The organism is Acidobacteriota bacterium (genome assembly GCA_028874215.1).
GTDB lineage: Bacteria > Acidobacteriota > UBA6911 > RPQK01 > JAJDTT01 > JAJDTT01.
This window is the reverse complement of sequence record JAPPLF010000022.1, coordinates 1-57671: the sequence shown is the minus strand read 5'-3', so window position 1 is coordinate 57671 and position 57671 is coordinate 1. Positions and strand designations below refer to the sequence as shown.

Here is a 57671-nt window from a genome sequence, read left to right as displayed (position 1 = left end):
CAATTTCGCCAACTTCATCCAGGCCGTCCGCTCCCGCCGGACGGAGGACCTCAACGCCGAGATCGAAGAGGGCCACCTCTCTTCGGCGCTCTGTCACCTGGCGAACATGGCCTATCGCACCGGCCGGACGCTGGATTTCGATCCGGAAACCGAGACGGTCCGGGGCGACGGCGAGGCCAGCACCCTGCTGACGCGCGATTACCGGGCCCCCTTCGTGGTCCCCGAAGTGGTCTGAGTCCTCCGGAATGGAAGAGGGTCCGCCGAAGGCCGGTGGACCCTTTCGTGGGCGGTTAGCTCAGCTGGGAGAGCACCTCCCTTACAAGGAGGAGGCCGGCAGTTCGAACCTGCCACCGCCCACCAGCCCCCCGCCGTTCACGATTCCGCAGACTTCCGGTTCAACTCCTTCGATCGGGCCGTCGCCGCCGCCACCGCGCTCATGAGCGCGGCCCGCAGGCCCCGGTCTTCCAGTTCCCTCAATGCCGCCGCGGTGGTGCCGCCAGGAGTCGTCACCCGATCCCTCAGCACCGCCGGATGCTCGCCGCTTTCCTGCACCTGCATGGCCGCCCCCAACACGGTCTGGGCGGCCAGCTTCATGGCCACCTCCCGGGGGAGACCCATGTGGACCCCGCCGTCGCAGAGGGCTTCGATGACGGTGTAGACGTAAGCCGGACCGCTGCCGCTGAGTCCGGTGACGGCGTCCAGGAGCTTCTCCTCCACCCGGACCACATTTCCCACCGCCCCGAAGAGGGTCTCGGCGACCTGGTAGTGCTCTTCGGTCGCCGGATCGCAACCGGCGATGGCGCTGGCCGCGGCATCCACGGTGGCAGCGATGTTCGGCATGACCCGGATAACCGGGTTGTTCTTCCCCAGTAGGTCTCGAATGCGGGTGCTCTCGACCCCGGCCAGGATCGAGATGACGAGTTGACCGGGCCGCACGGAACCGCGAATTCCGGCTGCCACTTGGGGAAGGATCTGAGGCTTGACCGCCAGCATGATGACGTCGGCTCCGGCGACATGGGGGCCCGGGTCGACGTCGACATTCACGCCATGGCGCGACCGGAGCGTTTCCAGAAGGCCGGGCAGAATGTCGATCACGGTGACCCTGCGGGCCGGCGCCAGTCCGGACTGGATGATCCCCCGGAGCAGAGCCGCTCCCATGTTTCCGCCACCGATCAGGAGAACGCTTTTTTGTTGCATGGGACTACTCGAACCAACTTTCGGCCCAAGTTTAGCAGTCGGCGGGGAAGGACGCCGCCGGGTTCGACCGGCCATTGGTTTCGTGTGAGGCCGCTTACGTGCCGAATCGATTCGGGATCACCGGCGTCCGCTTGAACCGCATCCGGGCGAAGAGGATCAATACGACATCCAGGAATGCGAATACCACCATGGCAACCGTTGCGAACTGCATCTGCACCGAAACCCGTTGCAATTCCGTGAGCAAAAACGTGCTCCAGGCCCCCGAGATCCTAACGACGGCGAGAGCGATGACGGCAAGCCCACCGAGCACGGCGAATGCCACCTTGTAGACCTGTCCGACCTTCGCTGCGCCAAGAGAGATCAAGACGCCGCCCGTTCCGGCGGAAAGCGAAATCAGGAATACCAACGCAAACATTACCAGCGCGGCCTCGATCGGAACGCTGGACCAAGGACCGCCCGGCTTCATCAAATTCAACATTATTAGCGACACCGACGACTTCACCAGCCAGAAAGCCAGTCCGACTCCGACTCCAGCTCCGATCATGCCGAAGAGGATCGCGTCACTTGGCATGTGCCTCGCCTTTAAAGCCTCCATACTGAGGCGGCTTCGCTCTCGGAGCACGAAACCAAGTGTGAAGAGCCACGCAAGCCCGGCCGGGGTCGACCCAAAATGCTCGTCCCAACGGCCGGGGGAATACCAATCCAACCCCCACGGCAGCGCATAGAGCACCCCCATCAACGGCGCAACCACGATCACGCCGGCACGCTCCAGGCCGTAGTGATTACGATAGCTGTCCAGGTATTCGGTCCGCATCACCATCCAAACGTCAGCCAGCATCCTTACCAAACTCCGGGGGCGCCGTTGGTGCCGGTTCCGGACCGTTCGAACCGGCGGAATCCTACAGGCATGGGAAACTTTAAGTTGGGAGGATATCATGGCCGTTGCGCGGACCCTCTGGATCGTTGGAGGCTCCGCACCACGGCGGCGTAGTAGACTGGGACCGACAGGCGTGGACCGAGAGATGGAGAATCAATACGAACGCTGGGCCAGGATCTCCCTGAGCGGAGAGTTCTTCCCCCGGGAAGACGCGATGGAGGTCCTGACCGATCCCGCTGTCGACATCCTCCGCCTGGCGGCGGCTGCCGGCGACGTGCGGATGGCCCGCTTCGGGCGCAAGGTGAAGGTCCACCAGATCAACAACATCAAGAATGGCCTCTGCCCCGAGGACTGTGGCTACTGCGCCCAGTCCAAGATCTCCCAGGCCCCGTTGCGCAAGTACGCCATGAAGGACGAGGAATCCATCGTCCAGGAGGCCAGGGAGGCCAAGGAGCAAGGGGTCTACCGGTATTGCATGGTGGCCAGCGGGCGCGGACCCACTCCCCAGGAGGCGGCCAAGCTCGCCCGGATCATCCGCAGGATCGACCAGGAGGTGGGGATCCGGACCTGTCTCTCGGCCGGCCTGGTGGACTTCGAGAAGGCAAGCCTGTTCAAGCGGGCCGGCCTGGATCGGCTCAACCACAATCTGAACACCAGCCGCCGCCACACCGGCAGCATCGTGGGCACCCACACCTACCAGGACCGGATCGCCACTCTGGAAGCGGCCAGCCGAGCCGGACTGGAGAGCTGCAGCGGCATGATCACCGGAATGGGCGAGACGGACGAGGACATCCTGGACGTGGCGTACGAGCTCCGTTCGCTGGAGGTCCCCTCCATCCCGGTCAACTTCCTGATTCCCATCGAGGGCAACCCGGTGTACGACTTCGATCAACTCTCGCCGCGCCGCTGCCTCCGGATTCTGTGCGCCTTCCGGTTCATCAATCCCCGGGCGGAGATCCGGGTCGCTGCCGGCCGGGAGGGGCACCTCCGCCAATTGCAGGTCCTATCCCTCTACCCGGCGAATTCCCTCTTCGTGGACGGTTACCTGGCCACTCGCGGCGACCCCAAACAGCCCGTCTACCGCATGATCCGCGACGCCGGTTTCGAAATCGAAGGGGAACCGCCTTCCGGCAGCCCCCGGACCTCGGCTCAGAATTACGCCATCGACGACAATCCCAGCATCCTGAATCCCAAGACGGCGCGTGTGTAGTGGCAAGATGAGGAGGGAGGAACCGGAAATGAACTCCCGATCCGGCCCGCCGCCACTCCAACGGGGCATCATCTCCGTCATCCAGACCCCCTTCGATTCCCAGGGCGCCGTAGACCAGGCCTCCCTGGACAACCTGGTGGAGGACGCCATCGCCGGAGGGGTGAACGGTTTCCTGGTTCCCGCGGTGGCCAGCGAGGTCGCCTGCCTCACCGCGGATGAGCGCGCCAAGATCGTCCGGCGCGTCGCCGGGATCGTGGCCGGGCGTGTCCCCATCATCGTGGGAGCCTCCGATTCCCGGCCTCGCGTCTGCATCGAGCAGGCGCAACTGGCCCGGGAAGTCGGGGCGGCCGCGTACCTGGTGGCCGTGCCCACCGGGCTGTACCAGGAACCGGAACGGGTGGAGCCGTTCTTCCGGGAGGTGGTGGAGGGCGCCGGGGACTTCCCGTTGATGCTGCAGGACCTGGATTTCACCGGTCCGGGCCTGACTCCCGAAATGATCCGCCGGCTCACGCAGGTGCTTCCCAGCTTGACCTCGCTCAAGATCGAGTCGAATCCGGCCGGACCCAAGTACACGGCAATCCGGGAAATCTGCGGAGGCGGGATGTTTCTGGCCGGTGGGTGGGCCATCGCCCAGATGATCGAAGCGCTGGATCGGGGCGTGGATGCCATGATTCCCGAATGCTCCATGGTGCGGGTCTGGTCCGCCGTCGACCGCTGTTACCGCAGCGGCCGCCGAGAGGAGGCCATCCGAATCTTCAATCGCGTCCAGCCTGTAGTGGGATTTACCCACCAGGACCTGTCGGTGGCCATCGCTTTCGGAAAACGGCTGCTGGTGCGGAGAGGCGTTTTCGCCACGGAATACACGCGGTTCGGAGATTTCCGCTGGGACCGCTACAACGGCCGTGTGGCCGGCGAGCTCATCGATTACTACCTGGAGTTGGAGGCATCCGTCTCCGCTGCTTGAGCCCGGGAAAGGAGAGTCCGATGCAAGAATCCTGGATCGCGCGTAACGGAGACAGCCGGGTCCTGGTTCCGCTCGGATTGTTCCTGGCCTTCGCGGTGCTGAGCGCCGGCCGCGCAGAGGGTTCCACTGCCCCTCCGACCTGCGCCATCGTCCTGGGCTCCGAGGCGCCGGAATTGGAGCGCTACGCCGCCCGCGAGCTGCGCCGCTACCTGAGCGACTTGTACGGCATCCAGGCGGTTCCAATTGCGACGATTTCCCCTCAGGCCGACGTCAACCTGATTCTGGGAAGCCCGGCGACGAACCGGTCCGTCTCCCTGGTGATGGGCGAGGCGGGATGGCCCCGGGTCAGCGACCAGGGACTGGTCCTGAAGACCGTCTCCTGGAACGGCAAACCGGCGGTGATCGTGGGGGGAGGCAGCCCGGCGGCGACGCTTTGGGCCGTTTACGACTTCCTGGAACAGTTGGGGGTCCGTTTTCTGCTGGAAAAGGACGTGCTTCCCGCCCGTCCAGCCCCGTTCCCGCCCCCAAGCCTGGACAAGGTCCAGGAGCCCCGCTTCCGGTTCCGCTCCTACCGGGCCATCAACAACCTGGCCACGTCGCTCATCTTCTACGGAATGGACGACTACCGGCACCTCATCGATCAACTGGCCAAGTTGAAGTTCAATGTCCTGTACTGCCAGATCTATCCCCATCAGCCCTTCGTCCATTTTCAGTTCCGGGACCAGCCCAAGACGACGGGTGTGTTCCATTACGGATGGAAGGTGCCGATTCACGGAGAGACCATCGGGCGCGAGCTCTTCGGCGGCCGAACCGAGTTGGTGAACCCGGACATGGCCGGGGCCGAGACCTACCAGGAACGGGTTCGCGCCGCCCAGAAGCTGCTGCACGACCTGCTGGCCTACGCCAAGAGCCGGGGGATGCAGACCGGCATCAACTTCCGGATCAACCAGTTCACCAACGAGTTCAACTGGCGGCTCCCCGAATGGTCCGACCGGGAGTATGTCCCGCGGGAGTTGATGGAGGGCACGCACAACGGACGGCTGGGCATCTCCGAATACGGCGTGGACCCCACGGCCTTCCCCTACATGACTCCGGACAATCCAGCGGTCACCGGTCTGAACAAGGCCATCATCCAGGCCCACATCAACACCTATCCGGAGGCGGATTTCTACGGCCTGACCCAGCCCGAGAATCCGGGAGGCGGCGAGTACTACAAGACCATGTGGAAGCGCCTGGACCGCAAGTACAAGCTGGAACCGCGGTTCAGCCTGGAAAAGATGGAGGAATCGGCCCGAACCAATATCCTGCCGGTGGGGGTCCGCGCACCAGGCCGTCCACTTTATGAACTCAAGGGAGCCATCGCCAACGCCGATACATTGGACAAGCTGCTCAACGAGGAGCGGATCCTGGAAGGGACCGCCAATCCGGACGCCACCGTCGTGGTCGCCACCTTCAGCGACGAGTTCTACCCGGTCATGCTCAAGATCTTTCCGGAAAGGTCGATGCTCCTGGTCCGGATGGACTACCTGACCTCGCTGGCGGCCCGCCGCGCGGAGATGCTTTCCTTTGCCAGCGAGCATCCGGGGCAGGTGGCCACCCTGGCCACCCTGGCGGACGACAACGTGGGCATCCTGCCCCAGCTCCCCACGCAGCCGCTTCATCGCATCTTTCAGGCCATGGAGCGCTATGGCGTGCACGGATTCTTCGGCCGCCAGTTCCTGGTGACCAAGCTGGAAGCGGGAACGGCCTATCTGGCCCAGGCGTCCTGGTCTTCCGAGGCGACTCCCGAGTCGGTCTATCGCGACCAGGTGGAACAGGTCTGCGGCTCCGAAGCCGTCCCCGAGATGCTGGAGTTCTACCGGATCCTGGAAAGGGCCACGGCCCGGGGAGACGAGATCGCCATGGGATTCCTCTTTCCGGTCACCCGGATGATGCGAAAGCACTGGCACAGCCGGAAAGGTCCGGTGCCGGAATGGAACGAATTGAAGGCCTACTACGTGGAGACCATCCCCCTGCTCGAGTCCGCTCTGACGAAGACTCGGCCCGAGGGACGGAGCTACCTGGAGCAGCTTCTGGGGCAGGTGCGTTTCGGCGTCGACTACATCGAAGCCGTGCAGACGGTTCGCCGAGCCCGGGTCGAGTACGACCTCTCCCAGCAGGCCTTCGTCCAGAAAGACGCCCGCAGCTTCGAGAAGCGGATCCGGGGAGCCCACGGGCAACTGGAAAAGGCGGTGGATCTCCTGGGTTCGGGGATCCACTCCTGGGCCGGCGCCGTCCGCGATCCTTCGGATCTGGGGGCCCTGGGTGTCCTCAACTACTTCTGCCGCGACTACCTCAAAGGGGTCGCCCTGGACGTCTACCTGGAAGCGGAGAACTGGAGAATGCGGTTCTAACGGGATAACGAATCAATGGAATCAAGAGTCTTTTCGGCCGACGAGTTGAGGGATCTGGCCCGGCGCATCTTCGCCGCCGCCGGCAGCGGCGATGGGGAGGCGGTCACAATCGCCACCCGCCTGGTGAAGAGCAACCTGGTGGGACACGACTCCCACGGGGTCATCCGGATTCCGCGCTATTGGGAGTGGATCAAGAAGGGCCTGGTCCTGCCCAACCGGAAAGTGACGTTCGTCCTGGACCGGGGTCCCGTCGCCGTGCTGGACGGAAACAGCGGTTTCGGACAGTCGACGGGAGAGCAGACCATGGAGATCGCCATCGACCGGGCCCGGCGCCACGGTTGCAGCATGGTGGGACTCCGGAACACGGGACACCTGGGCCGGATCGGCGATTGGCCGGAGATGGCGGCCGCCGCGGGAATGCTCAGCCTGCACTTCGTGAACACCAGCGGAATGGGCAACCTGGTGGCGCCCTACGGCGGCAAGGACCGGCGCCTCTCCGCCAATCCCATCGCCTGCGGCGTGCCTCAGCGAGAAGGCCCTCCCCTCATCATGGACATGTCCGCCTGCATGATCGCCGAGGGGAAGGTCCGGGTGGCCCTCCACAAGGGCGTGCAAGTCCCCGACGGATGCCTCATCGACTCGGAGGGCCGTCCCACCACCGATCCGGAACTCTTCTACCGGCATCCTCCCGGTTCCATCCTCCCCATCGCGGGACACAAGGGCTACGTCCTGAGCTTCATGATCGAAATACTGGCGGGAGCCCTCACCGGCGGATCGTGCACCAATCCCGCCAACGCCCACAAACTGGCCAACGGAATGTTCACCATCGTCATCGACCGGAGCTGGTTCGCGGACCGTGACGAGTTCTTCGACGAGGTCGACCGGTACGTCCACTACGTGAAGAGCTCCCGGACCATCGATCCCGACGGCGAGATCCTGGTCCCCGGCGAGTTGGAGGTGCGCACGTCGAAGACGCGAACGCGGGAGGGAATTCCTCTGGCCGGCACCACCATCGGGCAGATCCTCCAGGTCTGCGAAGAGCTGAACATCGACTCGGGGTGGCAGGCCGGCTGACCGGACCGGCTCCTTCCCGTCCTCTCCGGTAGATGCGCCATGGGCCTGATGGATTGGATCAAGGCAGCCGACTATGGCGTGGCCCTGCCCACCATCTCGAAGCTGCCGCGTGCGCTGGCCTACGGCCTGGCCGATCTCCGGGGAAGATTGCTCGCCTGCGCGCTCCGCGACTCTTTCGCCTGGGCCTCGCGAAACGTCGAGTCCACGTTTCCCCATCGCGGCGCGGCTGAGCGCCGAAGGATCGTCATCGGCCACTACCAGGCCGAGTCCCGCAACGAGATGGAGGCGTTCTGGTACCCGAAGCCCTTGCACCATCTCCAATCCTTCGTCCGGTGCACCGGTCTGGACACCCTGCGGGAAGCCGCCGCCGCCGGAGACGGCGTCCTCCTCTTTTCCGGCCACATGGGGAGCACCGGGCTCTTCTTCGTCTTCACCGGCAAGAGCGGAGTCCCCATGAACATCGTCGGACGGTCCATCGAACCGGAGGACAACCCGCTGCATCCGGCGGTTCTCCGCTACAACCGGAAACGGGTCCGCTGGATCGAAACGGCCATCGGACACCCCTTTCTCATGACCGGACGCGGCAACTACTCCAGGCTCGTGGAGAAGCTTCGGTCCGGAGAGGTCGTCATGATGCTGGCTGATGTGGCGCCCACACTGGTGAACCCGAAACACACGACGGAGGTGAGGTTCTTCGGCCGGCGCGCCTGGTTCCCCAACGGCATCGCCAGCCTCTTCTTCACCACCGGATCCCGTCTTCTCCACTGGAGGATCCACAGAAACCAGGAGACGGGCCACCAGGAGATCGAGATCTCGGAGGTGACGGACTCCTTCCGCTCCGCCGCCGGCAGAGCGGAATTCATGCAGAAGCTGGTGGGACTGTTGGAGCAGGATATCCGCAGTTACCCCGATCATTGGTTGAGTTGGGACTCGCTGGAACACTACTTCCGGCAACCGGAAGGGTAGGAGGGATCCAACGGCGCCATGACCCGATGGATGGCCTTGGACGTGGGTTCCAAGCGGTGCGGAGTCGCCATCACCGACCCCCTGAAATTGACGTCCCGTCCACTGCTCACGTTTGAACGGAAGAGCCTGGAGGAGGATGTGGCGAGGATCACCGGACTCCTGCGGGAATACCGGGTGGAGAGACTGATCGTGGGGCAACCCCGGCATCTGAGCGGCCGGCCCAGCTCCATCGCGCAAGCCGCCGTCCCCCTGGTGACCCGACTGCGCGGACTGGGGACGGTTCGGGTAGAGTGGATGGACGAACGCCTGTCGACCAAGGAGGCCGAATCGGTCATGCGGGAACTGGGGATCCCGCCCCACCAGAGGTGGCAGAAGAAGGACGAATTCTCGGCGGCGGTGATTCTGAAATGGTACCTGGAAGAGCGGGCCACTCCCGGATCGCGGGGATGATCCGGCGACTGCTGATCGCGGCCCTGATTCTGGTTGCAATGGCCCGGGCCGGGTCCAACTGGTGGGACGCCCGCATCAGCGAACCCCATCTGGGGCGTACGACCGGGAGCCGGCTGCTGACCGTGCCCTTCGGAGCGTCGGTGAGAGGAATCGGCCGGATGCTCCAGGAAGCGGACGTCATTCGGTCCGGCCTCGTCTTTGCGGCCTATGTTCGGTGGAGTGGCGCCGACCCTCTCCAGGCGGGCGAATACCTTTTTGAGAATCCCGCCAGCCTGACCCAAGTGGTGCAGGTCCTGAGGGAGGGCCGGGTTCACCAGTATCGCATCACCATCCCCGAAGGATTGACCCTGGACGAGATCATCGACCGTTTCGTCCAGGAAGGATTGGGACTGCGGCACGAGCTGGAGCCTCTGGCCGGCCGCATCGACCTGCTGGGCGGCCTGGACCCCGAGGCCACGGACCTGGAGGGCTACCTGTTCCCCGACACCTACCACTTCACGCGTTCAGACCAGGAGCTGACCCTGGTCTCCACGCTGGTGACCCGCTTCAAGGAGGTGTGGACCCCCCAGCGGCAGAAGCGCGCCGACGACCTGGACCTCACCATCCGGGAGGTGATCACCCTGGCCTCCCTCATCGAGAAGGAGACCGCGCTCCCTGCGGAGCGGGCTCTGGTTTCCGCCGTGTTTCACAACCGGCTTCGGCGGAACATCAAGCTGGACTGCGACCCGACGATCATCTACGCCATCCGGAAGAGCGGCGACTACGACGGAGTGCTTCACAAGAGCGACCTGAGCCTGGACTCTCCGTACAACACCTATCTCTACGCGGGACTCCCTCCCGGCCCCATCGCCAACCCCGGGACCGCATCCATTGACGCCGCCCTCCACCCGGCCCCGGTCAGGCACCTCTATTTCGTCTCCCGGAACGACGGCAGCCACGTCTTTTCCACCAGCTACCGGGCGCACCAGCGGGCCGTGCGCCGCTACCAGCGCTGACGGCCGGCCGGAAAACCACGACTCGCCCCCTCCAATCGGTTCAGCAGTTAGGTGCTTGCTGATAGACTGTCAACGAGTGGTATGGGACACAAGCTGGTCTGGACGTTACTGACCCTCCTGGCTCTGGCCGCCACCGAGGCCGAGGCGCAAAAGAGATTCGAACCCCCGATGCGCCTGGGCGTCCCGTTTCCCGCGGCGTGGAAGGCCATGCTGGAAGTCCTGCAGCGCGAGGAATGGGAGCTAGTCAAGAAGGACAGGGGCAGGGGCGAGATCGTGACCGGATACCGGAATTACATGTCGGGTCCCTTGACGGCCGGCCATCTCGACAAGATCGGAGTCCGCCCCCGGCTGCCTGACGGGGAGTGGGTTCGGGTCCGCTACCGTTACGATCTGTCGGTGAGCCTGATCCGGGAGCGCCAGACCATGGTCACCGTCGACAGTGACATCCAGGCGCTCAAACGTGATTTTCTGGGCCGTGAGGAGTGGGTGGAAATCGATTCCTCCGGCCGGGTGGAGAAGCAGTTGCTGACCGCTTTCGGACAAACCCTGTACGGCGCCGATTTTTCCCTGGACAAGCGCCGCAAGGGAATTCTGGGGCTGCCTCCCATCGGGGAGGGCCGCGCGCCGGCGAAGCCGCCCGGAAATTAAAGGGAAATAAAACCAGAGACGCCGGCGCGATCATGGCCGCGGCGCGTGTTCGCCGGGAGCAGGTTTTCGCGGACGACACCTTGGTTCGCGTTTCCACACCGGTCCAAGGCGTCAAGACTTTTTCCACGACTGCTGAAATCCGATGGATCATCCCGTCCTGCGAATCATGGACTTTCCCCTTCAGGTCGCTCTCTGGGTCTTCCTCGTCTCCTTCCTGATATTCCTGCTGGTGGTCCGATATCGCATCCGCGCCCGACAATTCAGTCTCAAGGACTATTTCCGGGAGGAGTTCGATCGATACTACCGGGAGAAACTCGAAGAGACCTCCGGCAAGCCGGGCCGGACCGAACCCTGGACCGCCACCCGGAACGAGTTCCGCATCGTCTTCCAGGTCATGCTGCTTTCCATCCTGCTGGCCGCCGGCTCCTTCGTGGGTGCGAGCTTCGTGCCCATCCCCTACCTCAAGAACTGGACCGGGGTCGAGTCCATCGAAACGGCGCCTCTGAGACTGGTCGCCCTCTCCTACGATCGGTTCTTTACGGGATTCTCCCTCAAGGGGGAGATCTGGAATCAGGGACAGCTTCCTCTCAAAGGAATCTCGGCGCGCGTCCGGATCTGGGGACAGGATGACGAGATGCTGGAAGAAATCATGGCAAAGGTGAAGCCGGACGTGTTGAATCCCGAGTCTTCGGGCAGTTTCGGCATGAAATTCTCGCAGAAGTCCCCTTCCCAGCTCTACGGGTACGAGGTCGCCTTCGTCGATCCCGACGGTGTCGAGACGCCGCACATCCGGGGATTCGATGCCCCCTGAGCCAGCCGGAGCCGGTCGAGCGTGGGCCCTGGCCACCTTGATCCCCTACCTGAGGCAATACCGCGCCCGCATCGCGACCGGTGTCGTGATGGTCCTCATGACCAATGTGGCGGTGGTCGTCACGCCCCAGGTCCTGGGATGGGCGGTCGATGATCTCACCGAGGGAGCCGACGCCGGCCTCCTGCTCCGCTACGCCGGACTGCTGCTGGCCCTGAGCTGTGCCGAGGGCCTTTTCCGATACCTGATGAGGTGGATCCTCATCGGCGTCTCCCGCCGGATCGAATTCGACCTGCGCAACGACCTCTTCCGGCACCTTCAGCGCCTGACCCCCTCCTTCTACCAGCGGCATTCCACGGGAGACGTAATGGCCCGGTCCACCAACGACCTGGGCGCCGTTCGAATGGTGCTGGGACCGGGCATCATGTACTCGGTCAACACCCTGTTCATGGTCGTGCTGACCGTCACCATACTGATTCGAACCGACGCCGGCCTGGCCCTTCTCACCCTGGCCCCCCTCCTGCTGGTCTCCTACTGCGTCAAGTTTTTCGGGCGCAAGATCCACCGGAGATTCGAAAAGATCCAGGAACAATTCTCGATGCTGACGACCCTGGTTCAGGAGAACGTCTCGGGAATCCGGGTCGTCAAGGCCTACAACCAGGAGTCCGCCTTCGTCAACCGGTTTCGAGACGCCAACCGGGAATACATGAAGCGGAGCATGGCCCTGGTCAAAATCTGGGGGGTCTTCTATCCCCTCCTCGCTTTCCTGTTGGGCCTGTCGGCCGTCTTTCTCCTCTGGTACGGAGGACGGCAGGTCATGGACGGAGCGCTGTCTCTCGGCGCCCTGGTCTCGTTCATCTTCTATCTGGCCCGTCTGACCTGGCCCACCATCGCCCTGGGATGGGTCATCAACACCTTCGAGCGGGGGTCGGCGTCCATGGGCAGGATCAACCGGATCCTGGCGACCCAACCGGATGTGCTGGACGATGGCGGCATTCCGGCCGAGGCCGTCGAAGGCCGGGTGGAAGTCAAAAATCTCACCTTTTCCTACAACGGGACACCGGTTTTGAAGAACCTGGAATTCGAGCTGCCCGCGGGCGACACACTCGCCATCGTGGGCAGCACCGGAAGCGGAAAATCCACCTTGGTGCATCTGCTCTGCCGCCTCTACCCGGTGCCCAGGGGACGGATCCTCATCGACGGCAGGGACGTCAACGACATTTCCCTGACCCACCTGCGCCGAAGCATCGGCTGCGTTCCCCAGGACACGTTCCTCTTTTCCGAATCGATCCGGGACAACCTGACGTTCGGAGCACCGGACGCCTCCGACCAAGCCATCCGGGAGGCTGCGCGCACCAGCAACATCCTGGGAGAGATTCAACGCTTCCCCGACCGTATGGCCACCTTCGTGGGTGAGAGAGGCCTGACCCTCTCCGGTGGACAGAAACAACGGATGACCATTGCGAGAGCGCTCCTGACGGACCCCAGGATCCTGGTTCTCGACGACTCGCTCTCCAGCGTCGACACCTACACGGAAGAGGAGATCCTGAAGCGGCTCGCTCCCGTCATCGCCGGAAGAACCACCATCCTCATCTCCCACCGCATCTCGACGGTCAAGGGGGCGGACCAGATCCTGGTGTTGGACCGCGGACGAATCGTGCAGAGAGGAAGGCACCGCGAGTTGCTCCGGACCGCGGGCCCTTACGCCGAAATGCACCGAAAGCAGTTGCTGGAGCAGGAGCTGGGAATCGCATGATCGAGTACGACCAGGACGAGATCCTGGGCCGGGTCTACGACGGGCGATTGGCGCGGCGGATGCTGGGATATCTTCATCCCTACCGCTGGGTCGTGGGCGCGTCGGTCGCGCTGCTCCTGCTGGTGTCGGCCCTGCAACTGGCGGGTCCGCTCCTGACCCTGATCGCCATCGACGACCACATCCGCATCGGCGACCGGACCGGGCTCACCTATCTGGCGCTGCTCTACCTGGGCCTCCTGATTCTGCAATTCGGCTGCACTTTCGCACAGACCTGGCTGATGAACTGGACCGGGCAGCGGGTCATGCACGATCTGAGGGTCCAGATCTTCCGTCACGTCCAGACGTTGCACGTCGGCTATTTCGACAGGAATCCGGTGGGTCGCCTGATCACCCGCGTCACCAACGACGTGGACGTGCTCAACGAGCTCTTCACGGCGGGCGTGGTGAGCATCTTCGGGGATATCTTCCTGCTGGGCGGCATCGTGACGGTCATGCTCTGGCGGGATTGGCAATTGGCCCTGGTCACCTTCTCCGTCCTGCCTCTCATCTTCGTGGCCACCATGATCTTCAAGATCAAGGTTCGAGGATCCTATCGATGGGTCCGGGCCTGCGTGGTCAAGATCAACGCCTTCCTCCAGGAGAACATCACCGGCATGCCGGTAGTGCAGGTCTTCGTCCAGGAAGACCGCAAGTTCGGCCAGTTCCGGGAACGGAATCGGGAGCACCTGCAGGCCAATATTCAATCCATCTTCTACTACGCCATCTTCTATCCGGTGATCAACCTGGTGGGCGCGCTGGCCATCGCCCTGATCCTCTGGTACGGAGGCGGCCGCGTGCTGGACGGAGTCCTGACCCTGGGCACGCTCGTGGCCTTCCTTCAGTATTCGGAGCGCTTCTTCAAGCCCATCAGCGACCTGAGCGAAAAGTTCAACATCCTGCAGAGCGCCATGGCCAGCTCGGAGCGGATCTTCAAGCTCCTGGACACGCGGGCCCAGGTTCGGCCTCCGTCGAAACCCACACCGCTGCCGCCGGGCGGCGGGGCCATCGAGTTCCGCAACGTGACGTTCGCCTACAAGGAAGATACGCCGGTCCTGCGGAACCTGAGCCTGAGGATTGCCCCTGGCGAACGAGTGGCCATCGTGGGACCCACCGGTGCGGGAAAGACCACTCTCATCAACCTGATCTGCAGGTTTTACGACGTCCGGAACGGGGGCATTCTCATCGACGGAATCCCCATCGCCCACCTGGACCCGGGGGAACTGAGGCGCAGGATGGCAGTCGTGCTCCAGGATGTCTTTCTCTTCAGCGGCACCATCGAAGAGAACGTCCGGCTCTGGAGGGCTCCCATCGACCGGCCCCAAGTGACGGAGGCGGTGCGCCACGTCAATGCCCTGGACTTCATCCGGGAGAAACCGCAGGGACTCGACTCGCCGGTGACCGAAAGGGGCGCGTCGTTGTCCGTGGGACAGAGGCAGCTGTTGGCCTTCGCCCGCGCCCTGGCCCACGACCCCAGAATCCTGATCCTGGACGAGGCCACCTCGTCGGTCGACACGGAGACCGAGATTCTCATCCAGGACGCGTTGAACACGCTCATGGAGGGACGAACCTCCATCGTCATCGCCCACCGCCTCTCCACCATCCAGAACTGCGACCGTATCGTCGTTCTCCGCCAGGGCAGAATCGAGGAAGAAGGCACCCATCAGGAACTGCTCAAGCTGCGGGGGCTCTATTACAAGTTGTACCAGCTCCAGTACCAGGATGAGGCAATAGGAGTCGGCAGTGAGGCGTGAGGGAAGATCGAGGGGTACTAGCTGGCGCCGCGGCCCCAGACGACGGCCGGGATGGTCTTGAGCAGAATCCAAAGATCCAGCTTCAAGGACCACTGGTCGATGTATTGGAGATCCAGCTTCATCCATTTCTGGAAATCCAGTTCGTTGCGGCCGGAGATCTGCCAGAGACAGGTGATGCCCGGCTTGACGCTCAGCCGCCGCCGCTGACTCCGGGAATAGTGGCGGACCTCCTCGGGCAACGGGGCCCGGGGGCCGACCAGGCTCATCTCGCCTCTCACCACATTGGCCAGTTGCGGCAGCTCGTCGATACTGTACCTGCGCAGAATGCGCCCCAGGGGAGTCACCCGGGGATCTTTGCGCATCTTGAACACCGGGCCGTCCATCTCATTGAGATGCCGGAGGTTCCGGAGCTGGTCTTCGGCTCCCTCCACCATGGTGCGAAATTTGACCAGGCTGAACTCCCGGCCGTAGAGACCGCGCCTGACCTGGCGGTAGAAAACCGATCCGGATGAGGTGAACTTGATCAGCGCCATGGTCAGGAGCATGAAGGGAGCCGCCAGCGCCAACAGAGCCGAGGCCAGCACACAATCCATGACCCTCTTGACCACCAGAGCCACGCTCTGGTCCGGGGCCGTCGAGAAGGTGATGAGGGGAAGCTCCTCCAGATAATCGAGCGATAGTCTGGAAATGGAGGTGGGGAAAAAGTCCGCGGCGATCCGGGTCCGGATTCCGAGTTCCTCACAGAATCCAAGCACCTCCTGAAACTGCCGGGTGTCCTCCGGCTGTGCGCCCACGAATATGATCTCGTCCACCACCAGGCGGTCCATGAGCAGGCCGGGAAGATCCTCCAGCGAGCCCAGGATCCGGATTCCGGGAACCTCTTTCCATGGTTCGTCAGGGGCCAGGTGTCCGACGACACGGTAGCCCCACTTTCGGAACCGGCCCAGAACCTGGCTGACAGACTCGGCCCGGGAGTCGATTCCCACGATCAGGATCCTGACCTGATGGTGCTCATTGACGTTCCGGGTCCTCAAGATCCAATGCAGCACAATGCGGTTCAAACCCAGGAAAAGACCCGAGAGTCCGATGAAGATGAAGAAGACGGGCCGGCTGACATCCAGGTTGAACAAGAAGACGAAGAAGCCCACGGCGAGACCGGCGGCGCAGACGAAGCGGCCGATGCGGAACAGGTGCTGGGAGGCGGAGACCTGGTAGAAGCGGGAGTATCGTTGGGTGATCCGGAGGATGGGAATCCAAATCGGCAATGCGGCCAACAGATAGAGCAGATAGTGGGAATAGGGCAGCAGTTGCGGATGGAATGCGAGCGCAATGGAGGCCGGCGCCCACGCCACAAGAATGGACCGGGAGAAATAGGCCAGGGTCAAGGCCAGAAAGGCCACGGCGATGTCCGCTGCCTGAAGCAGGTTGCCGTAGACTTGAGACTGGCGATCGAACATCTCGGTGTCGTCCCCGCACCGGCCGGACGGACCTGACCGGGAGGCGGCGGTCGTTCAATTCAGCAATCGGCCAGGTCCCCGATCCGGGGAGGCCGGGCCATGAGGAAACCCTCCGCCAGGGAGCATCCTACTAGACTCCCCACGTGCATGTGGAAACTCCGGATCCGTTCCAGGAACGTGGGATCGCTGAGATAGGTGGCGGGCTCGCGCGAGTCCGGACGATGCAACTGGGACGCGAAGGCCTTCAAAGCGTGCTCCTTCTGCTCGTAGTGGTCCGAGATGTCCACGCCGACGTGGGGCACGACCGGTTCATCGAAATGGGTCCAGCAGGCGATCCGCCGCGGACGGAATCGCTGTTGCGACGTGTCGATGGCCGCCAGGCCGGCGTGATGAACCGCCTCCTCGACCAGGATGGAAGCCTTGCCATGGTCCGGGTGGCCCCATTTGGAGTGTGTCAGGACCAGCTTGGGCCGGCACTTCCGGATCACTCGAATCAACGCCAACCGGCTCTCTTCATCGGGACTCAGGTTCCCGTCCCTCAGGCCCAGGTTCAGCCGGAAGTCCAGACCCAGGAGAGCAGCCGCGCGGCGGGATTCCAGGGCCCGGGTCTCCATGGTGCCGCGGGTTCCCAGTTCGCCGCGCGTCAGATCCACGACGCCCGTGCGGCGGCCCAGCGACTTCAGGCGAAGCAGAGTCCCGCCGCAACCCAACTCGACGTCGTCGGGATGCGCCCCCACGGCGAGAACGTCGACTGGCCTGGGTTCAAACATGGATCACCTGGTGGTCCATGCAGAAAGGATCGATCGTTTCCAACAGGCCGTCGATGAACCCGGGCCCCTCCTCCATCAGGAATTGGTTGAAGTTGACGACCCGTTCCTGCAGCTTTCCCTGAGGATGAAGACGGGTCTGGAGATGGTCCAGATGGCGGCCGGCGACGCCGTCGCGGGTCCGGTAGTTTTCCAGGAATCGCTTCTCCACCCTTTCCATCTGATAGAAGACTCGTTTCCAAGCCCGGGGGACCATCTTGCCGAGACTCGGGTCCACGCGGACAATGTCCCCCTGCAGCCGGGTCAGGCTCTCCCGAACCACGTCGGTAACCCGGTCGAACTCGTCCAGGACCTGCTTTGATGCTCCGGTCCTGGCGACGCGTTGGGTGATGCGGGAGGCGCCCAGGGAGAGCAGCTCGACCAGATCCAGCGAGTGCTTCTTCAGCAGCCGCTGGGATTTCCGGTCCACTACCGTGACCCCGGCCCTGGGAAACACGCAGCATTGAATCTTCCAGTAGGGACTGATGGCGCCGACCTGGCTGAAGTAGGCGACCTCCGCCGGCCCTCCTACGTAGGCCACGGTAGGGAAGAGATGATCCTGAATGATGGGCCGCAACAACACGTTGGGACCGAACTCTCCGGTTCCGGTTCGTATCCGGTCCAGCAGTTCCTCCGCCGGCAGCCGGAGAGAGCGGCTTCCGCGACTCCAATAGGCTCCCGACCGGTAGTCCAACTTGTAACGCCGTCTCTCCTCGAGCCAGAAGAGGAGTGATTCGGAGCCATCCACAGGCACCTGCGCCCGGTGACCTTCCGCCTCCAGCTCCCGGCCGCGGGCCTGCAGGGAGCGGATCAGACGCTTCCGCTCCACGACCGCCGTCTCGAAGACCGGTCTCAACGCATCCTTGTATCCGGAGTGGAGCGCGTCGAAGAGAATGAGTCCCTGGTTTCGAAAGAGGCGGCCGAGCCACCGGCCCTGGGCATCGGTAAAGAACGTACCGGGCGCGTAGGCCGATTCGAGGGTCCGGAGGACCTCTTTCCGATATTCGGAAACGGGAGCGCCGTCCTGGAGCCTCTTCAGGGGATCACCGGTCGCTTCCAACGAAACCGTGCCCACCATGGTCGCCGAAGGGGGGGAGGGACCGGAATACCCCAGCCGAAGCAGCGATCCTTGCGGATCGAAAAAGGCGGTGGAACGGGACTCCAGAAAATCGGAGTCGTCGGAAGGAAGCCAGAAGACCGGAACCGCCGCGTACCCTCCCGCCTCCAGGATCCGGGCCAGGCTCACGGCGGTCAGCGCCTTGTAGACGGAGAGGGCCGGTCCGCCGAACAGGCCCAGTTGTTGGCCCGTGACTACGGCCACGGTCCCGGGATCCCGCAGCTTCTCGATGTTCTCGCGGGTAGAGGAGCCCGAGCCCACCCGGGCATTGAAATCGAGGAGCATCCGGACGAGGGCCTCACGCGGCAACCGGGAGTCCCGTTTTCGCGCGGCCTCGGCTCTCTCACCCAGAGCCTCCGGACCCGTGTGCCCCGTTCCGGCCGGATAGAGGGGCGCGACCTGGTCGAAATCGTACAGATACTGGAGAAATAGCCGACTCTGCCCCGGCAACCGGCGGCGGTCGAGACGATCGAGTCTCATGCGGCCGCCAGTTTAACAGCCCGTGGCAAGAGTCATCACCGACTGTCAAACCGAAAGTCCCGCGCGGCACCGGGACCGATGCCGCGCGGGACTTTCATCAGGGACCGCCGAGTTCAGCGTCCTCGGAACCCCGCGCCTTGAGAAGACCGGAACGTTGCGGCACAGACCGCTACGGGCGCTTCGCCTGTTCCTTGGATGGAGTGGGGGTGGCCTTGACCATGATCCGGTCCCTGAGCCTCAGAAAGGTTTTCTCACCGATGCCCCGGACGTTCATCAGGTCTTCAATCCGCTTGAAGGCTCCGTTTTTCTCCCGGAACGCCACGATTCGCCTGGCAATTGCCGGTCCGACGCCGGGGAGAGCGTCCAACTCTTCCACAGTCGCCTGATTCAGATCCAGTTTGTCCGCAGCCGCCACATCCGGGCACCAGAGCCAGGGCATGGCCATCAGCAAGGTCGAGAACAACAGAATCTTTCGCATGTGCACCTCCTTATGGTTTGGTATTTCGTTTCCTATCTGAGCCTAACGTCCCGGGTGGAAAAAACGCGAAGCGGAGCGGCGGCTCACCCGGCAACTGGTGATTGGACGCCGTTGCAGAGATAGTCGAAAATTTCGTAGTTCCGGGCTCCCTGGGCCGCCCGGGACTCGTACTCGCTGCTCAGCGGTTCCGAGAGCAGCATGGGGACCATCACCTCGTGGCGTCCGCCGTGGGACCGCAGAGGTTCGTTCAGGACACTGAGATCGTGGTCGGCGGGAGTCCTCCCGATGACGGCGCCGGCGTCCGCCATTACGAGCAGATCGCCGATGCGGTCGGGCGGCAAATCCAGTTCCCTCGACGCCGCAGTGCGATCGTAGACTTCGTCGATGCCGGGCAGCCGGCGGATCCACGCAGCCACGGATGTGGTCTCCGCGGGTTCGGCCACGTGCACCATGACCGCCGAACCCAGGGACCCGTGATGAACGACGTAGGGGTCCGTGATGGGACAGACCACTCGGTTCCCCTCTCCGAAACGGTCTCGCAGCAGGGATTCCAGATAGACGACGTTGGGGCTCCCGCCGGGTCCGGCTTTGGCGTTCATGCCGTGGTCAGCCGTCACTCCAACCCGGGCGCCGGTCTCCAGCAGCGCACCGATCTCCCGGTCCAGCGCCTGGTGAAAATCGAGCGACTGGTCGGACTCGGGAGGAAATTTGTGCTGCATGTAGTCGGTCAGGGACAAAAAGAGAAAATCGGCCAGTCTCCTCTGCACGAGGCGGACACCGGCCGCCAGCACGAAGAGGCTGGCACCGGCGCTGTAGATCTCCGGCTGCGGCCTGCCCACCAGGTCCTCCAGGTTCCCAATGCCGTGGGTCCCGACGGTGGCGGCCGCGGCCCGCTCCGATGAGAAGGCGATTCCATCCAGGTCCTTCGTCAGCAGGTCCCGAAGTTTTTCCTTGGCCGTCACCATCGCCACCTTCCTGCCGGCACGGGACGCTGCCGCCAGAATCGTGTCGCATCGGACATAGCGGGACGAGTTCATCATCAGCTCCCGGCCGGTCCGGGGATCGAGGAAGAAGTTGCCGCTGATCCCGGTGACGGAAGGAGGAACCCCGGAGACGATGCAGGCATTGTTCACGTTGGTGAAGGAGGGGAGGGCGCCCCGGACCACGGTCTCGAATCCGGCTTCAGCCAGACCGTCCAAATGGGGCATGCGGCCGCGATTCCGGGAAACCTTCAGGTACTCGGGGCCGCATCCGTCGATGCAGACCACCGCCAGCGGCTTGGCCGGAGGCCGGTATTGCACTCCGTTGACCCGGAAAGGCGTCGTGCTGATCCGCATCAGGCAGCCGTCAATCGGAGAAATACCAGCGCAGAATCCCGGGGCCCCAGAACGCGGCCGCGGCCGATGCCACGCCCAGGAACGTTCCGAACGGCAACGGGTAGCTCCGTCCCTTGGAGCGGGCCCGCATGTAGATGGAGCCGGCGGCGGCCCCGATCACCGAACCCACGAAGACGCTCAGCAAGGCACACCTCCAGCCCAGGAAGGCGCCCAGCATGGCGGTCATCTTGACGTCGCCGAATCCCATCCCGTCCACCCCCGAAAAACGGCGGTAGAGCGCAGCGACCAGCCACAGGAAGCCACCTCCCAGCCCGGCTCCCAGGAGGGAGAATCCCACGTGGTCCCAGGCGGGCAGCGACGCCGGCCCGGTCTCCCAGCGGAAAAAACCGGGATCCTGCAAAGGCGACAGGAGGACCCCGGCCGCCAGGCCTCCGAGCGTCAGGACATCGGGCAGGATCCGATGGTAGAGGTCGATGACGGTGAGAGTCAGGATCAGCGCCAGGAAGAGGCAGCAGATGACAAAGGCCGAGGACCATTCGTACCGAATCCAGGCGCCAAGAAACAAAGCCGCCGTCGCGGCTTCCACCAACGGATAGCGGCGAGAGATGGGTGCGTGGCACGCGCGGCAGCGACCCTTGAGCAGCAGGAAGCTCAGGATGGGAATGTTGTCCCCTGCCGGGATCGGTTTCGAGCAGCCGGGACAGCGGGAACGGGGCCGGATGACCGACAACCCGCGTGGGAGGCGGTGAATACAGACGTTGAGAAAGCTCCCGATCACCAATCCGGCCACTACCGGCACGACTGCGAACCAGTCCATTTCCCGCAATTATACGCGCGGGACGGAAAGGTCCCGTTGCTCCGGGAGTCGGGGCCGCTCGAATACCGGACTAATCACGGCGGGCCAGTACGATGTCGTTGCTGTCGACGATGGTGTACATGGCCTTCTCCAGGTCGGTCACGGCCTGCTGGTAATCCACCCGCGCCCTCAGTTCCTGTACCTGCGACTGGCTCAGGTCCCGCTGATACCGCAGCACCTCGAAGTTGGTGGACAACCCGGCCTGGAAACGCTTGTTCTCGCCCTCCAACTGAGCCTCCGAGAGCTCGCGCGCCACTCGGGCCGCCTCCAGGCGCTTTCTCTGGGTGGCGATGCTCTCATAAGCATTGCGTACTTCCACGATGATCATCTGCTGCTGGTTCTTCAATTGGCTGGCGAGGCGGCGCTCCCGGATCAGGAGGCTGGCCCTCTCCGCCTCATTGGCCCGATTTCTCAGAGGAATCTCCACGCTGACGCCAAGAGTGTAGTTGATGTAGTTGAACCCGAAGACCTGACCCCACGAATTCCCGAAGCTGCCGAAGAATGGATTCGACAGCTGCGGCACGTCTTGCATCCGGGTGTCCGGAACACCGTCCCCATCCGTATCGACGAACTGACTCGCCAATATTTCTCCAGCCCGCCCCGTATTCGTCAGACTCGCCACCAGGTCTACAGTGGGTCTTCCATCCTGGCGGTAGTACTCCCGATCCACTTCCACCTGTTCCCGGAACAACCGATTCTGGTCCAGTTCGGGACGCTTCTCCATGGCCCCGGCGATGGCCTCGTCCAGCGTGATGGTCAGGTCCTGGACCCGGGGAAGCTGGGTGGGAATCAGGGTCAGATTCCAGAGGGCCGCCCTCGGGTCCGGCGCCAAGTGGCGTTTGAGTCCATTCTGGGAGGTGATGATCTGGACCTCCGACTGGATCATCTCCTGTTCGCGCGTGGCCACTTCGGCGCGGGAAGCAGTGATCTCGATGGGCGCCATGACACCGATCCGGACCCGCTTCTGATTGTTCTCATGCTGGATGATGGCCAGCTCCATGGACTTGCGAATGGCCTCGTAGCTCTCGATGGCAAAGACAAGTTCCCAATATTGATTCTGGACCTGCTGGACGATTTCCGACACCTTCTGCTGAAACTGGCTGTCGCTGATCTCTATTTCCAGGTTGAAGAGCTTGAGTTGACGCCTGGTCTGGGTCTTGCGGAATCCCCTCCACAGCGGCTGGCGCAGACCAACGGCGAAGTTGGACCCGAACGAGGGGTTCATGAACGAGAAGGTGCTGTTGGTGCTGAAACGGTTGTTGTTGAAGCTGAAGGTGAGGCTGCTGCCGTTGGGCAGACTCTGTATCAGAGACGTATCGAAGTAGACCCGGTCCGTCGTGTTCACCGGTATGCCCTGACCCGCGTCCAGGATGGACCGGGCGGGATTCTCAGTGGCCGCCCACCCCACCTCGAACTGGAGCCTGGGGTCGTAGAAGCCGCTGGCCCCGAAGATCTGCTGGCGGTTCAGGTCCTCGTTGTAGTCCTCGATGGCGATCTCCAGGTTATTGAGCAACGCCAGCCGGATGGCGTCCTTGACACTCAACTCCCGGACCGGTCTCTCGCGGCGCATCCGATCGGCCCACGACTCGGGCCGATCGATTTTCGGCACCTGCGGACCGTCTTGATCAGGGACCGGTTCTTCCTGGGGAACAGCCCCCAGGAATGGCACCGCAATCACGACAAAAACCGGCAGGAAAATCCCCTTGACGCTCTTCATGGCATCTCCTGGAAAAGGCTCTGGACTGGACAGACCATGGCAATGACCCGGGCACAACCAGCCCGGACTGTAACATGAGGGCTCATCCTATCGTTTACGAACGAACCCGAAGGATTGTTTCAAGAAGGCGGGAGGTCGAGAAGCGGCGGAGTGGCTCCGGGCGGCGAGGAAGTCCTGGAATTGCCGGCCGCGGAAGGGGATGCGGCGTTCGAAGGAGGCTGTGCGGGACGGCCGGAAGCCGCCCCGCAACCTGCCGTCATTCCTCGGATTCGGATTCGCTCGGGCGCTTCTTCTTCAGAGAGGGCCGCTTCAGCGTCGGACGATCGCCCTTCAAGGTGGGCTCTTCCCGATCGTCCCTGTCGTTGGTCCGGCGCTTCAAGGTGGGCCGGCTCGCGCCGCTCTTGGTTCCACCCTGGCCCGGACGGATCTCCGCGCGGTCCATCTGGATCAGACGCGCCTTCACCCGGTCGAACTCGGAGGTGCTGACCACATATTCCTCCTTGGGAGGCAAGAAAGCGATCTCCTCGTTCACCTTGGCGATGCGGTTCTCGAAGCTGGGGTGAGTCCGGAAGAAGCTGGCGAACTTGCCGGGACGGCTCTTGTCCTTAGCCTGCATCTTTTCGAAGAAGGAGATGAATCCCTGCGGGTCGTATCCCGTGTTCCAGAGATACTGGGTGCCCAACTGATCGGCTTCGGCCTCCGACTTGCGGGTGATGCCCAGAACCGCCAGGTTCATGCCCATCCCCAGCCCCTGGTAGAGCGCATACTGAGTCCAGCCGCCGGTGAGGATCAGGGCCGGCAGCGCCGCAAACTGCATGAGGTTGCCCTTGGTCATCCTCTCCGTGGCATGCCGGGCCGTCACGTGGGCGATCTCGTGAGCCATGACACCGGCCAGCTCGGCCTCGTCCTCCGCCTCCAGAATCAGCCCCTTGTTGATGAAGAAGTAGCCGCCCGGCAAGGCGAAGGCGTTCACCTCTTCGGAATCGAGCACACGGATCACGAAGGGAACTTTCGCATCCGAATTCTTCACGATGAGTTGGCCCAGCCCGTCGACGTACTCGTTCACAACGGGATCTTCCACCAACCGGGCGGTCTGCTCGATCTGCTGGGCGTACTGCGCTCCCAACTGGATCTCTTTCTCCAGCGATATGAAGTTGGGGAAGATCAGGGCCACCTTCCCGTTGATATCCCGGTTGCCGATATTTTCCACATCCCCGTGTTTGCGCCCGGATTGTGTCGGCACGTTCGCCAGCAACACCAGGGTGGCAGTCAGGAGAGTCAATGAGATTCGGGTTCTTTTCGTCATGGCTGCGCCCTCATAAGGGTTTGGAACTGCAATTCAGTATATCCATTGTTGAGCAGATCTGCCACGAACGCTCCGGAGCCGCCAACAAGCTTTCCATGTGCGCCGCATCTCTGCTAACTTCCTTCACCATATTCCGATGCTTCCGCCAGCTTCCGGGTTCAAAAGCCCAGCCCCACTCGCCTTCCTCGGCGGAGAGGTCCGCTCCTGGACCAGGATTCTGACCGCGTCCCAGATGGGGACCGTAGACCGGCTGACCACCCGGGACTGCGGGCTCCCCAGCCTGTTGTTGATGGAAAATGCCGGGCTGAACCTGTACCAGATCCTGAAGTCCCGATTCGGGGACCGGCTCGCCTGCCGCTCCACCGCGATTCTCTGCGGCAAAGGGAACAACGGGGGGGACGGTCTGGTCCTGGCCCGCCAGTTGGCGCGGCGCGAATCTTCTCCCACGGTGATTCTGCTCTGCCGTCCCGAACAGATGCAGGGAGACGCCCTGGTCCAGTTGGATGCCTACCGGAAATCCGGTGGCGAGGTGGTGTCCGTGACCTCCCGGGAGGAGTGGGCGGAGGTTGCCCCCATCCTCGGCGGCTGCCGGATCGTGGTGGACGCCCTGCTGGGAACCGGGCTCGGACGTCCCGTCGCCGGACTGCTGGCAAAGGTGGTTCGGGACGTCAACGGGAGCGGCGCCTTCGTGCTGGCCGTCGACATCCCCACAGGCACGCCCTCCGACAGCATCCGGTCCATCGGGCCATCGGTCCGGGCTCACGCCACCGTCACCTTCACCGCCCCCAAGATCGCCCACGTTCTCCACCGGGAGCCGGAGACATTCGGGCAGATCTACGTCACTCCCATCGGGACGCCTCCCCAGGTGCTGGACACGCCGGACCACTTCCTGAACCTGATGACCCCCGCCCGGATTCGGGCGCTGCTGCCGGTCCGCAGAACCTTCTCTCACAAGGGCACGTTCGGGCACGTGGCGGTCATTGCGGGAAGCCGGGGCAAGGCCGGCGCCGGCGCCCTGGCCTCCCGGGCCGCGCTGAGATCCGGGTCCGGCCTGGTGACGGGCCTGGCTCCCGACGCCGTCCAACCCCTGATGGCCTCCTTCCATCCTGAGATCATGACGGAAGGTGTGCCGTCCACGCCTGCCGGGACCTTGGCCTCGTCCGGGATCGATGGCATTCTGAAAATATTGGAGGGCAAAGACGCCGCCGGCCTGGGGCCGGGCCTGACGACGGAGCGAGAAACCGTCGACGTCGTGCGGCGGCTGACGCGGGAGGCCGGGATTCCCCTGGTCCTGGACGCCGACGCCTTGAACGCCTATGCCGGGCAAGCCCGCGAGTTGGTCAACCGGAGGGGTCAGCCCCTGGTCCTCACTCCCCACCCGGGTGAGTTCGCCCGCCTGACGGCCCATACCGTTGCACAAATTACCGAAAACGGCATTTCCATCGCCCGGAAATTCGCCCGGGACCACAATCTCTGGCTCGTGCTCAAGGGATTCCGGACCCTGGTGGCGGCGCCCGGCGGCCAGGTCTATGCCTGTCCGCTGGGAAACCCGGGAATGGCCACCGCAGGAAGCGGCGACGTCCTCACTGGCGCAATCACTTCTTTCCTGGGCCAGTATCGGGCCCAGGCCCGCACCTCTCCGTCGCAGACCACGGACGCCGTGGTCTCCGCCGTCTACCTCCATTCCCTGGCCGGCGATCTGGCGGCCCGGGACCGGGGGATGGACTCGCTGACGGCCGGAGACCTCCTCGATCACCTGGGACCGGCCTTCTTCCAACTGCGCGGCCCGGAAGGGCGGGCCGGCGGGCCGGTGGGAAATGCGGACTAGCCAGGTTCTTCGCTCAAGCAGCGAAGAGGAGACCCGGAGCATCGGCCTGACACTGGGTGAGACGCTGCAGCCGCCGCGAGTGGTCCTCCTCAGCGGAGAACTGGGCGCCGGCAAGACCGTGCTCACCCAGGCCATGGCGGCCGGTCTTGAAGTCGAAGACCTCTCCCTGGTCCGAAGCCCCTCCTTCACCCTGATCAACGAATACCCGTCGGCTCGCGGCCGCGTCTACCACGTCGATCTCTACCGCCTGGAGGGAGCCGACGATTTCCATTCCATCGGTCTCGAGGAGATCCTGGACCGGGAAGCGGTCGTCATCATCGAATGGGGCGAAAAGCTCGATTTGCCGGTAAACGACCCCGTCCGCGTCCGAATCCTGGTGGACCCGGTGAGCGACGAGCGCCTGCTGGAGATCGACTTCGGTCAGGAAAGAGGGTGAGAGAGGCCACTGAAACCGGATTCACATTTTTCTGACTGGCGGCGTTTGAGGGGAGTGTGACAACAACACAGGAAACGAGGTGAGTCCATCGCCGCCCCCTCGAAACGTTTGCCCGTAGTTCCACTTCTCCCGCCTCCGAAGCAAAGCCCAGGAGCTCCGCCCGGGAAGGGGCGTGTCCGAACCGGATCCCCGGCGCCTGGGAACGCTCACGGCTACCAGTTGCTGGAAGTCACGCTGACCTGCCTGCTCATCGGCTTCCTGGCCTCGTTGGCATGGCCGGCCTACCAGCAGGTGCGGGATCACTGGAGGCTCTCGCAGGGTTCCCAGTTGTTTCTCTCACTTCTGGAGCAAGGGCGAACCGCGGCCGTCGGCCGGAATCTGACCGTGCAGATCCGAATCTCAGACGACGGGGGACGGACCACGATGGCGCCGGAGGGGGAAGAAGCCGGACATTGGCTGAACCTTCCCAGGGGGGTCCTGGCCGTCCGGAGGCCGAACCGCGAAGTATCCTTCTTTTCCCGCGGGACCGCCGCTCCGGGCGGGACGTTCGTCCTGGGCAACGCTGCCGGGAAGGTCCGCATCGTGGTTTCGCCGGCCGGAAGGATTCGATGGGAAAGAGAATAGCCGGAGACGGCGCCCAGGAGGGGTTCGCCCTCCTGGAATACCTGATGGCCACAATGATATTGACCGTCGCCCTGCTTTCCCTGATCCAGACCCTGGCTCTGACCCTGGGCAACTACGCCATCATGGAAAAGCGGCGCCAGGAGGTTCTCGAACGGTGGAACCGGAGCGAAGAGGCCCGCTCCCGGGAGCCGGAGGGGGAAAGGTTCGTCCTGGCGCCGGACGGACCCGCCTTGTGGCGCCTCGACGTCTCGGGCTCCGAGGAGGAGAACGCTGCGAGTTGGGAGGTGCTCCGATCACACCCCTGAACGATGGCTTCCGGATGAGCCCGATTGAATTGCCTGCGGGACCCCGCGCGACCGGGGAGGTCGAGGGGGAGCGGGGATTCAGCCTCATCGAGTCGCTTTTGGCCACCGCCGCCTCCGTGCTTCTTTTCTCTCTGTTTCTGGGGGTGTTGGACCAAGCTCAGACCACCGTCACCAACCTCACGCGTTTGATGGAACGGGACCGGAACCTGATCCTGGCCCCGGTCCTTCTGGGTGGATGGATCCTGGGAGCGGGCAACCGGGAATGGAATCGAACCGGAGACGGAATCCTGATCCAATCCGGAGTCCTCCGGATCGAGTCCGACCTGGACGGAGAAGACGGGTTTCCCGACGGCCGGGTCGACGGCAACTTCGAGAGCCTGTCACTCCGCTGCCGGACGGACCACTTGCAGCTCAAGAGCGGTGGCGGAAACTTTCAATCTGTCCTGAGACAGGTCCGGCGGTGGGAAGTGCAAATGGACGGACGTTCGCTGAACCTTCGCGTCACCGGCGCCGTCAGCCCGAATCTACTGCACTGGAGATCGGACGGAGAAACCACCGAAACGATCCGTTACACGCTTCGGAACTACCGGCCCAACCTCTTCCCTCCCCGGAATGGATGAATTTCGGACATCCGAATCGGAGGCGGGACTCGCCCTGTTGGCCGCCCTGCTCACGACGGCTCTGGTCGCGACCCTGGTCTGGGTCCTGAGCATGCAGAACCTGATCCAGTGGAGGCTGCTGCAAGGGGTCGAGGCGCGACTCTACAGCATGGTCCTGGCCCAGAACGGAATCGAGTTCGCCCGCGGCCTTCTTCCCCTGGTCGATCTGGACCAACTCCTTCCCGGTCCCGACGGCTCCTTCTCCGGAACCGACCTCGCTGAATGGAGAAATCCTCTCCCCTTCGCGGAGGCTCGCCGCATGGACCCCGAGAGTTGGACACCCGGCCGCGACGACGGACTACCGTTTCGTGGCGGCGCCCTGCTGCTGCCGAACGGCTACCCGGATCCTGGAGGAGGCCGTTTCTACCTGAGGTTTTCCAACAATCCCGAGGAGCCGGCCCACCAGGACCGGGACGGCGTGGTCCTGGTCCGGAGCATGGGAGTGGCTCCCCTCAAACTGCAGGACCCCTTCCTGGCTTCGACTCGAAACAGCGTGACCCTGATCGAATCACGGCTCCTGCAGGAGACTGCATTCCGGCTGCGCAGCGCACTCACTCTGGCGGGAGACGACGGAAACTTCCATTGGTCGGGAAACCGGTTCCTCCTGGACGGGGGCCCTCGGGAACCGGCCGTCCGCCTCCTCTCCCTGGGAAGCGGCGGACTTGGCGCCGACTTCCGGAAGAACCTCAGTCCGCCCCAAGCCGGCCGGATCCGCGGCACCGGACCGGAACCTTCTCTCCGGGACTCGACTGCGGCCTACCGGGAGGACCCTCGGCACCGTTCCCTCTTCCAGGCCGGCTTCTGGAGGCATTTCGAGACTCACCTTCCCGACATGTCGCCGGCCGCCGGGATTGTCCACTTGCCTGAGGGAGGAACCCTGTCAGGGGAGATGTCGGGTGTCGTCGTCGCCCGGGGGAACCTGATCCTGCAGGGAGACGTCCAATTCCGCGGAATCCTGCTACATCTGGGCGGGGGCGGCGTCGTTTTGCGAGATCGCGCCCGCATCGTTGGAGGACTCTGGCTCTCCAATCTGAGTGTGGACGGAGATACGATCCGAGGCGGTCCCCTGGTCCTTCATATTTCGGACCGGGCCAGTATTCGATACGACGCGGATTCCATCCGCTCGGGACTGCGCAGCTTTCCGCCGACCCAACTGGGGTGGCGGTTGCTCTTTCCGGAGATGGCACCGTAACCGCCTGGGCTGTGACAGCCCGTGGCAAGAGTCATTACGGACAGTTACCGGAACCCACCCGAGGCCGGTTTTCGTCCCAGGTGAAGACACGCGATCCCTGCAGACAGGGTTCGGTGGCGGATCTGATGGAACCCCGCCCTCCCGAGCAACCGGTCCAGATCCTCGGGTGCGAGGAACTGCCGCACCGACCGGGAGAGATATTCGTAGGCCTGACCGTGTCCCGAGATCCAACCTCCCAGCCTGGGCAGGATCCGAACGAAATAGAACAAATAGAGCGACCTGAACAGCGGCAAATTGGGAAGTGTGAACTCCAGGATGGCCAACACGCCTCGGGGACGGAGAACCCGGTGCATTTCGGCCAGACCCTGGCGATAGCTCTCCAGATTCCTCAATCCAAAGGCAATGCTGACGGCGTCGAAGGTTCGGTCCGGGAACGGGAGTCTCAGCGCGTCCCCTTCGGTGAATGAGATTCGGCGGCCGGCTGCGGAACGGGATGCCTTCTTCATACCCAAAATCAGCATGGGATGAGAGAAATCGCAGGCCACCACCGAACCCAGGCTGGAGAGCTCCAGGGCCAGATCGCCGGTCCCGGTGCAAAGGTCCAGGATCCGCGGGTCCGGCGGCAGGCGGCCTTCCAGTTCGCGCCTCGTCAGCCGTCTCCAATGCCGGTCGACGGACAGCGAGAGCAGACGGTTGGCCCGGTCGTATCGGGGGGCGATGGCGCCGAACATTCGGCGGATCCGCCCCGATTCCTTGTCTTGCATCTGACTCCCGGGAATCCGCGGCGGCCCCCAAAGGCCCCTAATTCAGTTGCTTCACCTGGTCCCAGGCCCGCGCCAGGTCCCGGTCCGGGATGTCGTCCCGAATTTCCGTGATCCCGATCGCCGCCAGCAACACCACGACCGTGCGTTGATTCCGGCGTTTCTTGTCCCGCTTCATGGCCTCCACGACGCGGCTCGTGGGGACGGTATCGATGTTTGGCAGAGGCCCGATCTCCCGGATCGACTGCACCGCCCGGTCCCGTGACTCCCGGGACAGCCCGGTGCGCCAATGCGAGAGATGAGCGGCAGCCATCATTCCGTAGGCGATCGCTTCCCCGTGGGTCACCCCCCGGAATCGGACGGCGGATTCCAGTCCGTGACCGAAAGTGTGTCCCAGGTTCAGTATTCGCCGCAGATCCGATTCGCGTTCGTCCCGGGCCGTGACCTCGGCCTTGATCTGGCAGCAGCGCCGGATCAACTGCTGCATCACCAGGGATTTCCGGGCCTGGATCTCTTCCAGCGACGCGTTCAGCCAGTCGAGGAATTCGGCGTCACGGATGAGGCCGTACTTGAAGACCTCGTAGAGTCCGGACTGATACTCTCGCTGAGGCAGGGAGTGGAGAGTCTCGGGATCGATGCAGACCAGGCTCGGCTGCCAGAAGGAACCGACCATATTCTTGGCCAAGCCGTAGTTGACTCCGGTCTTGCCTCCGACTGAACTGTCCACCTGAGCCACCACCGAAGTCGGGATCTGGATGTACGGAATGCCCCGCATGAAGGTGGCGGCGGCAAATCCCGCGATGTCCCCGGTCACGCCGCCCCCCAGGGCCACCAGGGCCGACGAGCGATCCGCGCCCCCGCTCACGAGCTTCCCGTAGATCCGCTCGACGGCTTGAAGCGACTTGTGGGTTTCTCCGTCCGGGATCAGGATCTCCGACACCCGGAACCCCGACTCCGCCAGACCCTTCATCAACGTCTCGCCATAGAGTTCGTGGACCACCGGATTGGAGACCAGGAACAGCCTCCGGGCCGTCCCCCGGTCCCTCAGCAGCCTCGGAACCTGGGCCAGGAGACCGGGACCGATCAGGATGTCATAGCTGCGGCCGGGAAGGCTGACCTGAACCGTCTTCACCGGGTTCCTTTCCTGCCTTGCACGGGTTTGGGAATAAGCGGAGGCATCACTGCGGCCGGCGTGGCCTGTGGGAATGGCGGTCCCGGGCCAATCCTAGCTCAGCACGCCTTCCAGGGGACTGCTGGCCGTAGCGTAGAGCTTGCGGGGAATTCGGCCCGCCTTGTAGGCCAGGCGACCCGACTCCACGGCCAGCTTCATGCTCCTGGCCATGGATACGGGGTCCCCGGCCCCGGCAATCCCGGTGTTCATGAGGACTCCGTCCACACCCAGCTCCATGGCCAGTGTGGCGTCGGAAGCGGTCCCGACGCCGGCGTCGACGATGACGGGGACCGAGGCGAACTCCAGGATGATGCGGATGTTGTTGGGATTCTGAATGCCGAGGCCCGAACCGATGGGGGCGCCGAGCGGCATCACAGCCGCCGCACCGGCATCCTCCAGCCGCTTGCAGACGATGGGGTCGTCATTGGTGTAGGGAAGCACTACGAATCCTTCCTTGACCAGGACGCGCGTGGCTTCCAGCAAGGCCTCATTGTCGGGAAAAAGCGTGCGTTCGTCTCCGATCACCTCCAGCTTGACCAGATTCGACAGGCCGGCCTCCCGGCCCAGCCGGGCGTACCGGATCGCCTCGGCCGCCGTGTAGCAGCCGGCCGTGTTGGGGAGTAGCTGGTACCGGTCGGGATCGATGTAGTCCAGGAGGGATTCCCGGCTTCGATCGGATATATTGACGCGCCGCACGGCTACCGTCACCAGCTCGGATCCGCTGGCCTCCAGGGCCTGCTCCATCTGGCTGAATGTCGCGTACTTTCCCGTTCCCACCAGCAAACGGGAGCGATACTCACGTCCGGCTATGGTCAACGTATCTTCCACGGCCCCTCCTCCCACGAAATGGACGATTTCGATCCGATCGCCGCTTTGGATCTCCTGCCCGGCCCACCGGTTGCGGCGGACGATCTGCTCATTGATCTCCACCGCGACCCGACCCCCGTCAAGCCCCAGATCCTGGACCAGATCCGCCACGCTACCGCCGCGTTCGGCCTGGTGCCGCAGGCCATTCAAAAGGACTTGGATCTTGCTCATGGGTCCATCGTTTTCGGGCCCAGTCTACTACGACGCCGCGCCCGTCTGCCAGCCGAACGGAGCCTCGGTCGGAATGTGATCAATAGCTGCCAGACGCACCGTTCGGCTCCGGCGGACCCGCTGTGGATGCCGCTTATGTGCCGGTCGAAAGCTGTAGCCGGAATCACGCAGAGCTTCGTAACGTGTGAAATGGAGGTGGGTCAGAAACCAGTATCCGCCAAGAGTTGAGCCGAGAAAAAGACCAAGACCCAAGGGATACGGTTCCTCACTGAAGAACCCGCCGATTCTTACTGGCGTTTTTTCGGAGATGCACCATACCGCGAGGCTTCGAAGTCGAGTTCCGCCACTTGGTCGATGACGGCGCGCGCCCTTTTGCTACGGAGTAACTCGCCCGCTTTGACGTAGCGGGCACCCCTTGACGTTACGTACACGGGCGGACGTTCATGATCAGTTGACGGGCGTGTTTTCGGTGACGTTTTCGCCATGGCGTCTCCTCCATGTTATTGGGGATCTCACGGCCTCAAGAAACATAACAGCCCGCAGCAGATCTCGGCGCGAATCTCGATCAGCGCCAGATTCCATACGAAACGAGAGGAGCAACCGGCAACCGAAGGGTATCGCGCCAGCATCATTTGTCGAAGGGAATTCGTCCTCAGATCCGATGGGATACGGGACTATTTCCCCGAACCGTCAGCGCAACAGATAGGCCGAGGCCAAGCCGATATAGGCCGTCAGCGTCAGGAGATACATCTGCCGCCAACTGGGATGGTTCTCCCATTCCAGATTCCCCTCCCATTCCTGGGAAGACCTCACGAGCAGCAGGATGATCCAACCGCCCCAACCGGCGAGCAGCAGTCCCAGGCCCGCCAGCAGCGACGGCCGTCCGGACAGGAGCCCGTAGACCGCGCCGGGGACGAGGGCCAGAAACGGCAGGACGAAGAAAGGAGCGATGATCCGGATCGACCGTTGCACGCCATAGATGACGGGAAGCGTCCGGCAGCCGCCCCGGCGGTCCCCCTCCACGTCGGAGAAGTCCTTGGTCGTGACCGCCCCCAAAAAATAGGCTCCCAGGATCGCGCCGAGAATCCAGGTCTCGGGCTGCAACACATGCTTCACGGTGGACCAACCGGCCACCGGCAACAGCGTTCCCCGGACCAGGGCGATGGTCAGGTTGGCCCAGATGCCTCGGGACTTGGTCCGAATCGGGGGCACCGAGTAGAGAACGGTTCCCAGGGCGCCTGCAAGAACGACGAAGAAACACTGGAGATTGATCCAGGCGGCCAGCAACAGGGCGATGACCAGGAAAGCCAGACTGAGGCACCACGCTTCCGGTCCGGAGATGCGGCCCGAGGGCAACAGGCGGTGAGGCTTGTTGATCCGGTCGATCTCCTGGTCGAAGATCTGGTTGAGCCCGTTGGAAAAGGCGTTCAACGCGGCTGCCAGAACGGCCCCGGCGACGATCCGCAGAACGATAGTCTCGGCCCCCGGGCTCCAATCGGAGACTCCCTTCGGATCCGCCGAAAGTCCCATGAGGGCGCCGCAGACCATCCCCAACGCCGGCACCAGCAGGGTGAAGGGGCGAATGAACCGGAAGTAACGGACGATTGATTCAGGCATGACACGGCGGGTGCTTTAAGCCTGCCAGGCGTGGACCATCGGCAGCGATTCCGCAGGTTCGTGAATCCTTCGGGGGCGTTCCATTCTTCAAGGGGTTGCAGGGGAACTCAACACGATCCAGATTCCGCCGCTGGCGCAGGCTCCCGCCAGCGTATTGTACAAGTTGAGCACCTGGTGCCGGCCCGGGGCGTCCCTCCCGGCGCCGGCCAGCCAGGACTCGACTCCATTCCCCGCAATGGCCCCGGCCCCCAACGCCGGCAGCGCCGACGCAGGGATCCAGTTCCATACGGCCGGCACCGACGAGACCGCCAGGGCCGCAACCAGCCCGGCCAGCGTGCCCGCGAGTGAAACGGCGCCGGGAGTCCCCACGGCAACCGGTTTGAAGGACCGCAGATCCCGGGGAGCCCGTCCCAACCACTGTCCGATCTCGGTAGCGACCGTGTCCATGGCGGCGGCGGCCAGGGCGCCGGTGTAGGCCACCCGCGCCACGGTGCTGTCGGTCCAGAAAAACAAAAGCGCCAGGATGCCGGCCACCAGACCCTTGGACAAGACGTTGGCGACGCCTCTCCGCCCCAGATTCTCTTCGGCCACCCCCAGGGCCTCCTTGCGTCCCGTCCCCAACCATGTGCTGAACCCGCCCAGGAAGAAAAAGAGGCAGAGGACGACGTAGCCTGCGGGACCCGCCGAGAGATAGACGCCGATCCCCAGGACCACGCCGGCGGCGGCGCCGCGCCACGAGATCCAACCCACCATCACGGCGAGGCCGGCCAGGAGGAAGTTGATTCCGACCGCGTGGGACCAGGGCGCGGACAACTCGGGAATCAGGCCGGGGACGTCCAGGAGCAAGGGGAAGATCCCGGCGCCGACCACCACGATGACCAGATTGTCGTCCACCAGATTCGGCAACGACTCGGCCAAAGCGCAGACCAGCGATCCGAAAATGCAACAGGCGGCCAGCTTGAGATTGGAACTGCCATCTGCTTGCGGCAGGTTCCAGACCAGGAGGACCCAGGATGCCACCGCCGCCGCCAGAAAGAAGCCGATGGAACCGCCCAGGCTCTTCTCCCGATTGTAGGGGAGTCGGACCCAGGGCCACCGCCGCCCCGCCAGGTTGGAAACGGCGTCTCCCACCGCCAGAACCGCCCAGACCGCCGCAGCGACATGAAGGCGCTCGCGAAACAGGATGAGCAGCATCATGATCCCGAAGGCGTAGTAGAGCTTGCCGGGGGAAAATCCCGCCTCCCCTTCCGAATCGCGGGTCGTCACCCGGATCCAACGGGGAGATATGAACGCGGCATAGAAGAACGAAAGGAGGCTCAGGCAGAGGATCAGCCTGTAGTCCACGTAGGGAAGGAGAAAGGCGAAAGCCAGGGGCAGTACATGTTCCAGTTGCCTCAGGTCCTCGCCTCTGCTCCTCACGAAGCCATCCACCGGTTGGTGCTGATCAAGCCCTCCTCCAGGGAGCGGGGCGAGTAGCCCAATTGGGCGCCGGCCTTGCCCGAGGAAAATCGCCAGTTCCGGAGAAAGAACTCGGCCGTCGACGGGACCAGCAACGGCGAGGCGCCCCGCAGCCGAGCGCTCCAGTCCTCCAAACGGGCGCCCGCGCGAAACAGCCGATCCGGGAGGCCCAAGGGAACCATCGGCACGTCCGCGACCTTCCGAAAGGTCCCGAACAGATCCTGGAGCGTCCGGTTTTCGCCTCCCAGGATGAAGTCCTCCCCGGCATCGGCATCCAGGCATCGAATCAGGGCGTCGGCGACGTCGTCCACATAGACGAAGTTCCAACAAGGAGCCCCGCGGCCCGGCAATGCCGCCATTCGAAGCTTCTTCCAGCGCCGGAGCAGCCGCACCAGCAGGTTTCCCTCCGTCATCGGCCCGGGGCCGTAGACGACGGTGGGAAAGACCGTGTTCATGGAGAGCCGGTCCTTCCACTGGCCGGCCATTCGAAAGGCCTCGTACTTGCTCTGGTCGTACCCGTGGAAGAACCGGTTGCGGTCCGGCATGCGTTCCTCGGTATGGACCCCGTCGCCGCTGGGGCCGAAGACGGTGAAGGAGGAGACGTGGACCAGCCGGGCAACCCCATGGCGCCGGGCCAGTTCCAGGACGTTTCTCAACCCGTCGACGTTGACGCGAAGGAATGGGCCGGGCCGGGACTGCACCAGGGCAGCCAGGTGAAACACCGCCTGGATCTCCCGGAAGCACGGCTCCAGGGTGGAAACACGGGTCACGTCCTGGCCCCGGGACCGTGAAGCGACGGTCACCTGGTGCCCCAGCTCCCGGAGCCTGCGCACCAGAACGCTCCCCAGGAAGCCTGTCCCGCCCGTAACCAGGCACCTCATGGCGATTCGAACGCCCAGGCCCGGCCGTCCAGGGGTCCGGGATCCTCGACCTGAAACAACCGGTACAGCGTCGGCGCCACGTCCATGATGTGCAGATTCTCCGAAAGTATCTTGCGATTGGAGACGGCGAAGCCCTCGGTGTCCGAAAAATCGGAGGCGCAGTGGTCACCGCTCCATTTCCTGAGGTTGGCGACGAGGACGTGCTCCGGCACGGCGCCCAGGGCCGTCTGCCACGAAGTCCGGTAACCGGATCGGAAGCTGAGTTGGATATCCCCGGCATGCTCGATTTCATCGCCGGAGTAGATGTCTTCCCTGAAATATGCGTTCTGCACCACCGCTTCTCCGGTTTCCGGGTCTCGATACTCGAGAATTTCCCGAGAAATGTCCCGGACCAGATCCATGTAGTCGCGGCCGGGATCGACGATGCCCTGACCCTCCCGCCCCTTCAGGTTCACGTAGATATGGCCCAGGCCCAGGGCATACGCTTGGGTCCTGCTCCAGTCGACGTTGGGGAAGAAGCTCCCGCCGCGATAGACCTGCTCCAGCCGCTTCAGATCGGTGTCGGCCCGGACGCCTTTGAGAACCAGGAACCCATTCTCCAAAAGCCAGGTGTTGGTGTTGAATTCCTTGCGCCAGGAATGAAACCCATGATCGGAAACCACCAGCAGCAGATCCTGGGGGTCCAGGCGCTCCACGACCTGGGAGACGATAGAGTCCATCTTCCGGTAGACGTTCAACACGGCTCTGCCGTAGGCCTGAGCTCCCTTCGCGTCGTAACGGGGATGTTGGGGATCGATGAAGCGGTAGAACATGTGTGCGGCGCTGTCGGTGGCCGTGAAGACGGCCGTGTACAGGGAGGCTTCACCCCGGTCCAGCTCGTGCATCAGGAGCCGCTCCAGATGGTTCATGTTGCGGAAGAGGTCCTCAAGAAAGACCTGCTCGTCGATCTGCTCTTCGTTGAGGCCCCAGGTCTCATGGATCCAACCCAGGGTCTTGAACGGGGCGAGCCAGGAGGCGAGGTCACCCGAGTAACCGGCCGGAGTCGAGAGGGGCAGAACGGGACCGGCCGGATCGAGACTGATGGGCATCAGGTAGAGCCTCACTTCGGGGAACGTCTCCAGGACATAGAAACGGCTGATGCCCCGGATCTTGACCAGAGGTCCCGCAGAAAAGACGAAACGGAACCAGTCGCTCCACTGCCCCTCGTCGACCTCCTCTTCCTGATCCTGGAGCCTGATCGTCAGGGCAGTCGACTGCGGGTCCAACTCCACCGACAGCGGAATCGTCAGCCGGACCAGTTCCTCCTCTCTGGGGTCGGCGGGTCCGTCGATCAGCGCCTGAAAACGTCCGTCCTCTCCCTCCAGCCGAATCACCCGGCCGCCGAACTCGGTATCCTGCAGATCCCAGCGGCTCACGTCGGTGGAGAGGTAGAAGTAGGTCCCCCACGTCCCCCGGACATCGGGCACGCCGAGCCCCGACAGAGTGGTCCCGTGGTCGAGGGACCGGGGCGGAAACTCCAGGGGAAGCCGCAGATTGGCGGTGACGATGCCGCCCCGGTCCAATTGCTCCCAGTAGGGAACGCCCTTGCGGTTGTTGGTCACCCGCGCTCCCCGGATGGGGATGGTCTTGAACAGAAAGCGGGGCTTTTCCACCTTCACGAGGCCGATGTCGGGCATGTAGGTGGCGGGGTCCCGGCGGAGGAAGTCGAAGATTCCGTGCCGGCCCGGATTGAGTCCGGTGGCGAAGCTGGCCCAAGCCACGGGGGACTCGGGAGGGTTGGTGGTGCCCAGGGTCGACAGGGTCCCCTGCTCCCCCAGGCGGCGGATGGTGGGAAGCTCTTCGATCCATTGATCCACCAGATCGGGGTCCACGCCGTCGAAGCCCAGGACCACGACCTTGAAGCCGGGTTGCCTGGGGGCGGGTGTACAGAATGCGCCCAGAAGGACCATCAGAACGAGTCCCACCCGATTCCAGGTCATGGCGCCTGCCGCGTATCGGTTGTGCGGACAGCGTTGCCGGCTCGCATATTGCCGTTCAGTCTACTACGACCCCGCGATACTCAGACACAGGGAGCGAAATGCCGCCCCAGGCAACACGGGAGAACACTGATCTGGCCCGTCCTCCCTACGGGGGATCACCAACCAGGTATGCCTTGGGCCCGGAGTTGAGGGCCGGATGCCAATACTGGCGATGGCCCCGGGATCGGGTCCGTTCGTTGACACCATCCGGGCCCTTCACTAAGATTCATTTTCCGCAAGCGGGGGAGCCAAGTGTGGAGCAGATCGTCTTTTACGTCTTCGCAGCCGTAGCCGTCGGCTCGGCCCTTCTCGTCGTGCTCCAGCAGCGCGCCGTCTACAGCGCCTTCTCCCTGATCGTCTGCTTCGGCGCTCTGGCCGTTCTCTATTTTCAGTTGGGAGCCGCCCTCGTCGCCGCGCTGCAGGTCATCGTTTACGCCGGGGCCATCATGGTCCTGTTCCTGTTCGTGATCATGCTGCTGGATCCGCAGTCCGAGAGGTTCGGGCCCGACCGGTTCAAGAAAACGGCCTTGGCCGCGTTGCCTGCGGCCGCCTTTCTGGGGTTTGTCCTGCTGCGCGTCTTCCCGGCGTGGAGCCCCCGGGGATCAGGCGACCCGCTCGGCTCGGGCGAAGGTCCGAAACGAATCGCCCATATTCTCTTCCAGGACTACCTGCTCCCCTTCGAGGTCACCTCCATCCTGATCCTGGTGGCCATTCTGGGCGCCGTCGTCCTGGTCAAGCATCGTCCCGATTGATGGGTATGGTCCCTGCCTCTCACTACCTGGCGCTGGGCGCGGTTCTCTTCGTCATCGGCGTCGCCGGCTTCGTTGTCAGACGCAACGTCATCACCATGTTCATGTCGGTGGAACTGATGCTCAATGCCGTCAACCTGACGTTTCTGGCCTACGCGCGGACGTTGAACCAGGTGGACGCCCACATCTTCGTCTTCTTCGTCATGACCGTAGCCGCGGCGGAGGCGGCGGTGGGTCTGGCGCTGATCCTGGGTCTCGACCGGCATTCCCAGACCCTTGACATCGACTCCGTCAACAAGCTGCAGGGCTGACCATGATCGAGTATTTCTGGCTGGCCCTGGTCCCTCCCCTCGCCGGTTTCCTGTTCAACGGCCTGGCGGGGAAACGGCTGCCGGATCGCATCGTCTCCGGCGCCGGCTGCGCGGCCACCGGAGCCAGCTTTCTGTTTCTGCTGGCCGTCTTCGCCGAGTTCATCCGGCTGCCGGCCGAGGAGCAGCAGATCGTCCACCGCCTCTTCACCTGGATTCAGGCGGGGACCTTCACCGCCGAGTGCAGCTTCCTGCTGGACCCTCTCTCCATGGTCATGCTCCTGGTCATCACGGGGGTCGGATTCCTGATTCACGTCTACTCCACCGCCTACATGGAGGGCGAGACGGGTCTGTACCGCTATTTCTCCTATCTGAACCTCTTCGTCTTCATGATGTCCCTGCTGGTGATGGCGGGAAACTACCTGCTGCTGTTCGTGGGATGGGAAGGGGTGGGCCTCTGCTCCTATCTCCTGATCGGCTACTACATCGAGCGGAAGAGCGCCGGCGATGCGGCCAAGAAGGCCTTCGTGGTGAATCGGGTGGGAGACGCCTGTTTTCTCCTGGGCGTCTTTCTCATCTTCAAGACCTTCGGGACCCTGGAGTTCGGCTCCCTCTTCGAAACCGTGAGCCGGACCCATCCCCAGCCCGAGAGCGGCTTCACCGTCCTGGCGGCAATCACTCTGCTTCTGTTCCTGGGGGCGACGGGCAAGAGCGCCCAGATCCCGCTTCAGGTCTGGCTGCCAGACGCCATGGAGGGACCCACTCCGGTGAGCGCCCTGATCCACGCCGCCACCATGGTGACCGCGGGCGTCTACCTGGTGGTGCGGTCGGCCGCACTCTACAGCCGGGCCCCCGACGTGCTCCTGCTGGTAGCCGTCGTCGGAGTCTTGACGGCCCTCCTGGCGGCCCTCACGGCGCTGGTCCAACGGGACATCAAGAAGGTCCTGGCCTACTCCACCATCAGCCAGCTGGGCTACATGTTCATGGCGCTGGGAGTGGGCGCTTTCAGCACCGGGATTTTCCACCTGTTCACCCACGCCTTCTTCAAAGCCCTGCTCTTCCTGGGGGCGGGGAGCGTCCTGCTGAGGCTTCACCACGAACTGGACCTGTTCCGCATGGGGGGTCTGAAGAACTCCCTGAGAGTGACCTGTTGGACCATGTGGGTGGGGACCGCGGCCCTGGCCGGAATTTTCCCCCTGTCCGGGTTCTTCTCCAAGGACGAGATCCTGTGGAGAGCCCTCGACAGTCCCCTGGGGCATCCGGTCTTCTGGGTGGCGGGCCTGGTGGTGGCCGGCCTCACCGCCTTCTACATGTGCCGGCTCATGTTCCTGGCCTTCTACGGATCGCCCGCGCACGGCCACGAGGAATCCGGCGCGGAAGCGGGAACCGCCGTCACCACGCCCCTGACCATACTGGCCGGGGCGGCGGCGGTCGCCGGATTCGCCGGTCTGCCGGCTTACCTGGGCGACCACCGGTTGGATCAGTTCCTGGCGCCCGTGTTCCGGCACTCCTACGACCACGGCGTCTCCGGGAGCCACGCCTCCCACAGCATGGAGTTGTTGGCGGGTGGCGCGGCCCTGGCCATCAGCCTGTTTGGCGCCGGCCTGGCCTACCGGCTCTACGCCCGGGACCGGTCTCTCCCCCGGCGGTTGGCCGACCGGTTTCCGGCGCTCCACGGCACGCTCCTGCGGCAGTTCCGGATCGACGAGGCCTATTCCCTTTTCGTGGTCGGCGGTCTCAAGGCGCTGTCCCGCCGGGTGCTGTGGAGAATCGTCGACGTGGGCGTCGTGGACGGGGCGGTCAACGGCACCGCCTCCCTGTTTCGGCGATGGAGCGGCGTTGCGACGCGGATGCAGAGTGGGAACACCCGCACCTACGCGGCGTGGATCGTGACCGGGGCCGCATTGGTCTTCCTGTATCTCTTTAGCGTGATCGGCTGATGCCCATGGCTGCGTATCATCTGAGCCTGTTGCTGCTGATTCCGGCTATCGGAGCCGTCGTGGTCTGCCTGCTCCCGTCCGAACGGGACCGGCTCCTGAAATGGACGGCTTTCATCGCTTCCCTGGCGACGTTTCTCTGGTCGGCCGTTCTCTTCCGGAACTTCGACAACCAGGCCGGTTCCTTCCAGATGGTGGAGCAGGCCGACTGGTTCCGGGCCGCCGGTTTCCAGGTCCAGTACTTCCTGGGTCTGGACGGCATCAGCCTGCTCCTGGTGCTCCTGACCACGGTCCTGATCCCATTGGCGCTGTTGTCGAGCTGGAACCTCAAGGACAGGCTCAAGCTATACCTGGCCTCCATCCTGCTCCTGGAAGTGGGAATTCTGGGAGTCTTCCTGGCTCTGGACCTGATCCTCTTCTACGTCTTCTGGGAGGTCTCTCTGATTCCCATGTATTTCCTGATCGGAATCTGGGGGTCGCAACGGCGCATCTACGCGGCGGTGAAGTTCTTCATCTACACCATGGCCGGTTCTCTGCTGATGTTGGCGGGGATCGTCATCCTCTATTTCCTGCTGGGAACCGGCAACTTCGATCTGGTGGAAATGATCGGGATCCTGAAGCGGGGCGAGGCGGTTCTCTCCCCGGGAGTCGAGACCCTTCTCTTCGGCCTGTTCTTCGTGGCCTTCGCCGTCAAGGTTCCCGTCTTTCCGTTGCACACCTGGCTGCCGGACGCCCACACCGAGGCGCCGACGGCCGCTTCCGTGATCCTGGCCGGCGTCCTGCTCAAGATGGGGGCCTACGGGCTCCTGCGCTTCTGCCTTCCCCTCTTTCCCTCGGCGTCGGTCCAGTTGGCGCCGACGGTCTGCGTGCTGGCGTTGATCGGAATCATCTACGGCGCCCTGGTGGCCATGGTGCAGCCCGACCTGAAGCGGCTCGTGGCCTATTCGTCCGTCAGCCACCTGGGATTCGTAGTGCTGGGCATCTTCTCCTTCAACTTTCAGTCCATGGAGGGAGCCGCCTACCAGATGCTCAATCATGGAGTCTCCACCGGAGCCCTGTTTCTCCTGGTGGGTATCCTCTACGAGCGCCGTCACACCCGCCGGGTCGATGAGTTCGGGGGGCTGGCCCATTCCATGCCGCGCTATTCGGCCTGCTTTTTCGTCGTGCTGTTGGGAAGCATCGGGCTGCCCGGCCTCGGCGGGTTCGTGGGCGAGTTCCTCATTCTCCAGGGGACTTTTCTCACCAACGTCCCGGCCGCCGCCGTTGCGGTCTGCGGGGTGGTCCTGTCGGCGGCGTACATGCTCTGGATGTACCAGCGGGTCTTTCTGGGACGGGTCGAAAAGGAAGCGAACCGCCGGCTCCCGGACCTGAGCTTCCGGGAGGGGGCGATGTTGATTCCGGCCATCGCGCTTTCGCTCTGGATGGGGATCGGCTCCGGCGCCTTTCTGAGAACCATGGACACCAGCATTCAACAGCTGGTGGACCGGCTAAACCAGGACCAGCACGAACAGGTAGTCCGAAGCGATGCCCCTTAACACTTCCGTCCTGCTTCCGGAGATCCTTCTGGCCGTGGCCGGCATTCTGCTCATGCTGGCCATCCCGGTCCTTCCGTCTCGGCAGCAGGTCCGATTGGGCTACGCCGCCTCGCTGTTCCTCGTTGCGGCGTTGGTCACCGCTCTGCTCCAATGGGGCGACCATGGTCCCGCCTTTTTCGGCATGGTGTCCATGGACGCTCTGGGCGGCGCCGCCAGAATCCTGTTTCTGGTCTCCAGCGCAACCGTTGCCCTGATTTCAGTCTCCTACCTGAAGCGGGAGCGGTTGCGGCACGGCGAATACTTCCCTCTCCTGTTGATGGCCACGGTGGGGATGTCGCTCATGGCCGTGAGCGCCGACCTCATCATGACTTTCCTGGGACTGGAGATCCTTTCCATCTCCAGCTACGTCCTGGCCGGTTACCGGCGGGGAGACCCCAGATCGAACGAGTCGGCCCTCAAGTACTTCCTCCTGGGCGCTTTCTCCACGGCCTTCATGCTCTATGGGATCGCCCTCCTGTACGGCGCGGCGGGTTCGACGAAGTATGCGGCGATCGCCGAGGCGGCGGCCCAGGGACAGGCGGGAACCGCCACCTTCCTGTTGGGCCTTGGACTGCTTCTCGTGGGATTCGGCTTCAAGGCGGCTCTGGCGCCCTTGCACGTCTGGACTCCGGACGTCTACCAGGGAGCCCCGGTTCCCATCACCGCCCACTTGGCGGTGGGTTCCAAGGCCGCCGTCCTGATCACGTTGCTGCGCCTCCTTCACCAAGTGTTCCCTGCCAGCGCCGACCAGTGGCAGGTGCTGCTCTGGATCGCCTGCGCCGCGACCATGATCATCGGCAACGTGGCGGCCCTGATCCAGACCGATGTCAAGCGCCTCCTGGCCTATTCCTCCATCGCCCACGCCGGTTACATCCTGCTCGGCGTCATCGCCAACAGCCCGGGAGGGAGCCAGGGGGTTCTCTTCTATCTGGCGGCCTACTCCCTGATGACGCTGGGAGCCTTCGCCGTGGTGCAGGTCTTTGCGCGCCGGGACGAGCAGTTCACCAAGCTGGAGGACTATCGGGGAATCGGTTACCGCCATCCGCTGCTGAGCGTCTCCCTGACCGTCTTTCTCCTCTCCCTGATCGGCATTCCACCGACGGCGGGATTCTACGGAAAGCTCTTCCTCTTCTCGGCCGCCGTCGAAGCGGACCTGGTCGCCCTGGTGATTCTGGCGGTGCTGGCCTCGGCCGTGGGACTCTACTACTACCTGCAGATCATCGTCCTGATGTTCATGAAGGAGGCGGCCACGCCGCCGGAACCCGTCCCCATACCTCTGGCGGCACGGATCGTGATAATAATTATGGCCGCCGGCACCCTCTATCTGGGGGTCTACCCGGCGCAGGTTCTTTCGATAGCCGGGGAGGCGGCAGGACTGTGAAGCAGGCCAAGGCGAAGCTGGAAAAAGAGATCCGGAAGCTGGAGCGGGAGCTGCGTGAGGAGCTTCCGGCGGCGCTCAAGAAAGCGCTGCAGTTGGGCGACCTAAGAGAGAACGCCGAGTACCAGACCGCCAAGGAGCGGCAGTCCTACGTCCAGGCCCATCTGGCCAACCTGCAGCAGCGGCTGGCCAACCTATCCCTCATCAATCTGAGCAAGATCCCCACCGACCGCATCTCCTACGGCTCCACCGTGGTCCTGTTCGACCTGGACACCGAGAGCGAGGTGACCTACCGGCTGGTCACCAGCGAGGAGTCGGACGTCAAGGCCGGCCTGATCTCCACCACCTCTCCCATCGGCCGCAGCCTGATGAACCGGGAAGAGGGGGACGAAGTTCAGATCCGGACCCCCGGCGGGACCAAGCACTACGAGATTGTCGAACTGACCACCATCCACGACGAGTAGTGCCGGGAAAGCGGCACGCGCAGTGATTGCGCCGTACCGGTCTGCGTGCGCCTATCCACCCATCCTGACCCGTTCGTCGATGGCGGCCACGGCGGCCTGGGCGGCCAGGGCGGCCCCTTCCTGCCAACCGGGCAGGGCGCTCAATTGGTCGCCGGCAAAATAGATCCTGCCATCGGGCCTTGTGAGCCGCTGCGGCGGCCTGTAGCTCTCCGGCCAGCCTCCCCGCTGGAACGGGACCTTGGACCAGGCGCGGCTCACGCCGGACGCCATCTCGTCGCCATAACCGGGGTGGATGAGCTCGCCCTCGGCGATGGCGGCCTGCAAGCGGTCGGACGGCGTCATTTCCGAGTAACGCAGACCGGGCTCGGGATCCCAGATATAGGCCCCGAGGACGATCCCCTTTTCACGATGATAGCCGTAGGCCGGATACCAGATCTGCGTGATGTCCTGGTCGGTCCAGGAAATGCCGCCGTAGATGGCGTGGTCCTCCTCCCAGAAACGCCGCTGGGCCTGGAATCCGATCTTGACCGCGTTGGTGAACTCGATCGACGCGATCGCCGATTGCGTCGCAGGCGAGAAATCGTTGGGGATGTCCCTCAGGACCGGAGCAGGTATGGTGCAGATCGCGTAGTCCGCCTCCAAGGATTGTATGATGCCCCTGTAACTCCCGTACACGACAGCAACCGCGCCAGCCGTAGTCGGACTGTCGTGCGGCGTCCGGAACACGATACGAACGCCGTCAGTCGTTTTCCGAATCTCCTCGACGACGCTCCCATACACGACGAGAGGCTCCACCCGCTCTTTGAAGGCAGCCACAATGGCGTCCATTCCCCCGACAGGCTGCAACAGGGTCGGGTTCTGATCGAGGAATTGGCTGAAATGGAGCTTGTACTGCCAGAAGTCCGATCTGAGCAGTTGACTCAGATCGAGGGGGTCGTTCACGTCTCCCGGCGCCAGACCGGCATGGACGTGAGGCCCCAGATGGCCGCCGCGGCTCGAGCCCACGTAGAGATCATCCGGGTCCAGATCGCCGTAGCTGCGGAGCAGGCCGAGGATCAGTTCCTTGTCCTCGCCGGTCAACTCACTGTCCAGGGCGTTGCGGTTCACCGCCTTGGCCAGAAGTTCGGCAATATATCCGCGGGTATCCGTCACAACCTGCCGGGCCGCGACCGGCCCGTCGAATCGATCCTGGTTGTGGAAGAAAGCGGCCCGGTTGTCGTTGGTGAAAACCTCCAGGTCGACCCCGAATTCCCGGCAGTACCCGAGAATGGTGGTGTGATGGTAGGGCAGGCGGGCGGGACCGAGGTTCACGTAGAGATGGTCTTCGGCATCGAAGTCCACCCATTGCCGGCTGTCCTCCTCCTCGATCACGTCTCCGCTCCGAACCGTGAGGTTGCGCCCGCCCGCGCGGTCGGTGGCCTCCAGCACAACGCAGTCGTAACCCGCCTTCGACAATTCGTAGGCGGCGACGAGGCCGGAGACGCTGGCCCCCAGGATGGCGACTCTCGTCCCGATTCCCGACCCCGGCGTCAACTGGAATCGGGTGGTACCGGCCGTAGCGGGGCTCGCCATGCCCAGCGCGTTCATGCTCCGATACATGGCGGCAACCCCGGAGACGGCGCCGATGGATTGCAGGAATTGGCGTTTGGTCATTTTCGGTTGCACGGTTTCACCTCCGTCCACTCTTTTAAAAACGAGGGTGCACCCACCTCCGTACGGAGCCGGAGGAAAGTCGATAGGAGCACGTAATTGTAACCAAATATTAACGAAAAATAACCAAGCAATTTTTTTTCGCCATACGTTCGCCGACGCGCGCCTGCCGCCAATCTGGAACCTTGCACTAGGAGCCTGCGCCGTAGACCTCCGCAAGGGCCTTGTTTTCGACCCGGACCCGCGTGCGTAGCGCCAGAAGGTTCAGCACGGATGCGATCAACGCCAGTCCCCACGCGCCGAACATCAGCGGCACCACGGCGATCTCTCCGCAAACGATCAGGTAGTTCGGGTGATTGACGTAGCGGTACGGCCCGCTTCGGATACGCTTGCCGCCGGGGACGACCATGATGCGAGTGGTCCATCGCGAACCCAGGGTCGCGACGACCCACACCCGTCCGCATTCCAGCAGGACAAAAACGGCGAGCAGGGGGATCGACACCGGCGTCTTCGGATCGATGGTGCCAAGCAGCGCCAGCAGCCAGCCGGTGTGCAGGGCCACAAGCGCGGGATAGTGCCGCCGGCCGAACTCAATCGCCCCCTCGGCCGCCAACGCCCGGTGGTTGCGCCGCGCGATGGCCAGTTCCACGAGACGCTGCAGAACAAGAAAGCCGACGATCAGGTACAGCGGGCTCATGGGAAACGAGACAGGCATCACGCCGACTGGAGCAGCAGGAAACCGGCCGAAAATCCCGGGCCCAGGCTGGTCAACAGGTGACGCTTCGCCCTACGGTCCCTGAGGATGCGTTGGAGCACGAACACCACGGTGGCGGCCGACATGTTGCCGTAGTCGCGCAAGACCGACCGGGACTGCTCCAAACCCCCGGCTGGGAGGTCGAACACTGCTTCGAGGGCGTCGAGCACCTTGGCGCCACCGGGGTGGCAGACGAAACTGTCGATATCTCGAAGGCGCAGATCCTGCGAGGAAAGAAACTCCTCCGTTGCCTGCCGCATGTTCGAGCGCACGAGGTCGGGTATGCTGCGGGAGAACACGACTCCGAACCCGTCGTCGGCCACGTCCCACCCCATGACCTCGAGCGAATCGGGCCAGGTGTATTCGCCCCAGGAAGCGATCGCCGGACCCGGCCCGTCATCCGTCAGCAACACCGCGGCGGCGCCGTCACGGAACAGCGCCGTGGCGACGAGGTTGCGCGCGGATCGATCACGGCCACGGAACGTGAGCGTACAGAGTTCCACGACCAGGACCAGAACTCGGCTGCCGGGAGCAGCACGCGCGCACGCGGCCGCACGGGCCAGCCCCAGCACGCCGCCCGCGCATCCCAGACCGAAGATCGGCAGTCTTTGCACGTCGCGGCGAAACGGCAGCTCGGTCATGAGCCTGGCGTCCAGGCTGGGCGTCGCGATACCGGTCGTCGAGACGGTGACGATGAGGTCGATCTCGCGCGGGTCGGTGTCTCCGTCGGCCAGGCACCCCATGGCCGCCTCTTTCAGCAACGCCACCGCGTGTTCGAGGAAGAGCCGGTTCTTCTCCCCGAAGCCGTGCCCGTTTTCCGCGTACCAGCTCTTGGGCAGGCAGCAATACCCTTCTCCGATCGCCGCGTTGTCGTAGACATCCAGCAGGCGATCCAGGGCCGCGACGTCGCCGGCAAAGAACCTGGCGCCGAAATCCCTGACCTCGTCCTGGGTGATCCGGTGGGGCGGAACCGCCGTGGCGATGGACCTGATTCGCGGACCCGAATCCGCTGTCACCGGCAACACTTCTCTCGTCCAGTTCTCATCAGAACAATCCGCTAGTCATTGGAGGACAAGGCATAGCGAGGCGTTTTCCACCACTGTTCCCGCCTTCTGTTTAGGAATCTTTTTCTTGGGCTATCAACCGGACGATGGCGACGATACCAACGCCAGCTTGCACGATCCATCCACCGAAAAGCCAATGAGTAATTCTACTAACGCAATAAGGGCTCACCCCAACCAGACTTTGGTCCAAGATATCGGTGATACTCATATTCACTCCACCTGATCTTGAGCTTTTCGCTGTCCGTCTCTCCCAAGGGTTGGGAGACGGACAGTATGACGTTCACAGTCGTTCGGTTTTCAAATTCTTGAATCGATCGAAATCGCGATCCTCAGTGAGTAGTTGATAGATGCCCCACTCTCGGCAAAGAGCAACGATCTGAGCATCGAATACAAGATTGCCAGTTGCGTTTGACTCGCGTATCGCCTCCATGAGTAGGATGGGATACTCAGGACCGGGGCAAAGCACGACTGCGCTCGGTGAGGCGAGCACCCTTGCCAAGGCTTCACATGCTTCTGCGGACGTGTAGTGTGGATCGAATACTTTGGGGTGAGTGATTATGCGGACGAACTCTCCGATACAGAAAACGGGGATTCCCCATTGGGAAGGAGCCTCCGCAAGCGCAACGACACGGTCGTGAGCAAGACGATGTTTAGGTGAATCCGGCCAGTGCGCGTGGACGAGAACGTTCGTGTCAATCGCGATCAACTCGGTCCATCCATGCGCTCGTAGAGTGAGACTCGATCATCCAGATCGATTCCCGGCATTGTCCGTCCCCGCTTGGTCAAAAGTCGAGCACGGAAGTTACGATTCGGGACAGGTGGGGGTTGCAAGTATTTGCGCAGTGCACACTCGATCAGCCGCGTGAGCGTTAAATCCTCTTCCGTGGCTCGTTGTTTTGCCGCTCGTATCAGACGATCATCGAAGTTGAGGGTCGTTTTCATACAGATATCTGTATCATTGGCGTTAGTTTGCCGTCAATGACGGACTCCTTCCACCGTGATGATTCGACAGGTTGAGACGACCTTAGCGGCTTGGTTGGCATCGCCGCAACGGCAGGACGGCGCGCGAAGTCCCACGTTTTCAACGACTATTGACTGTTGACGACAACTGTAGGCTACTCCGGCGGCGGGCTCCAGATGGTGGCTCCAATGTAGCGTTCGGGGCCGGAGGCCTCGTCGGTGAAGTAGTAGACCGCGACCACCTTGCCGTCCGGTCTCTCGACGGCCCGGACGTAGCCGATGTCGCGGCTGGCGCCGTCGTCCCGGAGCGTGATGTGGTCGCCCCAGGTCCGGCCGCCGTCGCTGCTGAGCACCGCGCGAATGCTGTAGGGCTCGGCCCGGTAGCCGTAGAGCAGGCAGAGGCGTCCGTCCCGCAACCGGATCATGGCCGGCGGATTTCCGATTCCCGCGTCGGGCACTGCGTCATTGAGGTATTCCCACGACGAACCGTTGTCGGTGGACAGGTAGGTGGCGATCCAGCGCCGAGGTCCTTCGTGATCGCGGACCGTCGCCAGGATGTCCGAGTCGCTGAGCCGCACGGAGGCAGGCATGATGGAAAACCCCTCCCCCTGTTCCGGGGCGATCCAGGAGAGGAACTTCCACGTCTTGCCGCCGTCCGTGGTGCGGACGCAGAGGGGGCGGCCCTCCAGTCCGTTCGGCTTCGCCGCCGTGATGAACAGGGTACACGTGTCCTTGTCGTCGACGATGTAGTCGGTCCGCGGTGCGATTCCGGGCGTGTCGAAGCTGGGCAGCCGGAACGGACCCTTCCAGGAACGCCCCCGGTCATCGGAGTGGAACACCCGGCCGATTCCGGCGTGAATGCTGTTGGTGCGGACCGTCAGGGCGAAGTCGGGGTGGGTAAAATCGATGCCCCCTTCGCTCTCAAGCATGGGAGGAATCGTCAATCCCGGCCGCGTGACCCCGTGCAGATAACCGCCCTCGGTGATCAGGTACCCCTTGGCCGTCGGGTCCTCCAACGCCCAGGTCTCGCCGCCGTCCAGGCTCCTGGCCAGCATGGGGATTTCCGGTTTCTCGCGGTCGATGTGGTGCCGCAGACCGTGATCCTTGTAATGGCCCATGCCGAATCCGACGAGGATCTCCTCACCCCAGATCCAGATCCCATGGTTGGCCGGCCAGCCGCCGAACATGCCCTTCTCGAAGTAGACCTTGACGTGTCGGGGTTGCTCCGCTTGGTTCGCACCCTCACTGGCCGAACCCGATTCGTCAGGGGCTGCGCAGGCCATGGCCCCCACCGACAGCACGCCTGCCGCGACAATGTTTCTCCAAGTCATGGGATCCTCCATCTCTTCTTGAATATTCGCCCGGAGGCCGTATCGAAAAACCCGTCGCCGAACATACGAATCCCGGACCGTGTTGACAAGGCGCGGCGGATCTCCGGCCTTGGAATTACTCATGGAGGTCCAGGGGCGTGGTCGAGCAGATTCCCCGTTCAACGTTCGATATCCGAGTCGGGCAATCTGCTACATTCAACGGACCCGGCATGAACCACAGCGAGATCACCAGCTTCATCTGGGGCGTGGCGGATCTGATCCGCGACACCTTCAAGCGCGGCAAGTACCAGGACGTGATCCTCCCGCTCACGGTGCTTCGCCGGCTCGACTGCGTGCTGGCCCCCACCAAGCCGAAGGTGCTGGAGGTCCAAGCCAGATTCCGCGGCAAACTCGAAAACCTCGATAACCTGCTTCAACGCGCCTCCGGATTCGGCTTTTACAACACCTCCCGCTACGACTTCGAGAAGCTGCTCGCCGACGCGCCCCACATCGCGCAGAACCTGCGCAACTACATCGCCGGGTTCAGCCCCAACATGCGCGAGGTGCTGGAAAAGTTCGACTTCGACAACACCATCTCCAAGCTCGACGTAGTTGACACCCACGCTTTGACACAAGTTGAACGGCACGATCATCCTGACACACACCGTGTGTAGCTGCAGGATCACGCACCATGGGTGATGCGCGGCGAATCCAAGTGACGCTTGATGCGAGATCGTACGCGTCAGTGTCGCGGATTGCACGACGCGAAGGGAGGAAGTTGGCCGCAGTCGTTCGGGAGGCCGTCGAGCAGTATTGCGTTCTGCCGGAGGCGCGGCAACGCCGGCTCGAGGCCATCGACAGGCTGTACACGTCAGCGACGGTCCCAGCACCGGAATCGCTGCCGGAGTGGGAGCGCCAGTACAGTCGGCTGAAGGTCGGCCGGGTTGCCGACTGTCTCCACACTACCGAAGGTCCGGAAAGTCACGAGGACAATTGAGGAGCGTGCGTGACTCGTTGTTCGTGGACGCCAACGTGTACATGGAATACACAATGGTCATCAACGCGAGGTAGACCATGTCTCTGTCAGACCGAATCAAGCCGATCAGATACCTGAAAGCCCACGCATCCGAGGGGACCCGCACGCTCAAGGACCCGTCGGACCCTCTGATCGTCACTCAGAACGGCGAAGCCAAGGCGGTTGTGCAAGACATCGACAGCTACGAGCGAATGCAGTCGAGCGTCGCCCTGCTCAAGATGCTTGCGCTTGGCAAACTTCAGATTGAAGCTGGGCAGGTGCAGCCGGCCGAACGGGTCATTGCGCGGCTTCGGGAACGGCAACAGGCCGATTGACGCCATGGCGCAGTTGACCGATGGCGCCGCAGACGACTTGGTAGAGATCGTCGACTTCTTCTCCCGTCAGGACACGCCAGGGAGAACGGAACATGTTCTCAAACGGATCGGACAGGCCTTCCAATCGCTGTCCGCGTTCCCCGAACATGGGAGCTGCCCGAGGGAGTTGTTGGACTTCGGAGTTCGGGAGTACCGCCAACTGCTCTTCAACCCGAACGGGTTCCGCCGTTTGATGGCGCCTCACTGAAGGGGACGGCGGGGTGACGGCTTCGCGGGCCTGATCGAAGCAAGAAATAAACGTCGGCACTTGCTTGTATGTGCCGACATTTGTTACGATTCACTCATGCCTGAACTCACTGTGACCGCGCTCGAAGCAGCCGGCATTGGAGCCTTCTTCCGGCCGCGAGACATCGAAGCGCTCGGTGTCCCGTACCGTCGCCTCCGCGGACTCGTTGCGGCCGGCGCCGTTGAGAACCTCGGCGGCGGCCTTTACCGGCTGGCCGAGGTCGAGCCGACGGAGTTGGAAACGGTCGCCATGGTGGCGGCTGCGGTGCCGCACGCGATCGTCTGCCTGATGACCGCGCTACGAGTATACGAGATCGGAACCGAATCCCCTCACGAAGTCTGGATAGCGATCAACCGCAAGGCGCGCCGGCCCGCCCGAGTGCCGACGCAGGTTCGCGTGGTCTGGTTCTCGAAGGCGATGCTCACATACGGGGTCGTTAGCCGCCGGATGCTCGGCGTGCCTGTTGCCATCACATCGCCGGCCCGGACGGTCGTGGACTGCTTCCGGTACCGCAACAAATTTGGCCTCGACACCGCTCTGGAAGCGCTCCGGGATGTCCTGCGCCAACGGCTCGCCACCGTGGATGAGATCATGCGTGCAGCCAGCGTCTGCCGGGCACGCACGGTCCTGCAGCCCTACATGGAAGCGGTTCTGTCGTGAGGACACGTCCACTCAAGAACGTCGCGGCGTCCGTCCGCGACCGGCTGCTCGCTCGCAGCCGCGAGACTGGCGAGGATTTTCAGTTTCTTCTCTGGAGATATGTGGTCGAACGATTCCTTTTCCGTCTCAGCCATTCGCCCTACCGTGATCACTTCGTTCTGAAGGGGGCCATGCTCTTCGCCGTCTGGAACGAGTCGCTCCACCGGCAGACCCGGGACATTGACTTCGCCGCCTATGGCGACACGGAAACCGACGACTTGGTGACGGCATTGCAGCAAGTTTGCCGGACCGGCGTCGACGACGACGGCGTCATCTTCCACGCCGACCAAATCAGCAGCAGCACAATCCGCGGCACAACGGACCAGGGCGGCACCCGCTACCGTTTCCCGGCGACCGTCGGCCGAGCCCGCATCACTGTGCAGGTGGACATCGGCGTCGGCGATTCAATTCAACCACCGCCGGCGGATGCCGAATTCCCGACGCTGCTCGGCACCGCCAAGCACCGCGTTCGCGCGTACCCCAAGGAAGCGGTCGTATCCGAAAAATTCCATGCCACGGTCGTGCACGGTGCGCAGACGAGCCGGTACAAGGATTTCTTCGACCTGTACGAATTGGCCCGGTGCTTCCGCTTCGACGGCGTGCGACTCGTGCAGGCCCTTGTCGCGACTTTCCAAAACCGTAGTTCACCGACCGACGATGTACCGCTCTCTCTGACCAGGGGTTTCTATACCGACCTCGCGCGGGGCGACCGCTGGCGCGCCTATCTGACCAAGCGCGGCCGCCTGTCGGCTCCCATGGACTTCGGCGCTATCGGTGAACTCGTCATACTTTTCTTAGCACCGCCGTGGCGTGCCCTGGCACATGGAGACCGTTTCGTCGCCACGTGGCCTGGCGGCGGGCCGTGGCGCTCAAAGATTCAGGCTCGGACGGGAAGTTAAGAAACCGTGACCGAAGCAAACGAACGGATCACCAAGCGTCAACAACGCCGATTCCTTCCGTACCCGAAGTATAGGTATTCCGGCGTCGAGTGGGTGGGTGAAATCCCAGCGCACTGGGAGTCTTTCGAGAATCCCGAGTACCTCTTCCTGGTGGTCGCCAACAAGTTCCAGACCGGCTTCGACCAGCCGCTGCTTCACACCTTGTACGTGGACAAGAAGCTGGGCGGCGTGAACGCGGTCCAGACGCTGTCCCGCCTGAATCGGACCCACGCCGGCAAGCGGGGAACGATGGTGCTCGACTTCGCCAACGAAGCGGAGGAGATCAAGAAGGCCTTCGATCCTTACTACGAGACCACTCTCCTCTCGGAGGGGACCGATCCCAACCTCCTCTACGAGGTTCAGGGCAGGCTGCTCGCCTTCGGCGTGTTCGCCGAAGGCGACGTCGAAACCTTCGCGCGAGCGTTTTTCGATCCGAATGCGGGCCAGGACAAACTCTACGCGGCGCTGGAACCGGCGCGGCAGCGCTTCGCCGATCTGGTGCCGGACGAGGGACGCGAATTCCGCGGCCAGCTCACCGACTACGCGCGCCTCTACGCCTTCCTCTCCCAGGTGCTGACGTTCGCCGACACCGACCTGGAGAAGCTCTACGTCTTCGCCCGGCACCTCCGGAAGCTGCTGTCGATCGCCCGGGAAGCGCTGCCTCTCGAGATCCGGGAGGCCATCGACATGGAGTCCTTACGGATTCAAAGGTAATCGGCATCGCCCACGACCGTCTGGAAACCGACGACAAGTTCATGTTGCACCTGGCCCAGGTCGTGCGAAACGGACTCGGCGACCGCGCCGGCACCTGCATCGATCCCAAGACGCAGATTGTGGAGGGGAAGACCGTCTGTCTCGTGAGTTGCCAGCGAAGTCCAGAGGCAGTCTACCTACGGTGGAAGGGTCTGGAAAAATCCGCGAAGGGCGATCTCTACGTCCGGAGCGGCCCCGGCACGGTGCGGCTGAGCGAGAAGGATGCCGGGAAGTACGTCGCCACCCGGTTCGGCTCGGAGTGAGACTTGTCTGAAAAACACCTGTGGAACTGCTGTCGGAATGCTGTTGAGAGGCTGTGGGCCGGCTGTTGGAAAGTTGTGGATCAGGAGTCCGTCAACTCGATCCCACCGGAATCCCGGACGACCTGTCCGCCCAAATACTGACAGGGCAAGTCGTGTAGAATGCAACGGTGCCCCCTCGAAGAAGACCCGCCTCCCGCAAGAAACCGTCCCCCCGCCGGCGCCGCTTTCTGGTCTGGGCCACCTGCGCCGTCCTGATCATCGCCGCGGCGGTGACCGGATCCCTCACCGGCCTGGTTCTGACCTGGGGATTCGAACTGCCACAGGTCTGGGAACTGCAGCAGACCAGCCCGGACGTCATCTCGGAGGTCTATTCGTCGGACGGCCGGATTCTGGGCATCTTCGCGAAGGAGAAGAGGCAGGTCGTCACCTACGACAAGATTCCGGATACGGTGAAGAATTCGATTCTGGCGGCCGAAGACTCGGACTTCTTCCAGCACGCCGGCATCGACTTCCGCCGGCTCATCTACACCGTCTTCCGGAATATCGCCTACGGAGAACGAAAAGGCGCCTCCACCATCACCATGCAGTTGAGCAAACTGCTGCTGACCAGTCCCGAGGTGACCATCAAGCGCAAGATTCAGGACATGATCTTCGCCATCCAGATCGAGCGCACCATGTCCAAGGAGCAGATCTTCACCCGCTACGTCAACCAGTTGTACCTGGGACACGGCAGACACGGGCTGGCGGCCGCCTCCGAGTTCTACTTCCAGAAAACCATGGACGCGCTGGAGTGGCACGAAGCGGCCCTGCTGGTGGGACTGTTTCCGAACCCCGCCAAGTATTCTCCGATCAACCATCCTGAAGCGGCCGTCAACCGGCGCAACTGGGTCCTGGAACGGGCCTACGAGGAAGGTTTCATCGATGCGGGGACTCTGCGAACCGAGCTTCAGGAGCCCTTGGCCCTGAAGACATGGACCCGGCAACAGGCGTCGGCTCCCTATTTCGTGGAATGGGTGCGCCAGTATCTGGAGAAACGGTACCCGGGCGGAGAAATCCACAGGCGGGGCCTGAAGATCTACACCACGCTGGACTACGAGTTTCAGACGGCGGCCGAAAAAGCGCTTCGCGACGGATTGAAGGCCTTCGACAAGAAGCGGCCGAGATGGCGCGGCGCCAAAGAGAACATCCTCGAGGCCGGCAAGGAGCTGGAAGGGTACTGGCGTACCGACTGGAATACGATTTTCTCCCCCGGCCAGATGGTTCATGGCCTCGTTCTTCGGTCGGGCCAGCGCTCTGCGGAAGTGAAGGTCGGCAGCTACCGGGCCACGGTTCGGCCCGGCCACGTGGAATGGACCGGAAGGGAGCGGCTGGACCGCGTCCTCAAGGCGGGTGACGTTTGTGTCTTCACCCTCGAGAGCATCAATCGTGAGGAACGGACCGTCGAAGTCATGCTGGACCGCATTCCCCAGGTCCAAGGCGCGTTGATGGCCATCGAGAGCGAAACCGGCGCCATTCGAGCCATGGTCGGAGGATTCGACTTTCGATACAGCAAGTTCAATCGAGCCACCCAGGCGGAGAGGCAACCCGGTTCCGTCTTCAAGCCCTTCACATACGTTGCAGCGGTGGAAAGCGGCTACTCGCCGGAGGACACCGTGCTGGACAAACCGGTGGAGTTTCTGGACGGTCTGGGGCGCCCCTACCGTCCGGTGAACGCGGACGAGAAATTCAAAGGCCTCATCCCCATCCGCCAAGCCCTGGCGGAATCCCGAAACGTCCCCACCCTTCGTCTGGCCAACGCCATGGGGGTCGAGAGAATCGTCGACGTAGCGCACCGGTTCGGGATCCAACGGGATATCCCGCTCTATCTCCCCACCGCTCTGGGGGCGGGCGAAGTCACTCTGGAGGAGATCACGTCCGCCTTCAGCGCCTTCCCCAACGGCGGAGTCCGGGTCCACCCCTACTACATCGACCGGGTGGAGGACGCCAACGGTGTCCTTCTGGAGCGGCACGAGACCAGCGTGGACGAGGTCGTCAAACGGGGAACCGCCGAAGCGTTGGTGGATCTTTTGAGAAACGCAGTCCTGACGGGAACCGGCCGCAAGGCCCGGAGTTTGCCCATTCCGGTCGCCGGGAAAACGGGCACCACCAACGACTGTACCGACAGTTGGTTCGTGGGATTCAGCAAGCTGCTCACCGCCGGCGTCTGGGTGGGGCACGACACCAAGGTATCGATGGGGGAAAGGGTCTACGGCAGCACCCTCGCCCTTCCCATCTGGATCGAATTCATGAAGGCCACCGTGGACAAGACGCCTTCGGGAAACTTCGGGACCGAGCTCTACGCCGCTCGCCGAGCCGCGTCAGTTCCTGCACCGGTGGAAGAGGCGGAACTGGATGACGGAGACTCCGATGATGCCGATTCCGGGGAAGGAGATTCCAGGGAGTCCGAGCAACCAAGGCCGAAACCGAGACCGCTCCCGAACATCATCGAAGAGGACATTCCCGCGCCGTCCTTCTAAGAAAAAGGAGGGGCGATTTCCAATCGCCCAATCTTTGTCGCCAAGTTG

Annotated in this window: 55 protein-coding genes, 1 tRNA gene and 1 pseudogene (1 of these 57 running past the window's edge); 34 read left to right on the top strand and 23 right to left on the bottom strand. The window is 63.3% G+C overall.

Annotation, left to right across the window (positions count from 1 at the left end):
• Together OXT71_04185 and OXT71_04180 are read left to right on the top strand one after the other, a co-directional pair.
• A protein-coding gene (locus OXT71_04185) for a Gfo/Idh/MocA family oxidoreductase (protein MDE2925578.1) crosses the window boundary here: on the top strand, nt 1–235 show its 3' portion. 1091 nt of this gene lie to the left of the window's left edge; the window shows 235 of its 1326 coding nt (coding positions 1092–1326); its start codon lies off the left edge, out of view; its stop codon occupies nt 233–235.
• Nucleotides 236–284: 49 nt separating this feature from the next.
• Nucleotides 285–360: transfer RNA gene (locus tag OXT71_04180), tRNA-Val, on the top strand.
• A gap of 12 nt (nt 361–372) precedes the next feature.
• On the opposite strand, the gene proC is transcribed toward OXT71_04180, so the two are convergent.
• Nucleotides 373–1197, bottom strand: coding sequence for a pyrroline-5-carboxylate reductase (gene proC / locus OXT71_04175; protein MDE2925577.1), 825 nt, complete (start codon nt 1195–1197; stop codon nt 373–375).
• Nucleotides 1198–1291: 94 nt separating this feature from the next.
• The gene (locus OXT71_04170) at nt 1292–2035 is read right to left on the bottom strand and encodes a hypothetical protein (GenBank protein MDE2925576.1); all 744 of its coding nucleotides are present in this window, start codon (nt 2033–2035) and stop codon (nt 1292–1294) included.
• Nucleotides 2036–2132: 97 nt separating this feature from the next.
• Between OXT71_04170 and bioB the strand changes: the two genes are divergently transcribed.
• The 11 genes from bioB (at nt 2133) to OXT71_04115 (ending at nt 15128) form a co-directional block, all read left to right on the top strand.
• The gene (bioB, locus tag OXT71_04165) at nt 2133–3284 is read left to right on the top strand and encodes a biotin synthase BioB (GenBank protein MDE2925575.1); all 1152 of its coding nucleotides are present in this window, start codon (nt 2133–2135) and stop codon (nt 3282–3284) included.
• 28 nt (nt 3285–3312) lie between these two features.
• Nucleotides 3313–4248, top strand: a complete 936-nt coding sequence (locus tag OXT71_04160) for a dihydrodipicolinate synthase family protein (GenBank protein MDE2925574.1) — start codon at nt 3313–3315, stop codon at nt 4246–4248.
• Between the two features lie 20 nt (nt 4249–4268).
• Nucleotides 4269–6641 (top strand): hypothetical protein, encoded by a 2373-nt coding sequence (locus OXT71_04155; GenBank protein MDE2925573.1) that lies wholly within the window; start codon nt 4269–4271, stop codon nt 6639–6641.
• 15 nt (nt 6642–6656) lie between these two features.
• Nucleotides 6657–7715 carry a malate/lactate/ureidoglycolate dehydrogenase gene (locus OXT71_04150; GenBank protein MDE2925572.1) on the top strand — a complete coding sequence of 353 codons (1059 nt, stop codon included), beginning with the start codon at nt 6657–6659 and terminating at the stop codon, nt 7713–7715.
• A gap of 39 nt (nt 7716–7754) precedes the next feature.
• Nucleotides 7755–8681, top strand: a complete 927-nt coding sequence (locus OXT71_04145) for a hypothetical protein (GenBank protein MDE2925571.1) — start codon at nt 7755–7757, stop codon at nt 8679–8681.
• 18 nt (nt 8682–8699) lie between these two features.
• Complete coding sequence (gene ruvX, locus OXT71_04140) at nt 8700–9131, top strand: Holliday junction resolvase RuvX (protein MDE2925570.1); 432 nt, start codon at nt 8700–8702, stop codon at nt 9129–9131.
• Nucleotides 9128–10126 carry an endolytic transglycosylase MltG gene (gene mltG / locus OXT71_04135; GenBank protein ID MDE2925569.1) on the top strand — a complete coding sequence of 333 codons (999 nt, stop codon included), beginning with the start codon at nt 9128–9130 and terminating at the stop codon, nt 10124–10126. The genes ruvX and mltG overlap by 4 nt, the downstream gene beginning before the upstream one ends.
• Before the next feature lie 81 nt (nt 10127–10207).
• Nucleotides 10208–10774 carry a hypothetical protein gene (locus OXT71_04130; GenBank protein ID MDE2925568.1) on the top strand — a complete coding sequence of 189 codons (567 nt, stop codon included), beginning with the start codon at nt 10208–10210 and terminating at the stop codon, nt 10772–10774.
• A 142-nt stretch (nt 10775–10916) separates the two neighbouring features.
• Nucleotides 10917–11585: a hypothetical protein gene (locus OXT71_04125; GenBank protein ID MDE2925567.1), complete on the top strand. Its 669-nt coding sequence runs from the start codon at nt 10917–10919 to the stop codon at nt 11583–11585.
• Complete coding sequence (locus OXT71_04120) at nt 11575–13338, top strand: ABC transporter ATP-binding protein (GenBank protein ID MDE2925566.1); 1764 nt, start codon at nt 11575–11577, stop codon at nt 13336–13338. The genes OXT71_04125 and OXT71_04120 overlap by 11 nt, the downstream gene beginning before the upstream one ends.
• Nucleotides 13335–15128, top strand: coding sequence for an ABC transporter ATP-binding protein (locus tag OXT71_04115; GenBank protein ID MDE2925565.1), 1794 nt, complete (start codon nt 13335–13337; stop codon nt 15126–15128). Before OXT71_04120 ends, OXT71_04115 begins: the two co-directional genes overlap by 4 nt.
• A 17-nt stretch (nt 15129–15145) precedes the next feature.
• Here the strand turns inward: OXT71_04115 and OXT71_04110 are convergent, their stop codons facing one another.
• From OXT71_04110 to OXT71_04075, 8 genes are all read right to left on the bottom strand, one after another.
• A complete protein-coding gene (locus OXT71_04110; GenBank protein ID MDE2925564.1) occupies nt 15146–16585 on the bottom strand; it encodes a sugar transferase in 1440 nt (479 codons plus the stop codon).
• A gap of 59 nt (nt 16586–16644) precedes the next feature.
• Nucleotides 16645–17355, bottom strand: coding sequence for a bacillithiol biosynthesis deacetylase BshB1 (bshB1, locus tag OXT71_04105; protein MDE2925563.1), 711 nt, complete (start codon nt 17353–17355; stop codon nt 16645–16647).
• Nucleotides 17348–18988, bottom strand: coding sequence for a bacillithiol biosynthesis cysteine-adding enzyme BshC (gene bshC / locus OXT71_04100; protein ID MDE2925562.1), 1641 nt, complete (start codon nt 18986–18988; stop codon nt 17348–17350). The genes bshB1 and bshC overlap by 8 nt, the downstream gene beginning before the upstream one ends.
• Nucleotides 18989–19157: 169 nt before the next feature.
• The gene (locus OXT71_04095; GenBank protein MDE2925561.1) at nt 19158–19466 is read right to left on the bottom strand and encodes a helix-hairpin-helix domain-containing protein; all 309 of its coding nucleotides are present in this window, start codon (nt 19464–19466) and stop codon (nt 19158–19160) included.
• Between the two features lie 83 nt (nt 19467–19549).
• Complete coding sequence (gene phnA / locus OXT71_04090) at nt 19550–20803, bottom strand: phosphonoacetate hydrolase (protein MDE2925560.1); 1254 nt, start codon at nt 20801–20803, stop codon at nt 19550–19552.
• 10 nt (nt 20804–20813) lie between these two features.
• A complete protein-coding gene (locus tag OXT71_04085; protein ID MDE2925559.1) occupies nt 20814–21620 on the bottom strand; it encodes a prepilin peptidase in 807 nt (268 codons plus the stop codon).
• 70 nt (nt 21621–21690) lie between these two features.
• A complete protein-coding gene (locus tag OXT71_04080; GenBank protein MDE2925558.1) occupies nt 21691–23376 on the bottom strand; it encodes a TolC family protein in 1686 nt (561 codons plus the stop codon).
• A 256-nt stretch (nt 23377–23632) separates the two neighbouring features.
• Nucleotides 23633–24682: a M48 family metallopeptidase gene (locus OXT71_04075; GenBank protein ID MDE2925557.1), complete on the bottom strand. Its 1050-nt coding sequence runs from the start codon at nt 24680–24682 to the stop codon at nt 23633–23635.
• A 232-nt stretch (nt 24683–24914) separates the two neighbouring features.
• On the opposite strand from OXT71_04075, the gene OXT71_04070 reads away from it, so the two are divergent.
• The 6 genes from OXT71_04070 (at nt 24915) to OXT71_04045 (ending at nt 29726) form a co-directional block, all read left to right on the top strand.
• Nucleotides 24915–26510, top strand: a complete 1596-nt coding sequence (locus OXT71_04070) for an NAD(P)H-hydrate dehydratase (GenBank protein ID MDE2925556.1) — start codon at nt 24915–24917, stop codon at nt 26508–26510.
• Nucleotides 26500–26946 carry a tRNA (adenosine(37)-N6)-threonylcarbamoyltransferase complex ATPase subunit type 1 TsaE gene (tsaE, locus tag OXT71_04065; GenBank protein MDE2925555.1) on the top strand — a complete coding sequence of 149 codons (447 nt, stop codon included), beginning with the start codon at nt 26500–26502 and terminating at the stop codon, nt 26944–26946. Before OXT71_04070 ends, tsaE begins: the two co-directional genes overlap by 11 nt.
• A 219-nt stretch (nt 26947–27165) precedes the next feature.
• On the top strand, nt 27166–27570 hold the full coding sequence (locus tag OXT71_04060) for a GspH/FimT family pseudopilin (protein ID MDE2925554.1): 405 nt from the start codon (nt 27166–27168) through the stop codon (nt 27568–27570).
• Nucleotides 27555–27875 (top strand): hypothetical protein, encoded by a 321-nt coding sequence (locus OXT71_04055; protein MDE2925553.1) that lies wholly within the window; start codon nt 27555–27557, stop codon nt 27873–27875. The genes OXT71_04060 and OXT71_04055 overlap by 16 nt, the downstream gene beginning before the upstream one ends.
• 14 nt (nt 27876–27889) lie before the next feature.
• Nucleotides 27890–28495, top strand: a complete 606-nt coding sequence (locus OXT71_04050) for a hypothetical protein (protein MDE2925552.1) — start codon at nt 27890–27892, stop codon at nt 28493–28495.
• A gap of 37 nt (nt 28496–28532) precedes the next feature.
• Nucleotides 28533–29726, top strand: a complete 1194-nt coding sequence (locus tag OXT71_04045) for a hypothetical protein (GenBank protein ID MDE2925551.1) — start codon at nt 28533–28535, stop codon at nt 29724–29726.
• 44 nt (nt 29727–29770) lie between these two features.
• Here the strand turns inward: OXT71_04045 and ubiE are convergent, their stop codons facing one another.
• The 8 genes and pseudogenes from ubiE to OXT71_04005 form a co-directional block, all read right to left on the bottom strand.
• Nucleotides 29771–30490, bottom strand: coding sequence for a bifunctional demethylmenaquinone methyltransferase/2-methoxy-6-polyprenyl-1,4-benzoquinol methylase UbiE (gene ubiE / locus OXT71_04040; GenBank protein ID MDE2925550.1), 720 nt, complete (start codon nt 30488–30490; stop codon nt 29771–29773).
• A gap of 37 nt (nt 30491–30527) precedes the next feature.
• Entirely contained in the window at nt 30528–31619 is a 1092-nt protein-coding gene (aroB, locus tag OXT71_04035) for a 3-dehydroquinate synthase (GenBank protein MDE2925549.1), read from the bottom strand.
• A 93-nt stretch (nt 31620–31712) separates the two neighbouring features.
• A complete protein-coding gene (locus tag OXT71_04030; GenBank protein ID MDE2925548.1) occupies nt 31713–32486 on the bottom strand; it encodes a thiazole synthase in 774 nt (257 codons plus the stop codon).
• Between the two features lie 15 nt (nt 32487–32501).
• Nucleotides 32502–32696: pseudogene (thiS, locus tag OXT71_04025) on the bottom strand (sulfur carrier protein ThiS).
• A gap of 690 nt (nt 32697–33386) precedes the next feature.
• Nucleotides 33387–34313, bottom strand: a complete 927-nt coding sequence (locus OXT71_04020; protein MDE2925547.1) for a UbiA family prenyltransferase — start codon at nt 34311–34313, stop codon at nt 33387–33389.
• A gap of 87 nt (nt 34314–34400) precedes the next feature.
• Nucleotides 34401–35732, bottom strand: coding sequence for a DUF92 domain-containing protein (locus OXT71_04015; protein ID MDE2925546.1), 1332 nt, complete (start codon nt 35730–35732; stop codon nt 34401–34403).
• A complete protein-coding gene (locus OXT71_04010) occupies nt 35729–36652 on the bottom strand; it encodes an NAD-dependent epimerase/dehydratase family protein (GenBank protein MDE2925545.1) in 924 nt (307 codons plus the stop codon). Before OXT71_04010 ends, OXT71_04015 begins: the two co-directional genes overlap by 4 nt.
• On the bottom strand, nt 36649–38631 hold the full coding sequence (locus OXT71_04005) for an alkaline phosphatase family protein (GenBank protein MDE2925544.1): 1983 nt from the start codon (nt 38629–38631) through the stop codon (nt 36649–36651). The genes OXT71_04010 and OXT71_04005 overlap by 4 nt, the downstream gene beginning before the upstream one ends.
• 293 nt (nt 38632–38924) lie before the next feature.
• On the opposite strand from OXT71_04005, the gene OXT71_04000 reads away from it, so the two are divergent.
• The 6 genes from OXT71_04000 to OXT71_03975 are packed head-to-tail and all read left to right on the top strand — an operon-like array spanning nt 38925 to nt 45080.
• A complete protein-coding gene (locus OXT71_04000) occupies nt 38925–39422 on the top strand; it encodes an NADH-quinone oxidoreductase subunit J (GenBank protein ID MDE2925543.1) in 498 nt (165 codons plus the stop codon).
• Between the two features lie 5 nt (nt 39423–39427).
• Complete coding sequence (gene nuoK, locus OXT71_03995; protein MDE2925542.1) at nt 39428–39730, top strand: NADH-quinone oxidoreductase subunit NuoK; 303 nt, start codon at nt 39428–39430, stop codon at nt 39728–39730.
• A gap of 2 nt (nt 39731–39732) precedes the next feature.
• Nucleotides 39733–41667, top strand: coding sequence for an NADH-quinone oxidoreductase subunit L (gene nuoL / locus OXT71_03990; GenBank protein MDE2925541.1), 1935 nt, complete (start codon nt 39733–39735; stop codon nt 41665–41667).
• Between the two features lie 5 nt (nt 41668–41672).
• Nucleotides 41673–43199, top strand: a complete 1527-nt coding sequence (locus tag OXT71_03985; GenBank protein MDE2925540.1) for an NADH-quinone oxidoreductase subunit M — start codon at nt 41673–41675, stop codon at nt 43197–43199.
• Nucleotides 43189–44619, top strand: coding sequence for an NADH-quinone oxidoreductase subunit N (locus OXT71_03980; GenBank protein ID MDE2925539.1), 1431 nt, complete (start codon nt 43189–43191; stop codon nt 44617–44619). Before OXT71_03985 ends, OXT71_03980 begins: the two co-directional genes overlap by 11 nt.
• Nucleotides 44616–45080 (top strand): transcription elongation factor GreA, encoded by a 465-nt coding sequence (locus OXT71_03975; GenBank protein ID MDE2925538.1) that lies wholly within the window; start codon nt 44616–44618, stop codon nt 45078–45080. The genes OXT71_03980 and OXT71_03975 overlap by 4 nt, the downstream gene beginning before the upstream one ends.
• Nucleotides 45081–45131: 51 nt before the next feature.
• Here the strand turns inward: OXT71_03975 and OXT71_03970 are convergent, their stop codons facing one another.
• From OXT71_03970 to OXT71_03950, 5 genes are all read right to left on the bottom strand, one after another.
• Nucleotides 45132–46652 (bottom strand): FAD-dependent oxidoreductase, encoded by a 1521-nt coding sequence (locus tag OXT71_03970; GenBank protein MDE2925537.1) that lies wholly within the window; start codon nt 46650–46652, stop codon nt 45132–45134.
• 268 nt (nt 46653–46920) lie between these two features.
• Nucleotides 46921–47427: a hypothetical protein gene (locus OXT71_03965; GenBank protein MDE2925536.1), complete on the bottom strand. Its 507-nt coding sequence runs from the start codon at nt 47425–47427 to the stop codon at nt 46921–46923.
• A 17-nt stretch (nt 47428–47444) separates the two neighbouring features.
• Entirely contained in the window at nt 47445–48500 is a 1056-nt protein-coding gene (locus tag OXT71_03960) for a type III polyketide synthase (GenBank protein ID MDE2925535.1), read from the bottom strand.
• A 328-nt stretch (nt 48501–48828) separates the two neighbouring features.
• The gene (locus OXT71_03955; GenBank protein MDE2925534.1) at nt 48829–49254 is read right to left on the bottom strand and encodes a PIN domain-containing protein; all 426 of its coding nucleotides are present in this window, start codon (nt 49252–49254) and stop codon (nt 48829–48831) included.
• A gap of 409 nt (nt 49255–49663) precedes the next feature.
• Entirely contained in the window at nt 49664–50839 is a 1176-nt protein-coding gene (locus OXT71_03950; GenBank protein MDE2925533.1) for a sialidase family protein, read from the bottom strand.
• Nucleotides 50840–50976: 137 nt separating this feature from the next.
• On the opposite strand from OXT71_03950, the gene OXT71_03945 reads away from it, so the two are divergent.
• From OXT71_03945 to OXT71_03905, 9 genes are all read left to right on the top strand, one after another.
• On the top strand, nt 50977–51492 hold the full coding sequence (locus tag OXT71_03945) for a type I restriction-modification system subunit M N-terminal domain-containing protein (protein ID MDE2925532.1): 516 nt from the start codon (nt 50977–50979) through the stop codon (nt 51490–51492).
• A 17-nt stretch (nt 51493–51509) separates the two neighbouring features.
• A complete protein-coding gene (locus OXT71_03940) occupies nt 51510–51815 on the top strand; it encodes a ribbon-helix-helix protein, CopG family (GenBank protein ID MDE2925531.1) in 306 nt (101 codons plus the stop codon).
• A gap of 77 nt (nt 51816–51892) precedes the next feature.
• Nucleotides 51893–52168, top strand: coding sequence for a type II toxin-antitoxin system Phd/YefM family antitoxin (locus OXT71_03935; GenBank protein ID MDE2925530.1), 276 nt, complete (start codon nt 51893–51895; stop codon nt 52166–52168).
• A gap of 4 nt (nt 52169–52172) precedes the next feature.
• The gene (locus OXT71_03930) at nt 52173–52415 is read left to right on the top strand and encodes a type II toxin-antitoxin system RelE/ParE family toxin (protein ID MDE2925529.1); all 243 of its coding nucleotides are present in this window, start codon (nt 52173–52175) and stop codon (nt 52413–52415) included.
• Between the two features lie 96 nt (nt 52416–52511).
• On the top strand, nt 52512–53114 hold the full coding sequence (locus tag OXT71_03925) for a transcriptional regulator (protein ID MDE2925528.1): 603 nt from the start codon (nt 52512–52514) through the stop codon (nt 53112–53114).
• Complete coding sequence (locus OXT71_03920) at nt 53111–54052, top strand: nucleotidyl transferase AbiEii/AbiGii toxin family protein (GenBank protein ID MDE2925527.1); 942 nt, start codon at nt 53111–53113, stop codon at nt 54050–54052. Before OXT71_03925 ends, OXT71_03920 begins: the two co-directional genes overlap by 4 nt.
• 93 nt (nt 54053–54145) lie before the next feature.
• Complete coding sequence (locus OXT71_03915) at nt 54146–54805, top strand: hypothetical protein (GenBank protein MDE2925526.1); 660 nt, start codon at nt 54146–54148, stop codon at nt 54803–54805.
• Between the two features lie 41 nt (nt 54806–54846).
• Nucleotides 54847–55107, top strand: a complete 261-nt coding sequence (locus OXT71_03910; protein ID MDE2925525.1) for a hypothetical protein — start codon at nt 54847–54849, stop codon at nt 55105–55107.
• Between the two features lie 167 nt (nt 55108–55274).
• Nucleotides 55275–57623: a PBP1A family penicillin-binding protein gene (locus OXT71_03905; protein MDE2925524.1), complete on the top strand. Its 2349-nt coding sequence runs from the start codon at nt 55275–55277 to the stop codon at nt 57621–57623.
• Nucleotides 57624–57671 lie beyond the last annotated feature (48 nt).

What these genes read in the sequence shown, in the direction of transcription:
- OXT71_04150 (MDE2925572.1), top strand. Translation starts at nt 6,657, where the DNA reads ATGGAATCAAGAGTCTTTTCGGCCGACGAGTTGAGGGATCTGGCCCGG.
- OXT71_04170 (MDE2925576.1), bottom strand. Translation starts at nt 2,035, where the DNA reads ATGCTGGCTGACGTTTGGATGGTGATGCGGACCGAATACCTGGACAGC.
- OXT71_04160 (MDE2925574.1), top strand. Translation starts at nt 3,313, where the DNA reads ATGAACTCCCGATCCGGCCCGCCGCCACTCCAACGGGGCATCATCTCC.
- bshB1 (MDE2925563.1), bottom strand. Translation starts at nt 17,355, where the DNA reads ATGTTTGAACCCAGGCCAGTCGACGTTCTCGCCGTGGGGGCGCATCCC.
- OXT71_04070 (MDE2925556.1), top strand. Translation starts at nt 24,915, where the DNA reads ATGGGGACCGTAGACCGGCTGACCACCCGGGACTGCGGGCTCCCCAGC.
- OXT71_03910 (MDE2925525.1), top strand. Translation starts at nt 54,847, where the DNA reads ATGTTGCACCTGGCCCAGGTCGTGCGAAACGGACTCGGCGACCGCGCC.
- ubiE (MDE2925550.1), bottom strand. Translation starts at nt 30,490, where the DNA reads ATGCAAGACAAGGAATCGGGGCGGATCCGCCGAATGTTCGGCGCCATC.
- OXT71_04115 (MDE2925565.1), top strand. Translation starts at nt 13,335, where the DNA reads ATGATCGAGTACGACCAGGACGAGATCCTGGGCCGGGTCTACGACGGG.
- bioB (MDE2925575.1), top strand. Translation starts at nt 2,133, where the DNA reads ATGGCCGTTGCGCGGACCCTCTGGATCGTTGGAGGCTCCGCACCACGG.
- mltG (MDE2925569.1), top strand. Translation starts at nt 9,128, where the DNA reads ATGATCCGGCGACTGCTGATCGCGGCCCTGATTCTGGTTGCAATGGCC.
- OXT71_03965 (MDE2925536.1), bottom strand. Translation starts at nt 47,427, where the DNA reads ATGAGCCCGCTGTACCTGATCGTCGGCTTTCTTGTTCTGCAGCGTCTC.
- OXT71_03980 (MDE2925539.1), top strand. Translation starts at nt 43,189, where the DNA reads ATGCCCCTTAACACTTCCGTCCTGCTTCCGGAGATCCTTCTGGCCGTG.
- proC (MDE2925577.1), bottom strand. Translation starts at nt 1,197, where the DNA reads ATGCAACAAAAAAGCGTTCTCCTGATCGGTGGCGGAAACATGGGAGCG.
- OXT71_04020 (MDE2925547.1), bottom strand. Translation starts at nt 34,313, where the DNA reads ATGCCTGAATCAATCGTCCGTTACTTCCGGTTCATTCGCCCCTTCACC.
- ruvX (MDE2925570.1), top strand. Translation starts at nt 8,700, where the DNA reads ATGACCCGATGGATGGCCTTGGACGTGGGTTCCAAGCGGTGCGGAGTC.
- tsaE (MDE2925555.1), top strand. Translation starts at nt 26,500, where the DNA reads ATGCGGACTAGCCAGGTTCTTCGCTCAAGCAGCGAAGAGGAGACCCGG.
- OXT71_03940 (MDE2925531.1), top strand. Translation starts at nt 51,510, where the DNA reads ATGGGTGATGCGCGGCGAATCCAAGTGACGCTTGATGCGAGATCGTAC.
- OXT71_04120 (MDE2925566.1), top strand. Translation starts at nt 11,575, where the DNA reads ATGCCCCCTGAGCCAGCCGGAGCCGGTCGAGCGTGGGCCCTGGCCACC.
- OXT71_04095 (MDE2925561.1), bottom strand. Translation starts at nt 19,466, where the DNA reads ATGCGAAAGATTCTGTTGTTCTCGACCTTGCTGATGGCCATGCCCTGG.
- nuoL (MDE2925541.1), top strand. Translation starts at nt 39,733, where the DNA reads ATGATCGAGTATTTCTGGCTGGCCCTGGTCCCTCCCCTCGCCGGTTTC.
- bshC (MDE2925562.1), bottom strand. Translation starts at nt 18,988, where the DNA reads ATGAGACTCGATCGTCTCGACCGCCGCCGGTTGCCGGGGCAGAGTCGG.
- OXT71_03925 (MDE2925528.1), top strand. Translation starts at nt 52,512, where the DNA reads ATGCCTGAACTCACTGTGACCGCGCTCGAAGCAGCCGGCATTGGAGCC.
- OXT71_03930 (MDE2925529.1), top strand. Translation starts at nt 52,173, where the DNA reads ATGGCGCAGTTGACCGATGGCGCCGCAGACGACTTGGTAGAGATCGTC.
- OXT71_04075 (MDE2925557.1), bottom strand. Translation starts at nt 24,682, where the DNA reads ATGACGAAAAGAACCCGAATCTCATTGACTCTCCTGACTGCCACCCTG.
- OXT71_04005 (MDE2925544.1), bottom strand. Translation starts at nt 38,631, where the DNA reads ATGACCTGGAATCGGGTGGGACTCGTTCTGATGGTCCTTCTGGGCGCA.
- OXT71_03970 (MDE2925537.1), bottom strand. Translation starts at nt 46,652, where the DNA reads ATGGCGAGCCCCGCTACGGCCGGTACCACCCGATTCCAGTTGACGCCG.
- OXT71_04085 (MDE2925559.1), bottom strand. Translation starts at nt 21,620, where the DNA reads ATGGACTGGTTCGCAGTCGTGCCGGTAGTGGCCGGATTGGTGATCGGG.
- OXT71_03935 (MDE2925530.1), top strand. Translation starts at nt 51,893, where the DNA reads ATGTCTCTGTCAGACCGAATCAAGCCGATCAGATACCTGAAAGCCCAC.
- OXT71_03985 (MDE2925540.1), top strand. Translation starts at nt 41,673, where the DNA reads ATGGCTGCGTATCATCTGAGCCTGTTGCTGCTGATTCCGGCTATCGGA.
- OXT71_04155 (MDE2925573.1), top strand. Translation starts at nt 4,269, where the DNA reads ATGCAAGAATCCTGGATCGCGCGTAACGGAGACAGCCGGGTCCTGGTT.
- OXT71_04110 (MDE2925564.1), bottom strand. Translation starts at nt 16,585, where the DNA reads ATGTTCGATCGCCAGTCTCAAGTCTACGGCAACCTGCTTCAGGCAGCG.
- OXT71_04080 (MDE2925558.1), bottom strand. Translation starts at nt 23,376, where the DNA reads ATGAAGAGCGTCAAGGGGATTTTCCTGCCGGTTTTTGTCGTGATTGCG.
- OXT71_04130 (MDE2925568.1), top strand. Translation starts at nt 10,208, where the DNA reads ATGGGACACAAGCTGGTCTGGACGTTACTGACCCTCCTGGCTCTGGCC.
- OXT71_03950 (MDE2925533.1), bottom strand. Translation starts at nt 50,839, where the DNA reads ATGACTTGGAGAAACATTGTCGCGGCAGGCGTGCTGTCGGTGGGGGCC.
- OXT71_04010 (MDE2925545.1), bottom strand. Translation starts at nt 36,652, where the DNA reads ATGAGGTGCCTGGTTACGGGCGGGACAGGCTTCCTGGGGAGCGTTCTG.
- phnA (MDE2925560.1), bottom strand. Translation starts at nt 20,803, where the DNA reads ATGCGGATCAGCACGACGCCTTTCCGGGTCAACGGAGTGCAATACCGG.
- OXT71_04125 (MDE2925567.1), top strand. Translation starts at nt 10,917, where the DNA reads ATGGATCATCCCGTCCTGCGAATCATGGACTTTCCCCTTCAGGTCGCT.
- OXT71_04055 (MDE2925553.1), top strand. Translation starts at nt 27,555, where the DNA reads ATGGGAAAGAGAATAGCCGGAGACGGCGCCCAGGAGGGGTTCGCCCTC.
- OXT71_04145 (MDE2925571.1), top strand. Translation starts at nt 7,755, where the DNA reads ATGGGCCTGATGGATTGGATCAAGGCAGCCGACTATGGCGTGGCCCTG.
- OXT71_04050 (MDE2925552.1), top strand. Translation starts at nt 27,890, where the DNA reads ATGAGCCCGATTGAATTGCCTGCGGGACCCCGCGCGACCGGGGAGGTC.
- nuoK (MDE2925542.1), top strand. Translation starts at nt 39,428, where the DNA reads ATGGTCCCTGCCTCTCACTACCTGGCGCTGGGCGCGGTTCTCTTCGTC.